The organism is Pseudomonas sp. BIGb0176 (genome assembly GCF_024810175.1).
Classification (GTDB): Bacteria; Pseudomonadota; Gammaproteobacteria; order Pseudomonadales; family Pseudomonadaceae; genus Aquipseudomonas; species Aquipseudomonas protegens.
This window is the reverse complement of the sequence record NZ_JANUEC010000005.1, coordinates 228,944-284,567: the sequence shown is the minus strand read 5'-3', so window position 1 is coordinate 284,567 and position 55,624 is coordinate 228,944. Positions and strand designations below refer to the sequence as shown.

Annotated in this window: 53 protein-coding genes (2 of these 53 cut by a window edge); 23 read left to right on the top strand and 30 right to left on the bottom strand. The window is 64.9% G+C overall.

The features are described 5' to 3' along the window. The 3 genes in view from M2395_RS28120 to M2395_RS28110 are tightly spaced (at most 14 nt apart) and all read right to left on the bottom strand, a layout consistent with a single transcriptional unit that may run on beyond the window. On the bottom strand, positions 1–1,537 hold the 5' portion of the coding sequence (locus M2395_RS28120) for an arylsulfatase (protein ID WP_019095373.1). 74 nt of this gene lie to the left of the window's left edge; 1,537 of the gene's 1,611 nt are visible here — the first part of the coding sequence; its start codon is at positions 1,535–1,537; its stop codon lies beyond the left edge, outside the window. Positions 1,538–1,551: 14 nt separating this feature from the next. After that, positions 1,552–2,367, bottom strand: coding sequence for an ABC transporter ATP-binding protein (locus M2395_RS28115; RefSeq protein ID WP_011058586.1), 816 nt, complete (start codon positions 2,365–2,367; stop codon positions 1,552–1,554). Next, positions 2,364–3,959 (bottom strand): ABC transporter permease, encoded by a 1,596-nt coding sequence (locus tag M2395_RS28110; protein ID WP_053155854.1) that lies wholly within the window; start codon positions 3,957–3,959, stop codon positions 2,364–2,366. Before M2395_RS28110 ends, M2395_RS28115 begins: the two co-directional genes overlap by 4 nt. A gap of 368 nt (positions 3,960–4,327) precedes the next feature. On the opposite strand from M2395_RS28110, the gene M2395_RS28105 reads away from it, so the two are divergent. Beyond that, positions 4,328–5,350 (top strand): ABC transporter substrate-binding protein, encoded by a 1,023-nt coding sequence (locus tag M2395_RS28105; protein WP_041115133.1) that lies wholly within the window; start codon positions 4,328–4,330, stop codon positions 5,348–5,350. A 160-nt stretch (positions 5,351–5,510) separates the two neighbouring features. Here the strand turns inward: M2395_RS28105 and M2395_RS28100 are convergent, their stop codons facing one another. Then, the gene (locus tag M2395_RS28100) at positions 5,511–6,431 is read right to left on the bottom strand and encodes a LysR family transcriptional regulator (RefSeq protein WP_015633719.1); all 921 of its coding nucleotides are present in this window, start codon (positions 6,429–6,431) and stop codon (positions 5,511–5,513) included. A gap of 183 nt (positions 6,432–6,614) precedes the next feature. Here M2395_RS28100 and M2395_RS28095 point away from each other — a divergent pair, with 183 nt between their 5' ends. Continuing rightward, positions 6,615–7,520, top strand: coding sequence for a TauD/TfdA family dioxygenase (locus M2395_RS28095; RefSeq protein ID WP_041120519.1), 906 nt, complete (start codon positions 6,615–6,617; stop codon positions 7,518–7,520). A gap of 125 nt (positions 7,521–7,645) precedes the next feature. Here M2395_RS28095 and M2395_RS28090 read toward each other — a convergent pair whose 3' ends face one another. After that, positions 7,646–9,262, bottom strand: a complete 1,617-nt coding sequence (locus M2395_RS28090; protein WP_053156227.1) for an alkaline phosphatase family protein — start codon at positions 9,260–9,262, stop codon at positions 7,646–7,648. Between the two features lie 233 nt (positions 9,263–9,495). Beyond that, entirely contained in the window at positions 9,496–10,440 is a 945-nt protein-coding gene (locus tag M2395_RS28085) for a LysR family transcriptional regulator (RefSeq protein WP_077933188.1), read from the bottom strand. Positions 10,441–10,594: 154 nt separating this feature from the next. Here M2395_RS28085 and M2395_RS28080 point away from each other — a divergent pair, with 154 nt between their 5' ends. After that, complete coding sequence (locus M2395_RS28080; RefSeq protein ID WP_077933189.1) at positions 10,595–12,967, top strand: TonB-dependent receptor; 2,373 nt, start codon at positions 10,595–10,597, stop codon at positions 12,965–12,967. Between the two features lie 66 nt (positions 12,968–13,033). Further along, positions 13,034–14,371, top strand: a complete 1,338-nt coding sequence (locus M2395_RS28075; protein WP_053155857.1) for an aryl-sulfate sulfotransferase — start codon at positions 13,034–13,036, stop codon at positions 14,369–14,371. Between the two features lie 63 nt (positions 14,372–14,434). Here the strand turns inward: M2395_RS28075 and M2395_RS28070 are convergent, their stop codons facing one another. From M2395_RS28070 to M2395_RS28030, 9 genes are all read right to left on the bottom strand, one after another. After that, entirely contained in the window at positions 14,435–14,764 is a 330-nt protein-coding gene (locus tag M2395_RS28070) for a hypothetical protein (protein ID WP_202602811.1), read from the bottom strand. After that, positions 14,761–15,198 carry an SMI1/KNR4 family protein gene (locus M2395_RS28065; RefSeq protein ID WP_011058596.1) on the bottom strand — a complete coding sequence of 146 codons (438 nt, stop codon included), beginning with the start codon at positions 15,196–15,198 and terminating at the stop codon, positions 14,761–14,763. The genes M2395_RS28070 and M2395_RS28065 overlap by 4 nt, the downstream gene beginning before the upstream one ends. Positions 15,199–15,293: 95 nt before the next feature. Further along, complete coding sequence (locus tag M2395_RS28060) at positions 15,294–15,965, bottom strand: hypothetical protein (RefSeq protein WP_047335383.1); 672 nt, start codon at positions 15,963–15,965, stop codon at positions 15,294–15,296. Between the two features lie 75 nt (positions 15,966–16,040). Continuing rightward, a complete protein-coding gene (locus M2395_RS28055; RefSeq protein ID WP_011058598.1) occupies positions 16,041–16,256 on the bottom strand; it encodes a helix-turn-helix transcriptional regulator in 216 nt (71 codons plus the stop codon). 9 nt (positions 16,257–16,265) lie between these two features. Continuing rightward, positions 16,266–16,844, bottom strand: coding sequence for a hypothetical protein (locus M2395_RS28050; protein ID WP_015633727.1), 579 nt, complete (start codon positions 16,842–16,844; stop codon positions 16,266–16,268). A gap of 540 nt (positions 16,845–17,384) precedes the next feature. Next, entirely contained in the window at positions 17,385–17,861 is a 477-nt protein-coding gene (locus tag M2395_RS28045; RefSeq protein WP_015633728.1) for a DUF6392 family protein, read from the bottom strand. Positions 17,862–18,011: 150 nt separating this feature from the next. Further along, positions 18,012–19,217 carry a CynX/NimT family MFS transporter gene (locus M2395_RS28040; RefSeq protein WP_011058601.1) on the bottom strand — a complete coding sequence of 402 codons (1,206 nt, stop codon included), beginning with the start codon at positions 19,215–19,217 and terminating at the stop codon, positions 18,012–18,014. Next, positions 19,204–19,665 (bottom strand): nucleoside deaminase, encoded by a 462-nt coding sequence (locus M2395_RS28035; RefSeq protein WP_011058602.1) that lies wholly within the window; start codon positions 19,663–19,665, stop codon positions 19,204–19,206. Before M2395_RS28035 ends, M2395_RS28040 begins: the two co-directional genes overlap by 14 nt. 28 nt (positions 19,666–19,693) lie before the next feature. After that, positions 19,694–20,356 (bottom strand): ankyrin repeat domain-containing protein, encoded by a 663-nt coding sequence (locus tag M2395_RS28030; protein ID WP_011058603.1) that lies wholly within the window; start codon positions 20,354–20,356, stop codon positions 19,694–19,696. Positions 20,357–20,464: 108 nt separating this feature from the next. Between M2395_RS28030 and M2395_RS28025 the strand changes: the two genes are divergently transcribed. The 11 genes from M2395_RS28025 to M2395_RS27975 all read left to right on the top strand — a co-directional run bounded on the left by M2395_RS28025 (position 20,465) and on the right by M2395_RS27975 (position 30,355). Next, positions 20,465–21,328 carry a LysR substrate-binding domain-containing protein gene (locus M2395_RS28025; protein ID WP_011058604.1) on the top strand — a complete coding sequence of 288 codons (864 nt, stop codon included), beginning with the start codon at positions 20,465–20,467 and terminating at the stop codon, positions 21,326–21,328. 511 nt (positions 21,329–21,839) lie between these two features. Next, complete coding sequence (locus M2395_RS28020) at positions 21,840–22,655, top strand: energy transducer TonB (RefSeq protein ID WP_123431256.1); 816 nt, start codon at positions 21,840–21,842, stop codon at positions 22,653–22,655. Between the two features lie 55 nt (positions 22,656–22,710). Further along, the gene (locus tag M2395_RS28015) at positions 22,711–23,436 is read left to right on the top strand and encodes a MotA/TolQ/ExbB proton channel family protein (protein ID WP_011058606.1); all 726 of its coding nucleotides are present in this window, start codon (positions 22,711–22,713) and stop codon (positions 23,434–23,436) included. 1 nt (position 23,437) lies between these two features. After that, complete coding sequence (locus M2395_RS28010) at positions 23,438–23,839, top strand: biopolymer transporter ExbD (RefSeq protein ID WP_011058607.1); 402 nt, start codon at positions 23,438–23,440, stop codon at positions 23,837–23,839. A 422-nt stretch (positions 23,840–24,261) separates the two neighbouring features. Further along, complete coding sequence (locus tag M2395_RS28005) at positions 24,262–24,843, top strand: alpha/beta hydrolase (RefSeq protein WP_011058608.1); 582 nt, start codon at positions 24,262–24,264, stop codon at positions 24,841–24,843. A gap of 57 nt (positions 24,844–24,900) precedes the next feature. Next, positions 24,901–25,833, top strand: coding sequence for a sigma 54-interacting transcriptional regulator (locus M2395_RS28000; RefSeq protein WP_011058609.1), 933 nt, complete (start codon positions 24,901–24,903; stop codon positions 25,831–25,833). Between the two features lie 302 nt (positions 25,834–26,135). After that, the gene (locus M2395_RS27995; protein WP_011058610.1) at positions 26,136–26,918 is read left to right on the top strand and encodes a MetQ/NlpA family ABC transporter substrate-binding protein; all 783 of its coding nucleotides are present in this window, start codon (positions 26,136–26,138) and stop codon (positions 26,916–26,918) included. Positions 26,919–27,389: 471 nt separating this feature from the next. Then, positions 27,390–28,055 carry an amino acid ABC transporter permease gene (locus M2395_RS27990; RefSeq protein WP_011058611.1) on the top strand — a complete coding sequence of 222 codons (666 nt, stop codon included), beginning with the start codon at positions 27,390–27,392 and terminating at the stop codon, positions 28,053–28,055. Continuing rightward, positions 28,036–28,695 (top strand): amino acid ABC transporter permease, encoded by a 660-nt coding sequence (locus M2395_RS27985; protein WP_053148446.1) that lies wholly within the window; start codon positions 28,036–28,038, stop codon positions 28,693–28,695. The genes M2395_RS27990 and M2395_RS27985 overlap by 20 nt, the downstream gene beginning before the upstream one ends. Further along, positions 28,692–29,474: an amino acid ABC transporter ATP-binding protein gene (locus M2395_RS27980; RefSeq protein WP_015633732.1), complete on the top strand. Its 783-nt coding sequence runs from the start codon at positions 28,692–28,694 to the stop codon at positions 29,472–29,474. The genes M2395_RS27985 and M2395_RS27980 overlap by 4 nt, the downstream gene beginning before the upstream one ends. Beyond that, positions 29,471–30,355, top strand: coding sequence for a transporter substrate-binding domain-containing protein (locus M2395_RS27975; protein WP_015633733.1), 885 nt, complete (start codon positions 29,471–29,473; stop codon positions 30,353–30,355). The genes M2395_RS27980 and M2395_RS27975 overlap by 4 nt, the downstream gene beginning before the upstream one ends. Before the next feature lie 227 nt (positions 30,356–30,582). On the opposite strand, the gene M2395_RS27970 is transcribed toward M2395_RS27975, so the two are convergent. Further along, positions 30,583–31,779, bottom strand: coding sequence for an AAA family ATPase (locus M2395_RS27970; RefSeq protein ID WP_011058615.1), 1,197 nt, complete (start codon positions 31,777–31,779; stop codon positions 30,583–30,585). 274 nt (positions 31,780–32,053) lie between these two features. Between M2395_RS27970 and M2395_RS27965 the strand changes: the two genes are divergently transcribed. The 3 genes from M2395_RS27965 to M2395_RS27955 are packed head-to-tail and all read left to right on the top strand — an operon-like array spanning position 32,054 to position 37,298. Further along, positions 32,054–33,148, top strand: coding sequence for an efflux RND transporter periplasmic adaptor subunit (locus M2395_RS27965; RefSeq protein ID WP_011058616.1), 1,095 nt, complete (start codon positions 32,054–32,056; stop codon positions 33,146–33,148). Further along, positions 33,145–34,215: an efflux RND transporter periplasmic adaptor subunit gene (locus tag M2395_RS27960; RefSeq protein WP_123431255.1), complete on the top strand. Its 1,071-nt coding sequence runs from the start codon at positions 33,145–33,147 to the stop codon at positions 34,213–34,215. The genes M2395_RS27965 and M2395_RS27960 overlap by 4 nt, the downstream gene beginning before the upstream one ends. Beyond that, positions 34,212–37,298, top strand: coding sequence for an efflux RND transporter permease subunit (locus M2395_RS27955; protein WP_015633736.1), 3,087 nt, complete (start codon positions 34,212–34,214; stop codon positions 37,296–37,298). The genes M2395_RS27960 and M2395_RS27955 overlap by 4 nt, the downstream gene beginning before the upstream one ends. Positions 37,299–37,472: 174 nt before the next feature. Here the strand turns inward: M2395_RS27955 and M2395_RS27950 are convergent, their stop codons facing one another. The 11 genes from M2395_RS27950 to M2395_RS27900 all read right to left on the bottom strand — a co-directional run bounded on the left by M2395_RS27950 (position 37,473) and on the right by M2395_RS27900 (position 48,985). Further along, positions 37,473–38,099, bottom strand: coding sequence for a bifunctional 2-polyprenyl-6-hydroxyphenol methylase/3-demethylubiquinol 3-O-methyltransferase UbiG (locus M2395_RS27950; RefSeq protein WP_123431254.1), 627 nt, complete (start codon positions 38,097–38,099; stop codon positions 37,473–37,475). A 163-nt stretch (positions 38,100–38,262) separates the two neighbouring features. Continuing rightward, complete coding sequence (locus M2395_RS27945) at positions 38,263–38,907, bottom strand: methionine ABC transporter permease (RefSeq protein WP_053148458.1); 645 nt, start codon at positions 38,905–38,907, stop codon at positions 38,263–38,265. Next, positions 38,897–40,021: a methionine ABC transporter ATP-binding protein gene (locus M2395_RS27940; RefSeq protein WP_011058621.1), complete on the bottom strand. Its 1,125-nt coding sequence runs from the start codon at positions 40,019–40,021 to the stop codon at positions 38,897–38,899. Before M2395_RS27940 ends, M2395_RS27945 begins: the two co-directional genes overlap by 11 nt. Before the next feature lies 1 nt (position 40,022). Continuing rightward, positions 40,023–40,832 carry a MetQ/NlpA family ABC transporter substrate-binding protein gene (locus M2395_RS27935; protein ID WP_053148461.1) on the bottom strand — a complete coding sequence of 270 codons (810 nt, stop codon included), beginning with the start codon at positions 40,830–40,832 and terminating at the stop codon, positions 40,023–40,025. Between the two features lie 112 nt (positions 40,833–40,944). Then, positions 40,945–42,312, bottom strand: coding sequence for an LLM class flavin-dependent oxidoreductase (locus M2395_RS27930; RefSeq protein WP_019095352.1), 1,368 nt, complete (start codon positions 42,310–42,312; stop codon positions 40,945–40,947). After that, positions 42,312–43,511 (bottom strand): SfnB family sulfur acquisition oxidoreductase, encoded by a 1,200-nt coding sequence (locus M2395_RS27925; RefSeq protein WP_053148464.1) that lies wholly within the window; start codon positions 43,509–43,511, stop codon positions 42,312–42,314. The genes M2395_RS27930 and M2395_RS27925 overlap by 1 nt, the downstream gene beginning before the upstream one ends. A gap of 39 nt (positions 43,512–43,550) precedes the next feature. Then, on the bottom strand, positions 43,551–44,792 hold the full coding sequence (locus M2395_RS27920; protein ID WP_053148467.1) for an SfnB family sulfur acquisition oxidoreductase: 1,242 nt from the start codon (positions 44,790–44,792) through the stop codon (positions 43,551–43,553). A 695-nt stretch (positions 44,793–45,487) separates the two neighbouring features. Next, complete coding sequence (gene tcyN / locus M2395_RS27915; protein ID WP_011058626.1) at positions 45,488–46,249, bottom strand: L-cystine ABC transporter ATP-binding protein TcyN; 762 nt, start codon at positions 46,247–46,249, stop codon at positions 45,488–45,490. 4 nt (positions 46,250–46,253) lie between these two features. Further along, entirely contained in the window at positions 46,254–46,919 is a 666-nt protein-coding gene (gene tcyL / locus M2395_RS27910) for a cystine ABC transporter permease (protein ID WP_123431253.1), read from the bottom strand. Beyond that, positions 46,919–47,716 (bottom strand): cystine ABC transporter substrate-binding protein, encoded by a 798-nt coding sequence (gene tcyJ / locus M2395_RS27905; RefSeq protein WP_011058628.1) that lies wholly within the window; start codon positions 47,714–47,716, stop codon positions 46,919–46,921. The genes tcyL and tcyJ overlap by 1 nt, the downstream gene beginning before the upstream one ends. 273 nt (positions 47,717–47,989) lie before the next feature. Further along, a complete protein-coding gene (locus tag M2395_RS27900; protein ID WP_077933196.1) occupies positions 47,990–48,985 on the bottom strand; it encodes a D-cysteine desulfhydrase in 996 nt (331 codons plus the stop codon). Between the two features lie 189 nt (positions 48,986–49,174). Between M2395_RS27900 and epsC the strand changes: the two genes are divergently transcribed. Continuing rightward, the gene (gene epsC, locus M2395_RS27895) at positions 49,175–50,101 is read left to right on the top strand and encodes a serine O-acetyltransferase EpsC (RefSeq protein ID WP_011058630.1); all 927 of its coding nucleotides are present in this window, start codon (positions 49,175–49,177) and stop codon (positions 50,099–50,101) included. Positions 50,102–50,594: 493 nt separating this feature from the next. Continuing rightward, on the top strand, positions 50,595–52,556 hold the full coding sequence (gene betT, locus M2395_RS27890; RefSeq protein WP_185057803.1) for a choline transporter BetT: 1,962 nt from the start codon (positions 50,595–50,597) through the stop codon (positions 52,554–52,556). Between the two features lie 9 nt (positions 52,557–52,565). Here the strand turns inward: betT and M2395_RS27885 are convergent, their stop codons facing one another. Together M2395_RS27885 and M2395_RS27880 are read right to left on the bottom strand one after the other, a co-directional pair. Next, positions 52,566–52,823, bottom strand: a complete 258-nt coding sequence (locus tag M2395_RS27885) for a hypothetical protein (RefSeq protein WP_123431251.1) — start codon at positions 52,821–52,823, stop codon at positions 52,566–52,568. A 52-nt stretch (positions 52,824–52,875) separates the two neighbouring features. Further along, complete coding sequence (locus M2395_RS27880) at positions 52,876–53,616, bottom strand: SDR family oxidoreductase (RefSeq protein WP_123431250.1); 741 nt, start codon at positions 53,614–53,616, stop codon at positions 52,876–52,878. A 132-nt stretch (positions 53,617–53,748) separates the two neighbouring features. Here M2395_RS27880 and M2395_RS27875 point away from each other — a divergent pair, with 132 nt between their 5' ends. The 3 genes from M2395_RS27875 (at position 53,749) to M2395_RS27865 (ending at position 55,470) form a co-directional block, all read left to right on the top strand. After that, entirely contained in the window at positions 53,749–54,639 is an 891-nt protein-coding gene (locus M2395_RS27875) for a LysR family transcriptional regulator (RefSeq protein WP_123431249.1), read from the top strand. A gap of 217 nt (positions 54,640–54,856) precedes the next feature. Then, positions 54,857–55,039 (top strand): type II toxin-antitoxin system HicA family toxin, encoded by a 183-nt coding sequence (locus M2395_RS27870; protein WP_123431248.1) that lies wholly within the window; start codon positions 54,857–54,859, stop codon positions 55,037–55,039. Positions 55,040–55,068: 29 nt separating this feature from the next. Beyond that, positions 55,069–55,470, top strand: a complete 402-nt coding sequence (locus tag M2395_RS27865) for a type II toxin-antitoxin system HicB family antitoxin (protein ID WP_041120520.1) — start codon at positions 55,069–55,071, stop codon at positions 55,468–55,470. A 12-nt stretch (positions 55,471–55,482) separates the two neighbouring features. Here the strand turns inward: M2395_RS27865 and M2395_RS27860 are convergent, their stop codons facing one another. Continuing rightward, a protein-coding gene (locus tag M2395_RS27860) for a LacI family DNA-binding transcriptional regulator (RefSeq protein WP_123431247.1) crosses the window boundary here: on the bottom strand, positions 55,483–55,624 show its 3' end. Its footprint extends 905 nt past the window's final position; 142 of the gene's 1,047 nt are visible here — the last part of the coding sequence; its start codon lies beyond the right edge, outside the window — the gene reads right to left on this strand; it ends in the stop codon at positions 55,483–55,485.

Genomic DNA, 55,624 nt, shown 5'->3' with positions numbered 1-55,624 from the left:
GGGTGCGCAGTTTTTCCGGCTGGCTGTGGGCCAGGTCGTGAATCTCCCCCGGGTCCTGGCCCAGGTCGTACAGCTGCCACGTCGCCGGGCCCACGGGGCCGGGGATGTACACCGCCTTCCACTGGCCCTGGCGAATTGCCCGGCGGCCGAACAGCTCCCAGCCGGTTACCGTTTGTTCGTCATGCACCCGGGCGGTTTCGCCGGAGAGAAAGCCCAGCCAGGACTTGCCCCGCAGCGGCGCCACATCGCGCCCGCGCCAGCGCTTGCCCGGGTGGCGCACGCCGGCCAGGTCGAGCAGGGTCGGAGTAATGTCCATCACCGTGCCGAAGCCGTGGCTGATCTGCCCCTTGAGCGGCAGTTGCGGGTAGTGCAGCAGCGCCGGCACGCGAATTCCGCCCTGGGTGGTGAAGGCCTTGAACAGCCGCGATGGCGCAGTGGCCGCCTGGGCCCAGGCCGGGCCGTACCAGACGTAGGAGTTGGCCCGGCCGATGTTCTCCAGGCGGTTGTCGTAGTGCTGGTTGAGGTAGGTCAAAAGCTCCGGGCCGAACTTGGGGAAGGCTTCCAGCAGCGCGCCCTCGGCACCGTTGTCGGACATGAACAGGATCAGGGTGTTGTCCAGCTGGCCCTGCTGGCGCAGGTAGTCCACCACCCGGCCGATGTTCCAGTCCATGCGCTCGACCATCGCCGCATACACCTCCATGGCCCGTGCCGAAACCTGGCGCTGTTCTTCGCTGAGGGCGTTCCATTCGGCGTTCAGGTTGATCAGCGGATGGGGCTCGACCTGCGGGTCCACCAGGCCCAGGGCCTGGAGTTTTTCCAGGCGCTCGCGGCGCAGCACTTCGGGGCCGGCGTCATAGCGGCCCCGGTACTTGGCGACGATTTCCTCCGGAGCCTGCAGCGGCCAATGGGGCGCCGAGAACGGCAGGTAGGCGAAGAACGGCCGGCTCTGGTCGCGCTCTTTCAGGTACTGCAAGAGCTTGTCGCCAAAGGCATCGGAGGAATAGAAATCCGCTGGCAGTTCATCGATGAAGCGGTCGTCCTCGATGTACAGCGCCGGCGTGGATTTGAGCAGCCCGGGGGTGTGCTCGTCGTAGGTCGGCTCGAAGCCGTAGTGGTTGGCCGCCCCCGGCAACAGCGAGAACGAGCGCTCGAAGCCCCGGGCATGGGGCGCGCGTTCGGCAGTCAGCCCCAGGTGCCATTTGCCGCTCATCAGGGTCTGGTAGCCGGCCTCGCGCAGCAGTTCCGGCAGGGCCACCACGCGGTCGTTGAGGTAACCCTCGTAGCCCGGCTTGCCGATCAGTTCGGGGGTCAGGGCTTCGGCCATGGTGCCGATCCCGGCAATGTGGTGGTCGGTGCCGGTGAGCAGCATGGAGCGGGTCGGCGAGCAGGTGGGGGCGGTATGGAAATCGGTCAGGCGCAGGCCACCTGCGGCCAGGGCGTCGAGGTTCGGCGTGGCGATCTCACCGCCGAAGGCGCCGAGGTCGGAGAAGCCCAGGTCGTCGGCCAGGATCACCAGGAAGTTGGGACGTTGCGGCATCGAGTCACTCCTGTTCAGCAAGCAATGAAGGTCAGGGGCAGGTCGCGGATCTGTACCGGCGAAGGCGCCTGGTAGAGCTCGTCGCGGGTCAGTTCGTGAAGCAGCTCCTCACGCAGTTGGTGGAAGTCGAAACTGCTGCGCTGGCGCGGGTGGGGCAGGGCCACCTCGACCACGCGCTTGATCCGCCCCGGGCGCGGTTCCATCACCACCACCCGGTCGGCGAGGAAAATCGCTTCCTCGACATCGTGGGTCACCAGCACCGTGGTGATCTTGGCCCGCTCGCGGATCGCCAGCAGTTCGTCCTGCATCTGTTGGCGGGTCAGGGCGTCGAGGGCGCCGAAGGGTTCGTCCAGCAGCAGGATCCGCGGGCTGGCTACCAGCCCCCGGGCAATGGCCACTCGTTGCGCCATACCGCCGGACAGTTGGTGGGGATAGGCCCGGGTGAAATCCTTGAGGCCCACCAGTTCGATGAATTCGCCGACCCGTTGCTGGCGCTCGGCGGCGCTCAGGGGCTCGTTGACCAGGCCCAGGCCGATGTTCTCGGCCACCGTCAGCCAGGGGAACAGGCGGTGTTCCTGGAACACGATGCCGCGCTCGCCGCCGATGCCGCTGACGGCCTTGCCGTCGACCCGGATCTGGCCACGAAACTCGGTGTCCAGGCCGATCAGCAGGCGCAGCAGGGTGGACTTGCCGCAACCGCTGGAACCGACGATGGCGACGAACTCGCCTTCGGCGATGTCCAGGTTGAATTCGCGGATCGCCTCCACCTCGCCACCGGCGACGGCGAAGGTCTTGCCCACGTGAGTGAAACTGACCAGGGGTGCGTTCATGCGTGTCTCCAGCGGGTGGCGCGAAGTTCGAGTTGTTGCCCGATCAGGTTGAGCAGGGCCCCGGTAAGGCCCACCAGGAGCATGCCGGCCATGATCAGGTCCATGCGTAGCAGTTGCTGGGCGCTGATCATCTGGCTGCCGATGCCGCCGTTGGACGGCATGAAGTATTCCGCGCCGATGGTGCCCAGCCAGGCGTAGATCAGGCTGATGCGCAGGCCGGCGAAAATCCCCGGCGCGGCGCCGGGCAGCACCAGCCGGCGCAGCCGTTGCCAGAGGTTCAGGCGCAGTACCTGGGCGGCTTCCGCCAGTTGCGGCGAGAGCTGGGCGACGCTGCGCTGGGTGGCGATGAACAGCGGGAAGAATGCGGCCAGGGCGACGAACACCCACTTGGCCAGTTCCCCCAGGCCGAACCAGGCGGTGAGCAGCGGCACCCAGGCGAAGATGGCGATCTGGCGGATGGCGGCCAGGGTCGGGCCCAGCAGGCGTTCACTGAACCGCGACAGGCCCAGCAGCAGGCCAAAGGCAAAGCCCAGGCCGCCGCCCAGCAGCAGGCCGCCGAGGGTGCGGCCCAGGCTCAGGCCCATGCCCCCCAGCAGGCTGCCATCGAGCAGGCCGTTGCCGGTGGTGGCGAGTACCGCCAGGGGGCTGGGCAGGATGTTCGGGTCGACCCACTGCTGGTCGCTCGCCACTTGCCACAGGGCCAGCAGCGCCAGGGGCAGCAGCCAGGGTTGCAGGCGCTGCCAGCCCTGGTAGCGCGGGCCGCGACGGAATTCGGCGGTGGCCGGGTGCGGCCAGTGCACCAGCCGGCGGTCGAGCCAGCCGATGCCGCGGTCCATGCACACCCCCAGCAGGCCGATCACCAGGATGCACACGAAGACGATGTCCAGCATGAACAGCTGGCGTGCCCAGACCATCAGGTAGCCGATGCCTTCGCTGGAGGCCAGCAGTTCCACTGCCAGCAGCGAGGTCCAGCCGGTGGCCAGCGCCAGGCGCACCCCGGCCATGAAGGCCGGCAGCGCAGCGGGCAGCACCAGGCGGCGCACCAGCAGCGCCGGCGGCAGGCGCAGCACCGCGGCGGCTTCCCGCAGCCGGGGCTGGGCATCGCGCACGCCCACCAGGGTGTGCAGGGTCACGGGCACCACCACCGCCTTGATCAGCACCACCAGCTTGAGCACTTCGCCGATGCCGAAAAACACCATGAACAGCGGGATCCAGGCCAGGGTGGGGATCTGCGACAGGGCGCCGAAGGTGGGAAACACCAGGCGCTCCAGGCGTCGGCTGAAGCCCAGGGCACCCCCCAGCAGGGCGCCGGCGGCGATACCCGCCAGCAGGCCCCAGAACAGCCGTTGCAGGCTGATCGCCAGATGGCTCCACAGCTCGCCATGGCCCAGTTCCAGGGCACTGCTCCAGACCAGGGCCGGGGCCGGCAGGATCTGTTCGCTCATCCATTGATTGCGGCTGGCCAGCCACCACAGGGCTAACAGGCTGATGGGCAACAGCCAGGGCAGCAGCCGCTGGCTGATCAGGGGCCAGCCCGGGCGTCCGTCGGACGGCGCCGCCAGGGGCAGGCTGAGCAGGGAAACACGGGCCATGGATGACCTCCGTCGTCGGGTACTGCATGGCGTGGGTCGATGCCGTAGGGGCTGGCTTGTCGGCGAATCAGCGTTTGAGGGTCTGTTCGCTGGCAAGGCGGTTTCTACGTGTTATGCATTTGTGGTCTATTAAAATTCTTATCGATTCTATTAAGAGATAAAAAAGGCCATTTAAGGCTTCTCGCCGACACGCATCCAATGCATTTGAAGAATATTTTTCATGCATTTCATGCATATCCCCGGGGACGCCCGTGGCAGCTGATTTATTCGATATAGTTATTAAAATGTGAATTTATAGTATTTAAATGTTGAACGATTCCGTGCCTACCTTTTGCTCCTCTCAGCCTTTGCCACCAGGAGCCGCACCCATGAACCTTCCCTTCAAACGCGTCATCAGCCTGTTCGCCGCCCCGGCCCTGGCGGGGCTCCTGGGCTGCCTGCCGCTGCTGGCCCAGGCCGACGAACTCAAGGAAATCCGCATTGCCGTGCCCGACCTCAGTGCCGGCACCCAGCACAGCGGCGGTGGGGTGGTGGATGTGCTGCGCCAGCAACAGATCTTTGAAAAGGCCTTCGCCGACCAGGGCATCAAGATCCAGTGGAATTTCTTCAAGGGCGCAGGCCCGGTGATCAACGAGGCCTTCGCCAACGGCCAGGTGGACCTGGCGTACCTGGGGGACCTGGCCGCCATCATCGGCAAGTCCAACGGCCTGGATACCCGCCTGCTCAGCGCCTCGGCCCGTGGGGTCAAGCACTATCTGGGGGTGGTGCCGGGTTCCGGGATCAAGACCCTGGAAGACCTCAAGGGCAAGCGCGTGGCAGTGTTCCGTGGCACCGCCACCCAGCTGTCGTTCGACGCGGCCCTGGCCAGCCGGGGCCTGAGCGAGAAGGACCTGAAGGTGGTCAACCTTGACTTCAACGCAGCGGTGGCTGCATTGGCGGCCAAGCAGATCGACGCCTCCTGGGGCAGCACCGGGCTCTCGGCCCTGCGCAGCAAAGGCCTGGCCGAACTGCCCCTGAGCACCAAGGACCTGGGCGGCGCCGGCAGCGTGCAGAGCGTGCTGGTGGGCGCCGGCAAGTTTGTCGACGAACATCCCGAGGCCGTGGCAAAACTGCTCAAGGCCCAGCAGCAGGCCGTAGAGTGGCTGACCCAGGACAGCAACAAGGAAGCCTACATCCAGCTGGTTTCGGGGCTGGCCAGCTACCCGCCGGTGATCTTGCAGGATGACCTCAAGGACCAGCGCCTGAGCGAGATCTTCCCCTCGACCCTGGACCCGGTGTTCCTCGGCAAACTGCAGGATTCAGTAGACCTGGCGGCCAAGGAACGCTTGATTCGCAAGCCGTTCAAGGTGGATGCCTGGGTCGCCCCGCAGTTGGCCGCTGCCGGTCTTTGAGGTCGGCACCATTCGCCGGCAAGCCGGCTCCTGCGTAACCCTGGAGCCGGCTTGTCGGCGAGGGAGGGCTTGAGGGCCTCTTCGCTGGCAAGCCAGCTCCCACGGTCGGCGGGGATATCGTGCGGGATCGTGTAGGAGCCGGCTTGCCGGCGAAGCTGTTCTACACGGCGATGGCGTGCCCCTGCCGATCCACCGCCACCAGCACTTCGATCATCTTGCGCGCCGCCGGCGACAGGCGAAAACCGCTGCGGCTGACGATGCCGCAACGGGCATTCAGGCTGTCGATGTTCTGCGGCAGGTTGCGCCAGTGCAGCAGCGCCAGCGAACCCTGGGCGATGTCTTCGGCAAAGGCCTCGGCGGTGCCCACGCCGATGGCATTGGACTGGCGGACGATCTTCACCAGCGCCGGAAAGTGCTCGGTCTCGATGGTCGGGGAAAAATCGATGCGCCCGCTGAGGTTGGCCAGCAGCTTGCGGATCCCCGGGGGGATCAGGGTGGTGGCCAGGGGGTAATCGAACATGTCGTTGGTGGACAGGCTCTCCTTGGCCAGCAGCGGGTGCCCCGGGCGGCAGAAGAACACCCCGCGCTTGGGCGTCAGGGGCTGGGTCTGGTAGTTCGGGTCGGCTTCGAAATGGCGGATGTCGGCAATAAAGAATTCGATCTCTTCGCGGTTCAGGCTGCGGCTGAGTTTTTCCCAGTTATCCACGGCAAAGCAGGTGCGTACCTTCGGGTGGGCACTGGTGAATTGCGCCACCGCATCGGGTACCAACTTCACTGCCGGGGCCGGGCCGCAGCCGAAGCGCACCTCACCGGCGTCGAGCTTGGTCATCTGTGTCACTTCGCTGCTGAGCAAGGCCGCGCCCTGAACCAGGCTCAAGGCGTGCTGCAGCACCACCTGGCCTTCCGGGGTGGGGCGCAGATCCTTGTTGCCGCGGTCCACCAGCACGCAGCCGAACTCCTGTTCCAGGCCCTGGATACTGCGGCTGAAGGCCGGCTGGGTGATGCCCATGGCGTCGGCGGCGCGGACAAAACTGCGGTGTTCATTGAGGGCGATGAAGTAACGCAATTGGCGAAGATCCATATGCTTTCCCGGCATCCGAAAAATAGCTCGAAGGCATTTGCGACGAGTGAGGAATGAGGTTTTAAATGCAAGCTCTTATTCCGTCAACGAAGCATGTGGTTATCTATTAGATCTAAATTGAATATAGATAGAGCGTTGTTTCGCGGCGGTTCCACCGTAAGCAGTCCGATGAGGGTGTACCTGATGAGCAATGCCGCCTTAGCCGTTCAACCTGCTGTTCATGCCCTTGATATTCACCCGGTGGCCGGCCGTATCGGCGCCGAGATCCGTGGCGTGCAACTGTCCGGCGATCTCGACGCCGCCACCGTGGAAGCGATCCGGCAAGCGCTGGTGCAGTACAAGGTGATTTTCTTCCGTGGCCAGACCCACCTCGACGACCAGAGCCAGGAAGCCTTCTCGCACCTGCTGGGCGAACCGGTGGCCCACCCCACCGTGCCGGTACGCGACGGCACCCGCTACCTGATGGAGCTGGATGGCGCCCAGGGCCAGCGGGCCAACTCCTGGCACACCGACGTGACCTTCGTCGACGCTTACCCCAAGGCCTCGATCCTGCGCTCGGTGGTGGCCCCGGCCTACGGTGGCGACACCGTCTGGGCCAACACCGCCACGGCCTACAACGAACTGTCGGCGGAACTGCGGGAGCTGGCGGACAAGCTCTGGGCGGTGCACAGCAATGAATACGACTACGCCGGGGCCAAGCCGGACGTTTCGGCGGAGAAGCTGGAGCGTTACCGCAAGGTGTTCACCTCCACGGTGTTCGAGACCGAGCACCCGATCGTTCGCGTGCACCCCGAGAGCGGTGAAAAGAGCCTGGTGCTGGGGCACTTCGTGAAGCGCATCAAGGGCTATTCCCAGGCGGACTCGGCGCATCTGTTCGGCTTGCTGCAAAGCCACGTCACCCGTCTGGAAAACACCGTGCGCTGGCGCTGGAGCGCAGGGGACGTGGCGATCTGGGACAACCGCTCGACCCAGCACTATGCCGTGGACGACTACGGCACCCAGGACCGAATCGTGCGCCGCGTGACCCTCAAGGGCGACGTTCCGGTGGGCGTCCACGGCCAGCGCAGCCAGACCATCAAGGGGCTCTGACCGCCGCCCCATCCCCGTAGGCGCTGGCTTGTCAGCGAAGGCGTCCTCAAGAGCGCTGCAATGCCCAAGGGCCTGTTCGCCGGCAAGCCGGCTCCTACGGGGGAAGGTGCAGGTACGGGTGGGGGTTACCACACGCCGATCTGCACCAGCTTTTCGCTTTCCGGCTCGCCGTAGCGAAAACGCTGGCCGCGCAGGTCGATTTCTTGATGGCTGATGGTGGTACGGCGTTTCAGGCCGCGCAGCCATTCCAGCACATATCCCAGGTGTTCTTCGCGCACCGCGGCATAGGCCGGATCGGCCCCCAGGTCGTGCAACTCCTGGGGGTCGTTGTGCAGGTCGAACAACTGCGGGCGCAAGCCATCGTAGGCCAGGTACTTCCAGCGCTCGCTGCGCACCATGGTCATGCGGCAGCGGTCGATGGGCTGGCCCAGGCGCTCTCGCGCCGGGGCCTGGAAGGCGTAGTCGTATTCGCTGATGGCGTAGCGGCGCCAGGCCGGTTCGGCGCCGTGCAGCAGGGGAATCAGCGAGCGGCCTTCCAGGCGATGCTCGGCCCCCGGCAGGCCCAGGGCCTCGAGAAAGGTCGGCAGGGCGTCGATGGTTTCCACCAGGCGTTCGTCCACGGTGCCGCGGCTGCTGTCTGCCGCCGTGCGTGGGTCGCGGACGATCAACGGCACGCCCACCGCCGGTTCCAGCAGAAATTCCTTTTCCCCCAGGTAGTGGTCGCCAAGGAAGTCGCCGTGGTCGCTGGTGAAGACGATCAGGGTGTCGTCCCAGCGGCCGTTGCTCTGCAGGAAGTCAAACAGCCGGCCGAGCTGGTCATCCACCTGCTTGATCAGGCCCATGTAGGTGGGCACCACGTTCAGGCGCACTTCGTCCCGGGAAAAATTCAGGCTTTCTTCATGCTGGCGGAAGGCGGCGTAGACCGGGTGATCGCTGAGCTGCCCTGGCGCGGCGCGCACCGCCGGGATCACCTGCTCCGGGCCATACAGCGAGTGGTAGGGCGCGGGTGCGATATAGGGCCAGTGGGGCTTGATGTAGGACAGGTGCAGGCACCAGGGCTGCTCGCCTTGTTCGCTGATGAAGTCGATGGCGCGGTCGGTGGTGTAGACGGTTTCCGAGTGCTCTTGCGCGACCCGGGCCGGCAGGTGGGCGTTGCGCATTTTCCAGCCGCTGCGGATTTCTCCCTGCTCGCCGGCCCCGGCGTTGGCCCAGTCGTGCCAGGGGTTGCGCCCTTGGTAGCCGAGGTCGCGCAGGTAGTGGGTGTAGGGCGCGGACTCGCGCTTGTCGTCGAATACCGGGTCGTCGGGGTAGATGCCGTCATGGCGGAAATAGGGCTCGAAGCCGACTTCGTTGAGCACCTCGGCCTGGGCACTCCCGGGGTCGATGGCCAGGCGCTGCAGAGCGTCGAGGTTGGGTGTGGCGTGGGTCTTGCCCACCAGCGCGGTGCGGATGCCGTGGGGTCGCAGGTAGTCCCCCAGGGTCAGTTCTTCAAGGGGCAGGGGCACGGCGTTCCAGGCCACCTGGTGGCTGCTGACGTAGCGCCCGGTGTAGGCCGACATGCGCGACGGGCCGCAGATGGTGCCCTGGGTGTAGGCGCGGCTGAAGCGCACCCCGGCGGCGGCCAGGCGGTCGATGTTCGGGGTATGCAGGTGCGGGTGGCCGTAGCACGAGAGGTAATCCCGGCGCAGCTGGTCGCACATGATGTAGAGCACGTTGCGCACGGGCGGATGGGTATTGGACATGGGGTTCACCGAGGGGAAGACAGGCGAGGTTTTTCGCCTCCGGCGGGGGCTTCCGGCAAGCGCATTTGCCGAATAGTTTCGATGCGTTTCATGCAATGCCGACCGGCCCCCCACGTCGTGTGCGGACGGCAGGGTCTTGTAGGAGCTGGCTTGCCAGCGAAGGCGTCCTCGAGTGCGCTGCAAGGTTCAAGGGCCTCTTCGCCGGCAAGCCGGCTCCTACGGGTGGGGGCCGCTCACACGGCGAGGTTGTCCAGGTTGCATACCTCTTCGTCCTGTTCGTCGATGGCCTTGATCTCGTCGATCATCGCCGCGGCCAAAGGCGACAGGCGATAGCCGGCACGGCTGACGATGCCGTAGCGGGTGTAGAGCTCTTCCAGGTCGTCGGCCAGGCCGTCGATCTTCAGGCACACCAGCTCGCCCTTGGCGTTGTGCAACGCGTCGCTGTAGGAACCGACGATGCCGATGGCGTCCGAGCGCATGACCACCCCCAGCAGGCTGTAGCTGTTTTCGCATTCCACATTGGGCGTGAAGTCCGGCTTGCCGCTCAGGTCGACAATGACCTTGCGCAGGTTGGGCGGGCGGATGGTCACCGCCAGTGGGTAGCTCATCAGTTCGCTGGCGCTGACACTTTCGCGCTGGGCCAGGGGGTGCCCGGCGCGGCAGCAGAAATGCCATTTGCGCGGGCGCAGGCGCTGGGTCAGGTAGTCCGGATCGGCCTCGAAGTGCCGGGTGTCGGCAACGAAGAATTCGAACTCTTCGCTGAGCAGGCGCTTGCTCAGGCTTTGCCAGTCATCCACCTGGAACTGCACCCGGGCCTTGGGATAACGCCCGATAAAGCTGCCGATGGCCCGGGGGATCAGCCCTGCGGCTGGCGCCGGGCCACAGCCGAAGCGCAACTCTCCCGCTTCCAGGCCATTGAACTGGCTGATCTCGTTGGCCATCTGCTGGGCGCCGCTGACCAGCCGGCGCGCGTGCTCCAGCAGCAACTGGCCCTGCTTGGTCGGCGCCAGGTCCTTGCGCCCGCGATCCACCAGCTGGCAGCCGACGCTGTGTTCCAGGGCCTGGATGCTGCGGCTGAAGGCCGATTGCGAGAGGTTCACCGCCGCTGCGGCCGCGACAAAGCTGCGCTGTTCGGCGAGGGCGATGAAGTGGCGGAGCTGGCGCAGGTCGATATGCATTTTTCACATAAAAAATATCGGGGAAATGCATTGGCTATGCATTAGGTCGACTCCTTATAAAGGCAATCTCTTATGCAGTAAATCTTTGTAAAAACATAAATAAATAACTTTAAGGAATATACAAGGCTGTATATTTTCTGACCAGGAGCCGCCCATGAGCCCGTTGTCCCTCGCTTCACCCCTCTCGCCCCGGCGGCTCAAGCGCCTGCCCCTGGCGCTGTTGCTGGCCGGCAGTGCCAGTTGGACACCGACCTGGGCCGAAGAGGCCCCGGCGCCGCAAGCCACCCCGGCCAAGAGCAGTGCCAACAAGGCCAAGGCCGATGATGGCCAGTTGCAGACGGTGACCGTCACTGCCCGTCGACGCGAGGAAAGCTCCCAGAGCGTGCCCACCCCCATGAGCGTGGTCAGCGGCCAGGCCCTGGAGAGCCAGCGGGTGTACCGCATCCAGGATCTGCAGCAACTGGTGCCCAGCGTCAACGTCGCCTACATGCATGCGCGCCAGTCCAGCGTGTCGATCCGTGGCCTGGGCAACAACCCGGCCAGCGACGGCCTGGAAGGCAGCGTCGGGCTGTACATCGACAACGTCTACCTCGGAAGGCCGGGGATGGCGGTGTTCGACCTGATGGACATCGAGCAGCTGGAAGTGCTGCGCGGCCCCCAGGGCACCCTGTTCGGCAAGAACACCACCGCCGGGGTGATCAACATCAGCACCCGGGCGCCGAGCTTCACCCCGGAGCGCAGCATCGAAACCTCCCTCGGCGAGGATGGATACTTCCAGACCAAGGGCACGATTTCCGGGCCGCTGACCGATGAGCTGGCGGGGCGTTTTTCCGCCTATCGCACCCGCAGCGACGGCGACATCAAGAACGAATTCGACGGCCACGACCTCAATGGCGGCTCACGCCAGGGCTTTCGCGGGCAGTTGCTGTACAAGCCCAATGAGAGCTTCAACCTGCGCTGGATCGGCGACTACAACGAAGAGGATTCCAGCGCCGGCACCCGAGTCCTGTACAGCACCGGGCCGACCATCAACGGCACCAATGTCTACGAGTCGCGCGCGGCGGCGGCCGGCGCGACCCTGGTCAATGGTTCGCACCGCAAGGTCAACCTGGACAACGACCAGCACGTGACGGTGTTCCAGGGCGGCACTTCGCTTGAGGCCAACTGGACCCTGCCCAGCGACTTCACCCTGACCTCGGTCAGCTCCTACCGCTGGTGGAATTTCACCCCTCGCAACGACGATGGCCTCAACGTTCCGGCCAGCTACAACGCCGGGGTTTCGGTGCAAGACAAGCAGTGGTCCCAGGAATTTCGCCTGGCCTCGCCCACCGGCGGCTTCTTCGACTACGTGCTGGGCGCCTACTACTTCGGCTCCGACCTGGACAACAAATCCTTCGCCTATTACGGGCCCAAGGCGGACATCTGGAATGGCACCCCGGCCGGCGCCCTGAGCAACGTCACCAGCATCGGCAACGGGCATATCCAGACCAACAGTTTCGCCCTGTTTGCCCAGGGCACCTGGCACCTCACCGAGCGCCTGGATTTCACCGCCGGCCTGCGCGGCACCTATGAGGAGAAAAGTGCCTGGGTGACCCGCAACGCCCCGGTGGGCGGCGTGGCGGTGGCCGGCGCCGCCGCCAACGCGCGGCGCGGGCGCACCGGAGCCTATGACTCCGGCGACCTCAATCAGTACAGCACCAGCCCCTCGGGCCTGCTCAACCTCAGCTACCGCATCACCGACGACCTGCTGGGCTACGCCACCCTGTCCCACGGCGAGAAGTCCGGTGGGGTCAACCTGACGGTGGGGTCGGCGCCTACCGCCGGGGCCGATTCGCTGCTGATCGGCACCGAGCGCGCCAACAACGCCGAGCTGGGTTTCAAGAGCACCCTGTGGGACCGCCGCCTGCAACTCAACGCCAACCTGTTCTGGACCCAGGTCAACGGCTACCAGACCAACGCCTACGACGACGTCAACCGCGTGCAGTACCTGACCAACGCCGGTTCGGTGCGCTCGCGCGGGGTGGAAGTGGAAAGCACCCTGGTGCCGATCCGTGGCCTGACCCTGAACCTCAACGGTTCCTACAACGACGTGCGCTACCTCTCCTACAAGGATGCGCCGTGCCCGCCGGAAGTCAGCCTGCGCCCCGGTGCCCCGGCCTCGTGCGATCTCAGCGGCCACCAGGTAGTGGGCGCCTCGAAATGGATCGGCAACGCCAACGGCGAATACAAGTGGAACCTGGACAACGGCCTGGAAGAGTACGTCACCGCCAGCTATGCGTTCCGTTCCAAGGCGGTGGGCACCGTGGAGGATTCCGAGTACGGGCAGATCCCCAGCTACGCCGTGGTCAACCTTTCCACCGGCTTGCGCGGCAACTACGAGCAGGGCCAGTGGGACGTTTCGCTGTGGCTGAAGAACGCCTTCGACAAGACCTACTACACCACCCTCTGGACCGGCGGCAACGGCGGTTACGAAGGCCTGCTGGGCACCCCGCGGACCTTGGGCGTGACCGGTCGCTACGATTTCTGATACCCGGCTTTTCGCACCTTGCGCCGGGTTCTCCGGCGCCTTTCGACTTGAATAGGAGTGCTTGTCATGTTGCGCCTCACCACCGCTTTGCCCCTGCTGCTGTCCACCGCCCTGCTGGCCTCGGCGGTGCAGGCCGCGCCCAGCGTCTACCCCACCGGCGTCACTCGCTACGACCCGGCCAGGGCCTATAACCAGTACGTGATCTTCAGTGGTGCCGATAAGCAGACCCACCTGATCGACATGAACGGCAACGAAGTGAAGAACTGGCCCCAGGCCGGTTTCCCCTCGGCCATCATCGACCCGCAACTGGTGGGCGGCGAGCGTGGCCGGGTGCTGTTGCAGCTCAAGGACAAGGAGCCCGGGCCCCTGGGTTCGGCGGGCAACGGCCTGGGCAACCAGAGCGTCGGCGAGCTGGACTGGAACGGCAAGCTGGTCTGGCAGTGGGGCGACCAGGCCCCGGGCGGCGCGGCCCAGCAGCATCATGACCAGCGCCGGCTGAGCAACGGCAACACCCTGGTGCTGGCCAACAAGGTGCACAAGGTGGCGGGGTTCAAGGTGCCCCAGGTAATCGACGACGCGATCTATGAAGTCAGCCCCGAGGGCCAGGTCAAATGGCAGTGGCTGGCCTCCGAACACCTCAAGGAATTCGGCTTTACCCCGGCGCAACTGAAGCTGGTGTACGGCACCGACAACCCGGACTACCTGCACATCAACAACCTCAGCGTGGTGGGCCCCAACCAGTGGTTCGACGCCGGTGATAAACGCTTCGCCCCGGACAACCTGCTGATCGACTCGCGCAACGCCAACTTCATCGCCATCCTCGACAAGCACAGCGGCAAGGTGGTCTGGCGCCTGGGGCCGAACCTGTCGCCGATCAACCCGAAGACCGCCGCCAAGGTGCCGCGCCCGGTGGACCAGTTCGTCGGCCAGCATGACGCCCACATCATTCCCGCCGGCTTGCCAGGGGCCGGGCATCTGCTGGTGTTCGACAACCAGGGCACTGCCGGTTACCCCTCGGTGCCCCTGGGGCTGATCGCCGGCTCCCGGGTGCTGGAGATCGACCCGATCAAGAACCAGATCGTCTGGCAGTACAGCGCCGCCAGTTCCCGGCAGCCGGGCTGGGCTTTCTACAGCTCGTTCATCAGCAGTGCGCGGCGCCTGCCCAACGGCAACACCCTGATCGATGAAGGCATGAACGGGCGCTTCTTCCAGGCGACGGCCGGCGGTGAAATCGTCTGGGAATACGTCAGCCCCTATCTGGGCAAGGCGCCGGGCAGCGAGGCCATCAGCAACTGGGTGTACCGGGCTCTGCCGGTGAGTTACGACTGGGTGCCCCAGGGCACGCCGCGTTCGGAAACGGCAGTGAGCGTGCCGGACTCGGGGCTCAAACAGGCGGGGATTTGAGCAGGTTCCCGGGGCGGGCGGCCTCGCCACAAATCAGGTGCGGGAGCAGCCCTGGGGATGGCCTCAGAAGTAGAAAAACAGGCCGGTGTCGCGTTCCAGGGCCAGACGATTCAAGGCGATCAGCTTGGGGAGCAGTTCGTCTTGCGCCGTAGCGGCCCGGGTCAGGATCGACAGGGCCGTGGCCAGGGCGGTCTGGCCCTGGATCGACGCGTCCTCGTAGTCATCGATCAGGGTGCCCAGGGCACGGTTCAAGCTGGGCAGCAGGTCGCTGCGGGACAGGGCTGCCCACTGCTCCGGGGACAGCGCCAGTTCCTCCAGGTCTCCTGGCAGGCACTGGTCCAGGTCCAGGCGTTGCTGGGCGTCTTTGCTGGTGGGCACGACTATCCACTTCATGGCTGCCACAGCTCGACAAAGGCCTTGAAATCGGCGGCCACCGGGTAACGGCTGGCGCTCTCGGGGTCGAAGATTTCCACCGCCACGGCCGGGCTGTTGAAGTCCAGGCAGATCAGCAGGCCGCCGGCATCCCGGGCAATCGGCAGGCAGCCTGCGGCGAGCCCCGGCACACGGCCAGGGCTGGCGTACCAGAGCAGGGTCCAGGGCTGGCTGCTCAGGCCGAATTCGAAGAACTCGCTGATGCAGGTGTAGCCGCCGTCATAGGCGAAGCCGCCGATCCCCGGCGTGGCGGCCTCGGCGTACTGCACCAGCTCCAGGTACAGCGACGGAAACTCGACGCCGAGGCGATGCTGCACCTGGGCGATCAGCTGTTCGTCCACGATAGATCCGGGTTCTATTTCCCAGGCATTCCAATCCAGGGTCATGCTCGACATGCGCCTTGTCGTTGAGGGACCGCGCCCGCCCGATGGAGGATCGGGCGGGCGTCGAGGGGCGATTGTAGGCGTGTCGCCCGGTGCGTGGTAGGCGCTTATTTGCAGCTATGGCCTTCGGGCAGGGTGACGGTGTATTTGCGCTGCACCCGGTTGCGGAAGTCCAGGTTGTCCAGGCTTTCCTGCACCAGGAAATCCTCGACCTTGGCGTCCTGGCAGTCCTCGTTATAGGACGAGGCCCGCAGCAGGAATACCGTGCGCCGGCTCTGCTCGTCCTTGGCCTTGATGTTGAAGGTACTGAGGGTGGTGTAGCCGGTGCGCTCCGAGGAACCCACCGGGCCCCAGGTGGTGGTCGGGGTGCTGTTGCACACCAGGTTCTTGTCTTTATGGGTGCTCTGCTTGCACACCGTCTTGGTGCTGCTGGGCACCTGGCCGTAGTCGGTGGCGGTGTAGCGGTAGCTGACCTTTTCGCTGCCCACGTCGAGGGTGAAGTTCATTCGGAACGGCGGATGGTTCTTGGGCAGCGACGTATCGGTGTAGACCTGCTTGAAACCCATGCCATGCAGGGCGGCGACCATGTCGCGCAGGTAGTAGCTGGCGTTGAGGCCGTGGGCATCGTTGGCTCCGTTGATGCTTACCAGCACCGGGGCCTGAGGGTCGAAGTAGTAGTCCGGGGCCGGAGTGGCGGCAATCGCCACTTCGAGTTTGTTGGCGCAGCCGGTCAAAAGACAGGCGAGCAAAAGCAGCGGGCAGAGCAGGTAGCGAGTCATGAATAAGCCAATGTGCAACGTGAGGAGTGGTAAGGCTTTAACGATCGGGACTCGGATCAAACAAACGCGGGGGTGTCACGCGGGCTCGGTGGCCTGATATTCCAGCAGGTCGCCGGGCTGGCAGTCGAGTGCGGCGCAGAGTTTGTCCAGGGTCTCGATTTTCATCCCCTTGACCTTGCCATTTTTCAGCAACGACAGATTGGCCTCGGTAATGCCCAGGATGGCGGCCAACTCTTTCGAGCGAATCTTGTTTTTAGCCATGACAACGTCAAGCCGAACGATAATGGTCATCTCATTGTTCTATATGTAGTGACTGTGCTCATCACTGAGGACTTTGGCGTCGCGCATGATAATGGAAAACGAGCAGAGCAAGATTCCTTTGACCACCTCGTAGGCCGCGTAGGACGAGAAGCCCGCGGAAATCTGCAGGATGCGCTGGCCGGGCGGCAGGTCGATGGACAGGGCCAGGCCTTGCAGGGTTTCCATCATCGGGAACGTGGCCGGGGCGACTATCCACAGCATGCCCACGCGCCAGAGGATGCGGATGTTGCGATCGCTCCAGGTTTCGCCACGGGACAGGCGCAGGAAGAACACGCCGGTCAGGTACAGGGCGAAGCTCGACAGCAGCAGTGGCAGGAAGTCGAGGATCACCAGCAGGGCGAAGCTCAGCGACGAGAGCTTGAAGTCCGCTTCCAGCAGGCGCGGCGAGTGTTCGGCGAATACGCCGAGCAGGGCGCCCAGGACCTGGTCCTTGCTGTAGATCCAGAGCCCGGCATTGCCGCCCAGCTCCACCACGCCCATGACCCAGGCCAGGATCGCGGCCAGCAGGCCGACCCGTCGTAAGCGGTACTGGGCCGAGCCGTTGATTTGGGAGTTCATGCGTTATTCCTTGCAAAACTTTGGGGGTGGCAAATTATTGATAAAAAATTATCGAATTACAATAATTTATTTTCAATAATCGTCACGACTCCAGGCCAGGAATCATGCTGTGGCGAGGGAGCTTGTTCCCGCTCGGGCGCGTAGTGGCCGTAAAACCTGAGGTTGGGGTCTTATTGGTGTACCTATCCATTGCTGCGGTCACGGCCACTTATGGTTTCGCTCTTGCAGCGAGTCACTTTGAAGCCCGGAATGCCGGCCAGCCCAAAGTAACCAAAGGCTCCTGCCCCTCCACTCGGTGCCTCGCCTGCGTTTGGCCATCGTGTCTAAGGGGGCAGTAAGATCAAAAGCCAGAGCAGGATCAAAATCTGCCGGCGGCCTACCGGCCGACCTATCTCTGTCGTCCTCCACGTTTCCTGTCGCCGCTGCCGAGCCTGCGAGGCTGCGAAAAGGACCGCAGGGCCTTGCTTGGCGATCTCGCGCCGGTCCTCTGATGCCTGGCGGATCGCCGCGAGTTTCCACGAGCCACTCTGTGTGGCCGAATCAGTCGCGCTGCGGCTCCAGCAAGTCGAACGACAGGACCTTGATCTGCCGGTCGGCGCTATAGACGAACCCAACCCGCGCACCGGGATGCAGGTGCTCCGGCAGGCGGTAGCTCTCCCAGGCGTTGAGCGTGTATTGCCCATCTGCTGATGGCCTGCGCTCCCCCGATCGCAGGGGCGTACCCAGCAGGTTGCGGATGTCGGCGTGGGTCATGCTGCGCGAGAACGGGGCGGGCAGCTCGCCCCTGTAGAAGGAGCGCCCCTGTTCAAGGGGCATGAGTTCGATCAATACCTTTTCCAGGGCCAGGCTGTCTTCCCAGAAGTCCAGCATCAGGCCGGGCTCGACGATCACGGTCAGCCAATCGAATTCATCGTAGATCTTGTCCGTCGGGGTCTCGATGCGTTCTCCCCGGGCGATCAGTTCTTCATGGCTGAGCCCCAGGCTGCTTACCCAGCGGCCGATCGTTGCAGCGTCCATCGCTATTCCTGTGTCCTGAGTTGAGTGTGTGCCCGTTGTCGCGAGAGGCGTTGGCGGCCGATCTTAGCCGGTCGAGAAGGATAGTGGTGCTGTGGCGACATGAAGAACGCCGCCTGCCGTGCTGGCAGGCGGTGGGTTGGAGGGCCGGTGTCAGGCCGGTTGGGGCGCGGTATCGAGCTGGGCCCGGGCCTGATAGCTGGCGGGGCTGAAGATCCGGGTCAGGAGCAGCATCGCCAGGACACCCACGATCAGCACCCACCAGGCGCTGACAAAGCTGCCGGTGACTTGCCGCAGCCAGCCGCTGAGCCATGGCGAGACGGCGTTGATCAGAAAGCCCACGCCCTGGACAAAAGCCGCCAGTTGCCCGGCTTCCCGAGGGTCGCGCCGGTGATCCAGGGTGAGGATCAGGCTCAGGGCAAAGCACGCTCCGAGGCCGAAGCCGATCAGCGCCACCCACAGGTGCGGGCTCTGCAAGGGCCACAGCACCAGCCCGAGAAAACCCGCGGCCTGGGCCGCGAGGCTGATGCCCAGCAGCGGGCGGCGGTCGCTGCTGCGCTGGGCCAGGGCCGGCATCAGCAGGGCGGCGCTGACTTGGAACAGGGTCATGAAGGCCAGCAGCGAACCGCTCTGGCTGGCGCTCCAGCCCATCTGCAGGTAGTAGGCCGGCAGCCAGGCGACCATGCTCATGTAGCCGCAGTTCACCAGGCCGAAATACAACGCCAGCAGCCAGGCGCGGCGGTTGTTCCAGAGCCCGGCCAGGGGGGCCGGGCTGCCGTTGCGGCGGCCGGCGCCCAGGGGCAGGCAGGCCCAGAGCAGCAGCGCCGCCATGGCCGGTAGCAGCCAGACGCCAAGCCCCGCCTGCCAGTTGGCGAAGTGGCTGGCCACCTGCGGGCTGAGCAGGGCGGCAATGCCGCCACCGCCCATCAGCGAGGCCGAGTAGACGCCCATGGCCAGGGCCACCCGGTGCTGGAACTGGCGCTTGATCAACGCCGGCACCAGGGCCTGGATCAAGGCCACCCCGGCGCCGCCGAGCAGGGCGGTGGCGAGCAAGGCCGCGGCCTGGCCGAAGAACAGCCGCACCAGGCAGGCCAGCAGCACTAGCAGCAAGCCCAGGGAAACGCCCCGACGCTCGCCCAGGCGGGCTTCGATGCGTACACCGAGCAAGGCCACCAGGCCCATGCAGATCACCGGCAGGCTGGTGAGCCAGGCGCTGCTCTGGAAGCTCATGCCGGTGGCGCCGCGGATCTCGTTGAGCAGCGGGCTGACCGAGCTGAGGATGGGCCGCAGGTTCAGCCCCAGGCACACCAGCAGGGCCCAGCCGGCCCAGCGCTGGAAGGTGGATTCAGTTCGCTGCATGACGCTCCTGCCAATCCTGGTAGAGGGCGCTCATCGCTGCCTGGGGCAGGTGCAGCACCGGCAGGCGCTGGGCTTCCAGGGGCTTGCTCAGTTGCTGGTAGATGGCCGCGGTGGACAGGCCGAACGGCTCAGCTTGCTCATTGCTGGCAGCGAATACCGCGCGGGACACGCCGCACAGGTACATGGCGGCCAGGCACATGGGGCAGGGCTGGCCGCTGGCGTAGATCACGCAATCATCCAGGCGCGGGCCCAATTGCCTGCTGGCGGCGCGGATGGCCAGCATCTCGGCGTGGGCGGTGGGGTCCTGGCTGAGGTGGATTTCATTCACCGCCTCGGCCAGTACCCGGCCGTTGCGCACCAGCAATGCGCCGAACGGGCGGCCGCCCTGTTCGACATTGCGCCGGGCCAGTGCCACGGCCTGTTGCAGGTAGTGTTGATCGTCGTGCATGCAAGGTTCCTTCAAAAGAGGGGCGGGCTCAGGCAGCGCCGGCATCGCGCAGCAGCTTGGCGATGGCGCCCTGGCCACGGCGCTCGGCCTGTTGCAACGGGCTGAGGCCGGCGCGGTCCGGCAGGTTCAGGTCGGCGCCGGCGGCAATCAGTTGGGCGACGATCTGTTGGTGCGCCGGGCCGCCGTCGGACAGCACTATGGCTTCCATCAGGCAGGTCCAGCCCAGGTGGTTGACGTGGTCCAGCTCGACGCCGGCCTCGATCAGCAGGCGCACGGTTTCCACGTGGCCGCGTTCGCAGGCCGGGATCAGCGCGGTGCCGCCGTAGCGGTTGGTGCTCTTGAGGTCGGCGCCGTGGGCCAGGGTCAGCTTGAGGATTTCGTTGTGACCGCTGGCGCCGGCCAGCAGGTAGGGGCTGTCCTGGATCAGGTTCTTGCGGTTGACGTCGGCCCCGGCCTCGATCAGCGCCCGGGCGATGTCGATGCGGTTGTCCCGGGTGGCCACCAGTAGCGGGCTGCTGCCGTCCAGGCCACGGCCATCGAGCGCCGCGCCTTGCTCAAGCAACTGTTGCACCTGTTGCAGTTGCCCCTTGCGTACCGCTTCCAGCAACGCGCCATCGCTGGCCATGACCACCCCCGCAGTGAACAGGCCGGCGGCGATCAGGCCGCGTTTGAGAAAACGCTTGAGTTGCATGAGAACCTCCCGTTCCGGCTGATGAAAGGGAAGTATGGTGACGGCCCTGGGTATTCTGAAATTAAATATAATCATGCCAACCAGTGGCAGTCAGGATGGTAGGTCAACATGTTGGATCCGGTGTTGTTACGCAGTTTTGTCGCGGTCGCCGACAGTCAGAACTTCACCCGCGCCGCCGAGCGCCTGCACCTCACCCAGTCCACTGTGAGCCAGCAGGTGCGGCGCCTGGAAGAGAGCCTGGGCTGCCAGTTGCTGGACCGTGACCAGCGCCGGGTGGTGGCCACGGTGGAGGGCGAGCGGCTGCTGGCCTACGCCCGGCGCATCCTGGCGCTGCATGAAGAGGCCAGCGATATGCTGGTCAACCAGCGCGGCGAAGAAGTCCTGCGCCTCGGGGTGCCGGAAGATTTCGCCGCCGAGCGCCTGATGCCCATGCTCTCGCGCTTTGGCCTGGACTACCCGGCAGTGCGCCTGGAGGTCAGCAGCGGCCTGGGCCCTGAGCTGTTGCGCCAGTACCGGCGGGGTGAGTTCGACCTGCTGCTGGTCAAGCAGATGGGCCACAGCGATGACTGCGTGGACTCCTGGCCCGAGCCGCTGTGCTGGGTCGATAGCGTTCGCCAGCCCGCCTTTGGCCGCGATCCGTTGCCTTTGGTGGCGTTCCCGGTGGGCGGCCTGTACCGCCAGGAAATGCTCCATCACCTGGAGGTCGGAGGCTGGCCGTGGCGCATCGCCTATTCCAGCGCCAGCCTGGCCAGCGTCTGTTCGGCGGTGGCGGCGGGCCTGGGCATCAGCCTGTTGCCGGTACGGGTGCTGGGCAAGGGGCATCGCGTGCTCGACGCCGACAGCGGTTTGCCGGACATCCAGGGCGTGCGCCTGGCGTTGTACGCCGGCAGTGGCTTGAGCCGGGCCGGCAAGGAGCTACAGGAACAGTTGCGGGCAGTGGCAAGCGTCAAGCCGCAAGTGGCCAGGCGATGACTGTCTGCTGGTTGGCCAGGTTCGTCTGCACCAGGGCTGTACAGGCCGATCATCCGGGGGGCGAGTTGCGGAACAGCTTCGTCTAGCCGTCGCGCGTTCGATAACAGGCGGCCGCCGGGATCTCGTCGCCTCATGCCGGTAGCACAGTGCCCCAGCGGCCCTGGAATGCCCCTTCACAAGATTGTTCAGCAGCGCAAGGGCTGATCTTGAGGGGGCGCTGCTGCTTGGAGAGCTGTTCCATCCCCCGCCAAGCGTCTTGTTTCGATGCTTTGCAGGAATATTTTCGATGCCCGCAAGGCATGGTGTTTTTCCCTCTTGGCTGCAGCCCTTGAACCACGGGGCCTGGGGCTTTTTCGCGAAATCATGTATTCGATTTCGATCTATCTATAACTTGAAAGATTACTTTAAGAGATAAGCACGGGGCACTGATCATTGACCCCGCGGCACCGTTGCGTGGGGGCAGTTCAAACGCCGGTGCCGGGTTTTTCAAAAGATCGTAGGGAGTGAATCCATGGGCAATGTCCAGACCGCCGCCAGTGCACACGAGGTGCTGTGGCGCCAGGCACCGAGCGGCGAGTTGGTCGACCTCGGCCGGCCTCACCGCTTGCCGCTGGGCCAATTGCGTTTGCAACGCACGCCCAAGGGGATATTGCGTCGCCGTGAGGCCATCATCCTCGGCGCCGCGGCCCTGGTACTGCACGCGGCAGTGATCTACTGGCTGAGCCAGAAGCCTACCCCGGTGCTGCCGATCGTACCGCCGGAAATCCCGCCCATGACCATCGAGTTCTCGCGCCCGGCGCCGCCGGTGGTCGAGCCCCCACCGCCACAGCCGGTACAGCCGGTGGTGGAGCCGCCACCGCCAGTGGAGGACGAGCTGGCCGTGAAGCCGCCACCGCCCAAGCCGGTGCCCAAACCCAAACCCAAGCCGGTGCCCAAGCCCGAGCCGAAACCTGCGCCCAAACCGGTGCAGCAGACTCCGGCGCCGCCACAGCCCGCGGCCCCGGTAGCCGCTCCGGCTCCGCCCGCGCCACCGGTCCCGGCGCCCGTGACCCCGGCTTCGGCGAATGCCGCGTACTTGAAGAACCCGGCGCCGGAATATCCGTCGCTGGCCCAGCGTCGCGGTTGGGAAGGCACGGTGCTGCTGCGGGTGCATGTACTGGCCAGCGGCAAGCCGGGCGAGATCCAGATCCAGAAGAGCAGTGGTCGCCAGCAACTCGATGACGCCGCCCTGGCCGCGGTCAAGCGCTGGAGTTTCGTCCCTGCCAAGCAGGGCGACGTGGCCCAGGACGGCTGGGTCAGCGTACCCATAGATTTCAAGATTCATTGAGCCGCAAGGCCGATCAACCAACACGCGCTAAACGCTTACACAGAGGGAATACATCATGACGTTACTGGCATCTCCACTGGAATCCATCGAAAGCGCGGTGATCTGGCTGTTGGTGGTCTTCTCCGTCGCCACTTGGGGCCTGGCCCTGGTCAAGGGCGTGCAGTTCGCCCGCCTCAAGTCCCAGGATCGCAAGTTCCACAATCAGTTCTGGGCAGCGTCCAGCCTCGACTCCGCTGCCTCGTTGAGTGAAACCCAGCCCGGCGCGGCGGCCCGGGTGGCCCAGGCCGGCTATGCGGCGATCCAGGTTGGCGAAGCGCCCCACGCGGCGGACCTGAGCCAGGCAATCAACCACCAGGACCGTCTCGAACGTGCCCTGCGCCAGCAGATCGTGCGTGAGCGTCGTTCCCTGGAAACCGGCCTGGCGGTGGTTGCCAGTATCGGCAGCACCTCGCCCTTCATCGGCCTGTTCGGCACCGTGTGGGGGATCATGGAAGCCTTGAAAGGCATCAGCGCTGCTGGTTCGGCGAGCCTGGAAACCGTGGCCGGTCCCATTGGCGCAGCCCTGGTGGCGACGGGGGTGGGGATCGCCGTCGCAGTGCCGGCGGTGCTGGTCTACAACTACTTCCTGCGGCGCCTGAAGCTCACGGCCGCGGACCTGGACGACTTCGCCCACGACTTCTACAGCCTGGCGCAGAAGAACTCCTTCCGCGTGCTGATCCACCCGAGCGTGCACAAGGCCGCGGCCCAGGGCAGCCCGCAAAAAGTGAAGGAGGCGTCCTGACATGGCCTTTTCCACCCAAGACAGCGATGAAGTGCTGAGCGAGATCAACGTCACGCCGCTGGTGGACGTGATGCTGGTGCTGCTGGTGGTGTTCATCGTCACCGCACCGCTGCTGACCAACGCCATTCCGATCAACCTGCCCAAGACCGAGGCCGTGGCCCCGGTGGAGCAGAAAGACCCGCTGGTGGTGAGCATCGACGGTGCCGGCAAACTCTTTATCAACAAGGACGAGATCCAGCCGGACCTGCTGGAAACCAACTTGCAAGCGGCCAAGGCCAAGGACCCGCAAGTGCGGGTCCAGCTGCAGGCCGACGATGGCGTCAACTACGGCGAAGTGGCCCGAGCCATGGCGTCCATCGAGCGTGCGGGCATCACCAAACTGTCGGTGATTACCGCGCGCTGAGACCGAGCAACAACGCCACGACTTTTCAGGCCGTCTCCTTGGCAGGGTGCGGCCTTTTTTTTGCCTGGCGAAAAGCCCCCGCAAGGCCCCCACCGAAATCGCGCCAGCCGTAGGCGCTGGCTTGCCAGCGAAGGCGTCCTTGAGCGCGGTGCAAGGCTTGCGGGCCTCTTCGCCGGCAAGCCGGCTCCTACAAGAACACCGCCGTAATCGCGCCAGATGTAGGAGCTGGCTTGCCAGCGAAGGCGCCCTTGAGCGCGGTGCAAGGCTTGCGGGCCCCTTCGCCGGCAAGCCGGCTCCTACGGAGGCCGGGGGGAAGTTTTATATTCGTTTAAGGCATTAATAAATAGCTTCTTATTCCTTAACGAATATAAATCCCCTCCCTATAATCGTCCGGGAACAGACACGCAGCAGGAGAGTTCCCCATGCGCAACGAATCCATTCGCTACTTGATTGTGCCGGGCTGGCAAGGATCGCCAGAAGATCATTGGCAAACCCACTGGCAGAACAGCCTGCCCAACAGCGCGCGGGTGGAGCAGGCCGACTGGCTGACGCCGCGCCGCGAAGATTGGGTGGCGGCCCTGGCCGAGGCCATTGCCGCCGACGACACTCCGGTGATCCTGATTGCCCACAGCCTGGGTTGCATTACCGTGGCTCATTGGGCCGCGCGCGCCCCCGTAGCGGCCCTGCGCCAGGTGCGCGGTGCGTTGCTGGTGGCCCCGGCGGACGTCGAGCGCCCGGCCTGTGCCCCGGCGCTGCGCAATTTCGCGCCGATCCCCCGGCACCTGCTGCCGTTCCCCAGCCAAGTGGTCAGCTCGGATAACGACAGTGCCGTGAGCGCGCCGCGGGCCCTGGAGCTGGCCCGTGACTGGGGCGCCGAAGCCGGGATCCTGGCCGGCGCCGGCCATATCAACGTCAAGTCCGGCCACCATCGCTGGGAGCAGGGTTTCGCCTATCTGTACCGCTTGCAGAACCGCATGGAACAACACGCCCTGCGTCGTGCCTGATCGTCCTTTTTTCGTTTAAACGCCCCGTCCCCCGGCGGTCTGGGGCGGGAGCCTGCCATGAGTGCCCATACCCCATTCGGTCAGCCGTTGCTGACCTTCCCCGATGCCGAGAAAAGCCCCCTGAGCATCCGCGCCAAGGCGCTGGTGTTCGTCGACCCGCGCTCGCGGCAGTTGCGCGAAGAGCTGGAGCAACTGGCGCCGCGTTCGGTCTCGGTACTGATCCGTGGCGAAACCGGCACCGGCAAGGAGCTGCTGGCCCGGCACATCCACCGTGCCAGCGATCGCAGTGGCCTGTTCGTCTCGGTGAACTGCGGCGCCATCAGCCCGACCTACGCCGACGCCGAACTGTTCGGTTATGCCGCCGGCAGTTTCAGCGGTTCGGCCAGCAGCCGCGCCGGCTGGTTCGGCTCGGCCAACGGCGGGACCCTGTACCTGGATGAAATCGGCGACCTGCCGCTGCCGATCCAGACCAAGCTGCTGGCCGCCCTGGAGAACCACGAAGTGACCCGGGTTGGCGCCCAGCAACCGAGCCCGGTGGACGTACGCCTGGTGGCGGCCACCAGCATCGACCTGGCCCAGGCGGTGGCGGCGGGCAAGTTTCACGAGCGCCTGTATCGCTACCTCAGCGAAGGCCAGCTGGAACTGCCGGCGCTGCGGGAACGGGTGGGAGACATCGAGTCCCTGGCCGAATACTTCCTCGGCATCTACAGCCAGCGCCTGGACCTGCCGGTGCCGCTGATCAGCGAAGCCGCGCAGCAGGCCCTGAATCGCCACAGCTGGCCGGGCAACACCCGGGAGCTGGAGAACGTCATCCACTTTGCGCTGCTGGTCAGCAGCGGCGAGGAGATACTGCCCGAGCACCTCAACCTGCCGCCGACGCCCTCGCCGCTGGAGCAGATCCAGCAGTTGTTGCAGCAGATCGCCGAGATCGGATCCGCTGTCGAGCGCCAGGCGCTGCACCAGTTGCTGCAACGCACCGCCCTGACCTGAAACCCCGGCCACCGTAGGAGCTGGCTTGCCAGCGAAGGCGTTCGTTAGGGTGATGCAAGGCCTCAGGGCCTCTTCGCCGGCAAGCCGGCTACTACCAAGGCTGGCCTGGCAGGTGGGAAATCGCAGGCTAGAGCGCCGGGAGGCTGTATGAACAAAATGGAATATGAACGTGAATAAAAGATATTGTTCGGGAATAAAAAATCTCGGTATTGTCCGCCTCACGCCAGCAGTGGCACTTCACTGGCACCTCAATCAGTTCCCTATTTGAAGCCGTCGTCGACCTCGACACCTAAGGACCTTGCATGAAAAAAGTTCTGTTGTTCACCGCACTGGCGGCAGCCCTGAGCGCAGGTATCGCCCAGGCTGGCGAGAAGCTGGTGGTCGCCGCGACCCCGGTGCCCCACGCCGAGATCCTCGAGCTGATCAAGCCGACCCTGGCCAAGGAAGGCGTGGACCTGGAAATCAAGGTCTTCACCGACTACGTGCAGCCCAACGTGCAGGTCGACCAGAAGCGCCTGGACGCCAACTACTTCCAGACCCTGCCCTACCTGAAAAGCTTCAACGAAGGCAAAGGCACCCACCTGGAAACCGTGATCGGCGTGCACGTCGAACCTTTCGGCGGTTACTCGAAGAAGGTCAAGACCCTGGCCGAGCTGAAAGATGGCGCAACCATCGCCATCCCCAACGAAGGCAGCAACAGTGGCCGCGCCCTGATCCTGCTGCAGAAGGCCGGCCTGATCGAGCTCAAGGACCCGAAGAACGCCGTGGCCACGCCCAAGGACATCGCCAAGAACCCGCACAACTTCAAGTTCAAGGAACTTGAGTCGGCCATGCTGCCGCGGGTCCTGGACCAGGTTGACCTGGACATGATCAACACCAACTACGCCCTGGAAGCCGGCCTGAACCCGGCGAAGGATGCGCTGATCATCGAAGGTTCCGATTCGCCTTACGTGAACTACCTGGTGGCCCGCCCGGACAACAAGGACAGCCCGGCCATCCAGAAGTTGGCCAAGGCCCTGACCAGCCCGGAAGTCAAAGCCTTCATCGAGAAAAAATACAGCGGCGCAGTACTGCCGGCGTTCTGATGAACTAGGCTACTGACGCGACAAACCCCTTCAAGGTTTAAACGCCGACGGCTAGCGCAGCGTCGGCGTTTTTTATTGCGCCGGAAAAAACCGTAGGAGCCGGCGCCTACACAGGGGCGTTTTTGGCAGTGGGCTGGGTGGCCCGGCGCAGGGCCGCCAGCCATTTCATCAGTTCATGGGGGTCCAGGGGTTGCGGGGTCTTTGCATCGGCCATGGTGGTCGTCCTTGAGAAGTGCAGCGTCCAGTGGGGCTGTTCGAGCGCGAAAGAACCCGGCAGGCCCGGCAGAGAAGGTAGTAGCTGGGCGCCAGCCCGGCAAATCCGCGGGTTAGGTTTTTGGGTGATATAAATATGCCTTAACGGTATTTAAATTCTGCTTTTTATAGCTATAAAGTCGCGGCAGCCGGGCGGTTACCCATCGCCCCATGGACTGCACCACCGCCGCTATACCCCAGCGGCGTCCAGGACTTTCAATGACCCTCGACTACGCCTTTATCCTCAGCACCCTGCCGGCCTTTCTCAAAGCCGTTGGGGTAACCCTGCAGGTCGGCCTGATCGCCATCGGCACTTCCCTGCTGGTGGCCCTGATCAACGCCACGCTCCTGGTATTTCGCACCCCTTACCTGCACCGGCTGATCGGCCTGTACGTGGAACTGGCGCGCAACACACCGCTGCTGATCCAACTGTTCTTCGTCTACTTCGCCTTGCCGGCCCTGGGGATCAAGGTCTCCGGCTTCACCGCGGCGATCATCACCATGACTTTTCTTGGCGGCGCCTACCTCACCGAGGTGCTGCGGGCCGGCGTGGAAGCCGTGCCCCAGGCGCAGTTGGAGTCGGGGCGTTCCATCGGCCTGTCGCAGTGGCAGTTGCTGCGCTACGTGATCCTGCCCCAGGCCGGGATCCTCAGCCTGCCATCGCTGTTCGCCAATTTCATTTTCCTGCTCAAGGAAACCACCGTGGTCTCGGCGGTGGCGGTGCCGGAAATTCTCTACACCACCAAGAGCTACATCGCCCTGTACTACAAGACCTACGAAATGCTCGCGGTGCTGACGCTGATCTGCGTGCTGTTGTTCCTGCCCCTGTCGCTGTTGCTCAGCCGTCTGGAAAGGAGGTTGCAGCATGGCCAGTTCGGGTCTTGAGCTGTTGCTGGTGTCCCTGCCGCAACTGGCCAGGGGCGCTGCGCAGACCTTGTCGATTTCCTTGCTGAGCATTGCCTTCAGCACCCTGGGCGGCGTGCTCTATGGCGTGCTGCGCAGCCTGCAGCGCAAGGTGCTGGACGTGCCGCTGCGGATCTACCTGGAGCTGTTCCGGGCGATTCCGGTGCTGGTCTGGCTGTACCTGCTGTTCTTCGGTTTTCCGATCTTCTTCGGCATTAGCATTCCCAGCTTCACCTGCGCGGTGCTGGTGCTGTCGCTGTGGGGCGCCAGCGAGGTCGGCGAGGTGGTGCGCGGGGCGCTGCAGTCCCTGCCTCGAGGCCAGCGTGAGGCAGGGCTGTCCATCGGCCTTTCCGGTACCCAGTTGTACGGCTACGTGTTGCTGCCCCAGGCGCTGAAACGCATGACGCCACCGACCATCAACGTCTACACGCGGATCATCAAGACCAGCTCCCTGGCGGTGCTGATCGGCGTGGTGGACGTGATCAAGGTCGGCCAGCAGATCATCGAGCGCACCTACGAGTCGGTGCTGATCTACGGCGTGCTGTTTCTGTTTTTCTTCTTTATCTGCTACCCGTTGTCGGCCGCCTCCCGCGTGCTGGAACGGCGCTGGACGCAAGCATGAGCGCATTGATCGAGTTCCAGGGTTTCAACAAGTTCTTCGGCCCGCAGCAGGTGCTCAAGGAGGTCGACCTCTGCGTGGCGGCGGGTGAGGTGATCGTCATCCTCGGCCCCAGCGGCTGCGGCAAGAGCACCCTGTTGCGCTGCCTCAACGGCCTGGAAACCGCCCACAGCGGCCACCTGCGTTTTGCCGGGCGCGAACTGCTGAGCCCCGCCACCGACTGGCGCCAGGTGCGCCAGCAGATCGGCATGGTGTTCCAGAGCTATCACCTGTTTCCCCACATGAACGTGCTGGACAACATCCTCCTGGGGCCGCTCAAGGTACAGAAGCGCGAGCCCCGGGAAGCCCGGGCCCAGGCCGAGGCGCTGCTGGAGCGAGTGGGCCTGCTGGACAAGCGCGAAGCCTTTCCCCGACAGCTGTCCGGCGGCCAGCAGCAACGCATCGCCATCGTCCGCTCGTTGTGCATGAACCCCCAGGTGATGTTGTTCGATGAGGTCACCGCGGCCCTTGATCCGGAGATGGTCAAGGAAGTGCTGCAGGTGATCCAGGGCCTGGCCCGGGACGGCATGACCCTGTTGATCGTCACCCATGAAATGGCCTTCGCCCGGGCCGTGGCCGACCGCATCGTGTTCATGGATGGCGGGCGCATCGTGGAACAGAACACCCCCGAGGCTTTCTTCACGAACCCGCAGAGCGCACGCGCGCAGCAGTTCCTGGAGAAGTTCTCCTTCGTTGAAGCACTGCCCAAGAAAGCCCCTAAAAAGGAACTGGAGCTCTTATGAAAACTGCCAAGTCTTCGCTGTTGTTACTGCCGCTGTTCGGTCTGGCCCTGCTGGCCGGCTGCGATAAATCTGCCGAGGCCCCCAAGCCTGCGGCCACCGCTGCCAGCGCCGCGCCGGCGGCCGGCTACCTGGACAAGATCAAGGCCCGGGACAAGCTGATCGTCGGCGTGTTCACCGACAAGCCGCCGTTCGGTTTCGTCGATGAAACCGGGCGCTATGTGGGGTTCGATACCGACATCGGCCGGCGACTGGCCAAGGACCTGCTGGGGGACGAGAACAAGGTTGAATTCGTCGCCGTGGAACCGGCCAGCCGCATTCCCTTCCTGCAGAGCGACAAGGTTGACCTGATCCTGGCCAACATGACCGTGACTCCGGAGCGCAAGGAAGCGGTGGAATTCACCAACCCCAACCTCAAGGTGGCGGTGCAGGCCCTGGTGCCCGAAGGCAGTGCAGTGAAGAGCCTGGATGACCTGGCGAGCCGCACCACCATCGTCACCACCGGCACCACCGCGGACATCTGGCTGACCCAGAACCACCCGGACTGGAAACTGCTCAAGTTCGAGAAGAACACCGAGTCCCTGCAAGCCTTGGCCAATGGCCGTGGCGACGCCTATGCCCAGGACAACCTGATTCTGTTCAGCTGGTCCAAGCAGAACCCGGGCTACCGCGTATTGCCCCAGACCCTGGGCGAACAGGCGCCGATTGCCCCGGCGGTGAAGAAAGGCAACATCGAACTGCGGGACTGGGTGAATGCCGAACTGGCCAAACTGGGCGAAGAGAAATACCTGCTCAAGCTGTATGACCAGTACGTGCGCAAGGAACTGAGCGACGACACCAAGCCCGAGAGCGTGATTGTCGAAGGCGGCAAGTGGCAGGGCTGATCCCTCCTCCCTCCGCGTAGGAGCTGGCTTGCCAGCGAAGGCGTCCGCGAGGACGGTGCAGGGCTTGAGGGCCTCTTCGCCAGCAAGCTGGCTCCTACAGAGGGTGTATTTGTAGGAGCTGGCTTGCCAGCGAAGGCGTCCGTGAGAACGGTGCAGGGCTTAAGGGCCTCTTCGCCAGCAAGCTGGCTCCTACGGGGGGCATGGCAGTCGGGGCCGGCGGGGAGGGGTCAATCGGGCCAGTTCCACGCCGGTTCGTCCAGCATGCGCTGGCCGACGATGCCGGTCTGGCCCAGTTGTTTCTCCAGCACGATGCAGTTGCATTCGGGGTCTTGCTGCAAGGCTGCGATCAGCCGCCGGGCGTGGGACACCACCCACACCTGGCATTGCTGCGAGGCGCGAATGATCAGGCGCGCCAGGGCCGGCAACAGGTCCGGGTGCAGGCTGGTCTCCGGTTCGTTGAGCACCATCAGGGTCGGTGGTCGTGGGGTCAGCAGGGCCGCTACCAGCAACAGGTAGCGCAAGGTGCCGTCGGACAGTTCCGCGGCCGACAACGGTCGCAACAGGCCTTCCTGATAGAACTGCACCCCGAACAGCCCCCCCGGAACGGCATCGATCTCCAGCCGCGACTCCGGGAAGGCATCGCTGATGGTTTCGTGCAATGCCTGCTGATCGCCCACTTCGATGATGGTCTGCAACGCGGCGGCCAGGTCCCGGCCATCATGGTGCAGCACCGGGGTGCGGGTGCCCAGTTGTGGTCGGCGCGCGGGTGCCTGGCTGTCGGTGCGCAAGTGGTCATAAAAACGCCAGCCACGGATCTGCTCGCGCAGATGCAGGACCTCGGGTGATGAACTCAGGTTGCCCACCCGGTCGAACAGGCTGTCGCCGCTGCTCGTGTGCTGCGCCAGCACCTCCCATTGGCGGCCCGCACGGGCTCGTATCATCGGGCCCTGGCGGTCCACCAGGGCACTGGCCGAGCGGTACAGGGGCCCGCCCCAGATGCTCTCGCGCTTGATCCACGGGTCGAGAGTGAAGCGCGAGGCAATCGGCGAGCTGTGCCCGGGCAACATGAAATGGCCGCTGGAATCCGGCAGCCCCAGGCTGATCGCGTACCCGAAGTCCTCACCGGCAAAGCCCAGTTGCAGGCGTCTGGCGGCCTTGCGCGGCCCGCCCTGGATCGGCACCTCGCCCTGGCTCATGCGTCGGCTGATCTGTTCCGGCCCGGCCCAATACGTCGATTCCAGCCCGCCTTCCTTGGCCAGGGCGTTGACCACGCCGCCCTGGGCGGTCTCCGCCAGCAGGCGCAGGGCGCGGTACAGGTTGGACTTGCCGCTGCCGTTGGCGCCGGTGACCAGGTTCAGCCGACCCAGGGGAATTACCAGTTTGTTGATGGAGCGGTAGTTGGCCACCGCCAGGGTCTTGAGCATGCCGGGTCTCCTGTTGCGTGGTGCGCAGTGTGCCTGATTTGTGAAGCCGCAGCTTGCTTGCGGCGGCCCTCGAAACCGACGTTGTGCTTGCCAGGATAGAGCGCGTCGAGGGCCGTTGCGGCTGCTGCGCCCCGGGGTGCCGGCCGGCCAGTGGGAGCAAGCTCCGCGCCACCGAAACCCTCTCTGATGAGACTGGCGTGCAGCGGTTGAACCCTGTTCTAAGCTCACAGTCGTAACGTCACTGGCGAGACAGCATCACGCAAAAGGAGCCTGCATGGCTGCGTTCAATTCGAAGTGGATAGTGGGATTGACCCTGTTGCTGCTGCTTGGCGGCTGCGGGGCGGAAAAGCCCGGGGAAAAGGAGCGCCCGCGGGTGCGCATCCTGGAGGTGCAGAGCAGTGACTTCGCCCCTTCGGTGACCCTGACCGGTGACGTCCAGGCCCGGGTGCAGACCGAACTGTCGTTCCGCGTCGGCGGCAAGATCATCCAGCGCATGGTCGATGTCGGCGATCGGGTTACCGCGCAACAGGTGCTGGCCAAGCTCGATCCCAAGGACCTGCAGACCAATGTCGATTCTGCCGCGGCCTCGGTGTTCGCCGAGCAGGCCCGGGTCAAGCAGGCCGGCGCGGCGTTTGTCCGCCAGCAGAAGCTCTTGCCCAAGGGCTACACCAGCCAGAGCGAATACGATTCGGCCCAGGCCGCCCTGCGCAGCAGCCAGAGCGCCCTGAGCGCGGCCCAGGCGCAACTGGCCAACGCCCGCGAGCAACTGAGCTACACCGAGCTGGTGGCCGAGGCTCCGGGGGTGATCACCGCGCGCCAGGCCGAGGTCGGCCAGGTGGTGCAGGCCACGGTGCCGATCTTCAGCCTGGCCCGGGATGGCGAGCGCGATGCGGTGTTCAACGTCTACGAGTCGCTGCTGATGCAGCCACCGGGCCAGGAAACCATTCACATCAGCCTGCTGGACAACCCCAAGGTGACCACCACCGGCAAGGTGCGCGAGGTGACGCCGGTGGTCTCGGCCCAGAGCGGCACGGTGCAGGTCAAGGTGGTGCTCGATTCGTTGCCGGCGGGCATGGACCTGGGCTCGGTGGTCAGCGCCACCGCCCGGGCCCATGGCAAGGCCAGTGTGGTGCTGCCCTGGTCGGCCCTGACCAAGAATCTCAGCGAGCCTGCCGTGTGGCTGGTGGGCGAGGACGGCAAGACGGCCCTGCACACGGTGAAGGTCGGGCGCTACCTCACCGGCAAGGTGATCATCAGCGACGGCCTCAAGGGCGGCGAGAAAGTGGTGGTGGCGGGTGGGCAGTTGCTGCACCCGGGGATGTTCGTGGAGATCGCCTCGCAAACGAGCGACCAGGGAGCACAGCCATGAAGCGCCTGCTGCCGTTGTTGTGTGCCAGCGCCTTGTTGCTGGGCTGCTCCAGGGAAGAGCCGGCGCCGGAGCCGGTGCGCCCGGTGCTGTCGTTCCGGGTGGCGCCCCAGGCCGAGGAAAGCCTGGGGCGTTTTGCCGGCACCATCCAGGCCCGCTACGAGACCAACCTGGGCTTCCGGGTGCCGGGGCGCATTGCCAACCGCAATGTCGATGTCGGTGCCGAAGTGGGCCCCGGGGACTTGCTGGCCACTCTGGACCCCACCGACCAGCAGAACCAGCTGCGGGCCGCCCAGGGCGACCTGGCCAAGGTCGAGGCGCAGTGGATCAACGCCCAGGCCAATGCCAGGCGCCAGCAGGAACTGTTCGATCGCGGCGTGGGCGCCCAGGCGCAACTGGACATCGCCCAGACCGACCTGAAGACCACCGGTGCCTCCCTGGACCAGGCCAAGGCCTCGGTACGCCAGGCCCGGGACCAGCTCAACTACAGCGAACTGCGCAGCGATCACGGCGGCGTGATCACCGCCTGGAACGCCGAGGCCGGGCAGGTGGTGACCGCCGGCCAGCAAGTGGTGACCCTGGCCCGGCCGGAGATCAAGGAAGCGGTGATCGACCTGCCGGCCAGCCTGGTGGACCAGTTGCCGGCCGGTGTGGAATTCAAGGTCGCGGCACAGCTGGATCCGAGCATCAGCACCACCGCCACGGTGCGTGAGATCGAACCCCAGGCCCAGAGTGCAACCCGTACCCGCCGCGCCCGCCTGACCCTCAAGGACACGCCCGAGGCCTTTCGCCTGGGCACCGCCATCAGCGTGACCCTGAGCTCGGCCATCGAGCCGCGCACCGAGGTGCCGCTGACCGCCCTGCAAGAGGTGGAGGGCAAGACCCGGATCTGGGTCGTCGACCCCCAGAGCCAGACGGTGGCTCCGCGCGAGGTCACGGTGCTCAGCCGCGACAGCGCTTCGGCGTTGATCAGCCAGGGCGTCAAGTCCGGCGAGCGGGTGGTCAGTGCCGGCGTCAACAGCCTCAAGCCGGGGCAGAAAGTCAAAATCGATGAGGACCGCGCACAATGACGCCCGACAGCAAAGGGAGCTTCAACCTGTCCGAGTGGGCGATCAAGCATCAGTCCTTCGTCTGGTACCTGATGTTCGTTGCGCTGCTGATGGGCGTGTTTTCCTACATGAATTTGGGGCGCGAGGAAGACCCCTCCTTCACCATCAAGACCATGGTCATCCAGACCCGCTGGCCCGGTGCGACCCAGGAAGAAACCCTGAAGCAGGTCACCGACCGCATCGAGAAAAAACTCGAAGAGCTGGACTCGCTGGACTACGTGAAAAGCTACACCCGCCCCGGCGAATCGACGGTTTTCGTCTACCTGCGCGACACCACCAGTGCCAAGGACATTCCCGAGATCTGGTACCAGGTGCGCAAGAAGATCAACGACATCCGCGGCGACTTTCCCCAGGGCCTGCAGGGCCCGGGGTTCAACGATGAGTTCGGCGATGTGTTCGGCTCGATCTACGCCTTCACCGCCGATGGCCTGAGCATGCGCCAGCTGCGCGACTACGTGGAACAGGTACGGGCGCAGATCCGCGAAGTGCCGAACCTGGGCAAGGTGGAGATGGTCGGCGAGCAGGATGAAGTCATCTACCTGAACTTCTCCACCCGCAAGCTGGCGGCCCTGGGCATCGACCAGCGCCAGGTCCTGCAGAGCCTGCAATCGCAGAACGCGGTGACCCCGGCCGGGGTGATCGAGGCAGGGCCGGAGCGCATCTCGGTGCGCACGTCCGGGCAGTTCGCCTCGGAGAAGGACCTGGCCACGGTCAACCTGCGGCTCAACGACCGCTTCTACCGGCTGGCGGACATCGCCGAGATCAGCCGCGGCTATGTCGACCCTTCCACGCCGCTGTTCCGCTTCAATGGCAAGCCGGCCATCGGCCTGGCGATCGCCATGAAGAAGGGCGGCAACATCCAGGACTTCGGCAAGGCCTTGCACGCCCGCATGGACCAGCTCACCGCCGACCTGCCGGTGGGCGTCGGGGTGCACAAGGTTTCCGACCAGGCCGAGGTGGTGGAAGAGGCAGTGGGCGGTTTCACCAGTGCCCTGTTCGAGGCGGTGATCATCGTGCTGGTGGTGAGTTTCATCAGCCTCGGGGTCCGCGCCGGGCTGGTGGTGGCCTGCTCGATTCCGCTGGTGCTGGCCATGGTCTTCGTGTTCATGGAGTACAGCGGCATCACCATGCAGCGGATCTCCCTGGGGGCGCTGATCATCGCCCTGGGGCTGCTGGTGGATGACGCGATGATCACCGTGGAAATGATGGTCACGCGGCTGGAGAAGGGCGAGAGCAAGGAGCAGGCAGCGACCTTCGCCTACACCTCCACCGCCTTTCCCATGCTCACCGGGACCCTGGTGACCGTGGCCGGCTTCGTGCCCATCGGCCTCAACGCCAGTTCTGCCGGTGAGTACACATTTACCCTGTTCGCGGTGATCGCGGTGGCCATGCTGGTGTCGTGGATAGTCGCGGTGCTGTTTGCCCCGGTGATCGGCATCCATATCCTCAGCACCAACGTCAAACCCCATTCCGATGAGCCGGGGCGTATCGGACGGGCCTTCAACGGTGGCCTGCTGTGGGCCATGCGCAACCGCTGGTGGGCCATCGGCATCACCGTGCTGCTGTTCGTGGCTTCGGTGTTCTGCATGCGTTTCGTGCAGAACCAGTTCTTCCCGTCATCGGACCGGCCGGAGATCCTCGTTGACCTCAACCTGCCGCAGAACGCTTCGATCAACGAGACCCGCCAGGCCGTGGACCGCCTGGAGGCCACCCTCAAGGACGACCCGGACATCGAGCGCTGGAGCACCTACATCGGCGAGGGCGCGATCCGTTTCTACCTGCCCCTGGACCAGCAACTGCAGAACCCCTACTACGCCCAGCTGGTGATCGTCAGCAAGGGCCTGGAGCAGCGCACGGCCCTGACCCAGCGCTTGCAGAAACGCCTGCGGGAAGATTTCGTCGGCATCGGCAGCTATGTGCAGGCCCTGGAAATGGGCCCGCCGGTGGGGCGGCCGATTCAGTACCGGGTCAGTGGCAAGGACATCGACCAGGTGCGCAAGCACGCCATCGAACTGGCCACCGAGCTGGACAAGAACCCGCACATTGGCGAGATCATCTATGACTGGAACGAGCCCGGCAAAGTGCTGCGCATCGACATCGCCCAGGACAAGGCGCGGCAACTGGGGCTGTCCTCCGAAGACGTGGCGCAGTTGATGAACAGCATCGTCAGCGGCTCCACCGTGACCCAGGTGCATGACGACATCTACCTGATCAACGTGGTCGGTCGCGCCGACGACAACGAGCGCGGCTCCCCGGAAACCCTGCAGAACCTGCAGATCGTCACCCCCAACGGCACTTCGATTCCGCTGCTGGCCTTCGCCACGGTGCGCTACGAACTGGAGCAGCCGCTGGTGTGGCGTCGCGACCGCAAGCCGACCATCACCATCAAGGCCGCGGTGCGCGATGCGATCCAGCCCACCGACCTGGTCAAGCAACTGAAGCCGGACATCGACCATTTCGCCGCGCAACTGCCCGCCGGCTACTCGGTGGCCACCGGTGGCACTGTGGAGGAAAGCGGCAAGGCCCAGGGTCCGATCGCCAAGGTGGTGCCGCTGATGCTGTTCCTGATGGCGACCTTCCTGATGATCCAGCTGCACAGCGTGCAGAAGCTGTTCCTGGTGGCCAGCGTGGCGCCCCTGGGGCTGATCGGCGTGGTCCTGGCCCTGGTGCCCACGGGCACGCCCATGGGCTTTGTGGCGATCCTCGGGATCCTGGCGCTGATCGGCATCATCATCCGCAACTCGGTGATCCTGGTGACCCAGATCGACGAATACGAGCGTGAGGGCTATCACCCCTGGGACGCGGTGCTGGAAGCCACCCACCATCGACGGCGGCCGATCCTGCTGACCGCGGCGGCGGCCAGCCTGGGGATGATCCCGATTGCCCGGGAAGTGTTCTGGGGGCCGATGGCATACGCCATGATCGGCGGCATCATCGTTGCCACCTTGCTCACCCTGCTGTTCCTCCCGGCGCTGTACGTGGCCTGGTACAAGATCAAGGAACCGAGCAAGGACACCGAGCGCACCCGGCCCACGGCCTCGTAGGCGCTGGCTATTTCCGTAGGAGCTGGCTTGCCAGCGAAGAGGCCCGAGAGACAGGCGCCTGACTCGCAAGTGTCTTCGCCGGCAAGCCGGCTCCTACGGGGTATGCGGCGTTGCAGAGGGCATAGGCCCCCCACGGCCTCGTAGCAGCTGGCGAGCCGGCTCCTCGCAGGGGGATCAGGCCTTGCGCCAGACGCTGGCCAGCCACGGTTGCTGTTCCCGAGGCAGGCCGGCGGGGCGGTAGTAGTGTTCCAGCTCGACGAACCCGGCATCCGTCAGCAACGCCTGCCAGGCCGCCAGGTCGTGGTAGGCACCATAGCGCGGGCCGTTCCAGCCTTCCTGGTTGTTACCCCGGGGATTGGAGCTGAACAGTACGCCACCGTCCTTGAGGCTGGCATGCAGTTGCTTGAGCACCCGCGGCAGTTCCTGGCGGGGAATGTGGAACAGCACCGCGTTGGCGAAGATGCCGTCGAAGTGAGCCGCCGGTAGATCGAGCTTGAGGAAGTCCTGCTGCCAGACTTCGCAGCCGCTGTCTTCCCGGGCCATCTGGGCGAAGCGCTCGCAGCCGTCGAGGCCGATGGCCACATGGCCCAGGCGGGTGAAGGCCTGCAGGTCGCGGCCGGGTCCGCAGCCAAAATCCAGCACGGTGAATGGCGCCGAGCCCTGAATGTGCCGCAGCAGCGCGTCGATGTTCTGGCTGACGTCGTGGTCGCGGGTGCCTTCGCGAAAGTCCTCGGCCACCTGCTGGTAGTGGCCGAGGGTGGTGGCGGTGATGCTGTCGAGATCGTCGGGGGCGAGTTTCATGGCGGGTCGCATGGCGTTAAGGGAATGGCCCGAATATACCCCATGCACCCTGTAGCCGCTGCCGAAGGCTGCGAACGGCTCCGCAGGAGACGCCGCTCTTGAGGGCCTCGGAAGGTCCTGCGGACCTTGTCGCAGTCTGCGGCAGCGGCTACACGGGATGCCGCTAGCGCTTGTTCAGCACCCGCGCCAGACGGTCGCCACCCAGCTGGATCGCGGCTACCAGAATCACCAGCAGCACGATCACCGTGAGCATGATCTGGCTGTCGAACCGCTGATAACCGTAGCGGTAGGCAATGTCCCCCAGGCCGCCCGCGCCAATCGCCCCGGCCATGGCCGAGGAGTTGATCATGGTCACCAGGGTGATGGTGAAGCCGCCGACGATGCCCGGCAGCGCTTCGGGCAGCAGCACGTGCCAGACGATGTGCCAGCGCCGGCAACCCATGGCCTGGGCGGCCTCGATCAGGCCGTGGTCGACTTCCCGCAGGCTGACTTCGGCGATCCGCGCAAAGAACGGCGTGGCGGCGATGGTCAGCGGCACCACGGCGGCCCACACGCCGTAGGTGGTGCCGACGATCAGCCGGGTAAAGGGGATCAGCGCCACCATCAGGATCAGGAACGGGATCGAGCGGAACAGGTTCACAAAGGCCCCCAGGGCCCGGTTCAGGGTCGGCGCCTCATAGATCCCGCCCTTGCCGCTGGTGACCAGGATCACCGCCAGGGGAATCCCCGCCAGCAGGGCAATCAGCGAGGACACGCCGACCATCAGCAGGGTGTCGAGGACGCCCTGCAACAAGCGATCAAACCACATAGCCCAGTACCTCCACTTGCTGTGCCCATTGCCCGGCGCGCTGGCGCAGTTGCGCAGCCTCCAGGGACGAGCCCTGGACCGCCAGCAGCAGTTGCCCCAGGGCGTGGCCCTGGATGCGTTCCACGCCGCCTTGCAGCAGGCGTACGCGGCCGCCCAGGGCGCCGAACAGCGCCGCCAGGTCCGGTTCCTCATGGCTGCTGCCGGTGAAGCGCAGGCTCAGCACCAGCGCCGCATCGGAAGACGTCGGATGGCTTTGCAGGCGGTTCTGCAGTTCTTCCGGCAGGCCGTGCTGCAGGGGCGCCAGCAGGGTCTTGCTGACCTCGTGCTGCGGGTTGCCGAAGACTTCCCAGACCGGCCCCTGCTCGACGATGCGCCCGTGCTCCAGTACCACCACCCGGTCGCAGATATCGCGGATCACCGCCATCTCGTGGGTGATCAGGATGATGGTCAGGCCCAGGCGCTGGTTGATCTCTTTCAGCAGGCCGAGGATCGACTGGGTGGTTTCCGGGTCCAGGGCCGAAGTGGCCTCGTCGCACAGCAGGATCTCGGGATCGTGGACCAGGGCCCGGGCGATCCCCACCCGCTGCTTCTGGCCGCCGGACAACTGCGCCGGGTAGGCCCGGTGCTTGTCCTTGAGGCCCACCAGCTCCAGCAGCTCGCGCACCTTGCGCTCGCGCTCGGCCTTGGGTACCCCGGCCACCTTCAGCGGCAGCTCGACGTTGTGCCACACGGTCTTGGCCGACATCAGGTTGAAGTGCTGGAAGATCATGCCGATGCGCCGGCGCAGGGCCACCAGGCGGTCTTCGTCGAAGTCGCCGATGTCCACCTGGTCGATCAGCACCCGGCCGCTGCTGGGCTGCTCCAGGCGGTTGATGGTGCGGATCAGCGACGACTTGCCGGCGCCGCTGCGGCCGATGATGCCGAACACCTCGCCGCGCTGGATCGACAGGTCGATATCGTGCAAGGCCTGCACCGGACCCTGCTGGCCCTGGTAGGTCTTGCCCAGGCCGATAAAGCGCACCTGGGCGCGATTCAGTTCGGGGTGCAGCTCGGTCTGCCCGGCGCGCCGGGGCGCCGCTTCCGGCAGCTTGCGCTGTAGCGTCGCGACACTCATCTCAACCTTCCCAGCCGGCTTGGTAGAGCTTGCCGTGGGCTTTGTCCAGAGCGGCGCGAACGGCAGGCGAGTGCTGGTAGATATCGACGAACTTGATCAGCCGCGGGTCGTTCTTGCTCTTGGGCTGGATCACGAACTGGATCACGTATTCCTTGTGGTCCAGGCCGTCGAACAGCAGCGCCGAGCCGGCATCGAAGGTCTTGGCCAGGCGGATGTAGGCCGGGTAGCCCTGGACCAGGTCAGCGTCGTCATAGGCGCGCACCAGTTGCACGGCTTCGACCTGGAGGATCTTGATCTTCTTCGGGTTGCTGACGATGTCTTCTTCGGTGGCCTTGTAGCCAACGCCCGGCTTGAGGGTGATCAGCCCGGCCTTGGCCAGCAGTTGCAGGCCGCGCCCGCTGTTGATCGGGTCGTTGGCGATGGCCACGCTGGCACCTTGTGGCAGTTCGTCGAAGCTTTTGTATTTCTTCGAGTACAGGCCGACGTTGTTGATGATGCCCGGGGCGAAGGGCACCAGGTCGAAACCGGCGGCGGCCTTGGCGTTTTCCAGGAACGGGATGTGCTGGAAGTAGTTCACGTCGATGTCACCGGCGGCCAGGCTGACGTTGGGCGCGATCCAGTCGGTGAACTCCACCAGCTCGACTTTCAGGCCCTGCTTGTCGGCCTCTTCCACGGCGGCCTCCAGGGGAATGGCGAAGGCGGCGGTGGTGCCGACCTTGAGCGGCGCGTCGGCGGCGAAGACGGCGCTGCTGAACAGGCCGAGGGCGAGGGCCAGGGCTTTGAGCGGGTGGCGCAGGCGTTTGGTTTTCATAGGGGTCAGGGTCCGAGTCGGGGCCAGGGAATGGGGTGTGGTTGCGGGCCTCTTTGCTGGCTAGCCAGCGCCTACAGTGAGGTGTGCAGGAGCCGGCTTGCCGGCGAAGCGTTTAGCGGCGGTAGGCCGCGCCGGTGTGTTGTTCGGGCAGCTTGCGGCCCTGGCGGAAGAGCTTTTCCCGCAGGGTGCCGTCGTCGTAGGCGGTCTTGTAGGAGCCACGGCGCTGCAGTTCGGGGATGACCAGGTCGATGAAGTCGACGTAGCTTTCCGGGGTGACGATGCGGGTCAGGTTGAAGCCGTCCAGGCCGGTTTCGGCGATCCAGGATTCCAGGTCGTCGGCCACCTGCTGCGGCGAGCCGACCACGGTGAAGTAGCGGCCGCCCAGGGCGTGCTGGTCCAACAGCTTGCGTCGGGTCCAGTCGTTGTTCTGCAGGTTCTTGGTGGCCGACTGGATGGCATTGCTCTTCACGTACTGGATCGGCTCGTCGATCTCGTACTGGGAAAAATCGATCCCGGTGGACGCGGAAAAATGCGCCACCCCGGCTTCGGCGCTGGCGTGGCTGCGGTACTCGGCGTGCTTCTTCCAGGCCAGTTCCTCGGTCTCGCCGACTATCACGTTGAGGCCCATGAACACCTTGATGTCTCCGGGATTGCGCCCGGCGGCCACGGCGCTGGCGCGGACCTTGTCCACCTGGGCCTTGGTCGCCGCCTTGTTCTGCCCGCTGATGAACACGCACTCGGCGTGGCGCCCGGCGAACAGCAGGCCGCGGTCCGAGCTACCGGCCTGGAACAGCACCGGGGTGCGTTGCGGCGACGGCTCGCACAGGTGGTAGCCACTGACCTGGTAGAACTCGCCCTGGTGCTCGACCTTGTGCACTTTTTCCGGCTGGGCATAGATGCGTTGCTCGCGGTCATTGAGGACCGCGTCGTCCTCCCAACTGCCTTCCCAGAGTTTGTACAGCACCTCCAGGTACTCGTCGGCCTGGTCGTAGCGGCGGTCGTGCTCGATCTGCTCCTTGAGCCCCATGGCCTGGGCGGCGCTGTCCAGGTAGCCGGTGACGATGTTCCAGCCGACCCGGCCACGGCTCAGGTGGTCGAGGGTGGAAAGGCGCCGGGCGAACAGGTAGGGCGCCTCGTAGGTGAGGTTGGCGGTGAGGCCGAACCCCAGGTTCTTGGTAACCGCGGCCATGGCCGAGACCAGCAGCAGCGGGTCGTTCACCGGCAGCTGGATCGACTCCTTGAGGGGCACGTCCACCGAGTTCTGGTAGACGTCGTAGACCCCGACGATGTCGGCGATGAACAGCCCGTCGAACAGCCCGCGCTCCAGCAACTGGGCCAGCTCGGTCCAGTACTCGAGGGTCTTGTACTGGGTCGAGTTGTCCCGCGGGTGGGTCCACAGGCCGTGGTTGATGTGCCCGACGCAGTTCATGTTGAAGGCGTTGAGCAGGATTTTCTTCTTGGTGGTTTGTGGCGCGGCCATCAGATGGTCCCCCGCAGCGGCGGGTTCTGCTGGTTCAGGTAGTAGTTGCCCACCGCGTGGTACTTCCAGCGCACCGGGTCGTGCAGGGTGTGTACCCGGGCATTGCGCCAGTGGCGGTCCAGGCCGTGCTCGGCCAGGGTCGCCTGGCTGCCCGCCAGTTCGAACAGGGTGCTGCCGGCGGCCAGGGAGATTTCCGTGCTCAGGGCGCGGACCTCGGCCACGGCGATGGACGCGGCGGCCACGGTGTCGGCGTTGGTGTCGGCCTGGGCCCGGTCGAGGAACTCCCCGGCGCGTTCCAGCAGGGCCTCGGTGGCGTGCAGGCGGATGCTCAGGTGGCCGAAGCTCTTGATGGTCAGCGGGTCGTCGGTGGCCTTGTCGTTGCCGGAGTCGATCCACGGCCGGGTCTTGGTGCGCACAAAGCGCAGGGCGTCTTCATAGGCGGCGCGGGCGATGCCGGTGTCGATGGCGGCGTGGAGAATCTGCGCCAGCGGCCCGACTGGGGTCGGGCGCTCGAAGGCGCTCTGGAACGGCACCACGTCGGCCTCGTCCACCCACACGTTGTCGAATTGCACCGAGCCGCTGCCGGTGGTGCGCTGGCCGAAGCCGCTCCAGTCGTCGATCACGTCCAGGCCCTGGGCGTCGGCGGGGACGAAGGCCAGTTGCTGCACGCCGTGTTCATCCACCACCGAGGTGGGGATGCGCTGGGCGTAGAGGGCGCCGGTGGCGTAGAACTTGCGCCCGTCGATGCGGTAGCCCGGGTCGTTGCTGTCGCGGCTCAGGCGGGTGGTGCGGTCGTGGGCGGTCTTGGTGCCCAGCTCGGCCAGGGCGTTGCCGAAACGCCGGCCGGCCAGGACTTCGGCATACAGCCGCTGCTTCTGCGGCTCGCTGCCATTCACCCGCAGCACTTCCAGGGCGTAGAAATGGTTCTGCGGGATCTGCCCCAGGGAGGCGTCGGCTTCGGCGATCAGGGCGATGACCTTGGCCAGGGTGACGTTGGAAACCCCGGCGCCGCCGTATTCCTTGGGCACGCTGATGCCCCACAGGCCGGAGCGGGAAAAGGCTTCCAGCTCGGGGTGTGGCAGGCGCCGCTCGCGGTCGCGCAGGGCGCTGTCGCGCTTGAAATCTTCCGCCAGGTCGCTGGCGACAATCAGGGCTTGCTCATCGCTGGTAATGACCGCGACGTGTTGGGAAAGAGACATGTGTTTCTCCAGAGATCTGGTCAAAAGCGTTCTGGGCGGTTAAATCCAGGAGTGCCGGGCAGGCAAGGTGCCGTTCAGGTGATAGGTGCCCACGGCGTGGTACTTCCAGCGCACCGGGTCGTGCAGGGTGTGCACCCGGGCGTTGCGCCAGTGACGGTCGAGGTTGAATTCGGCGAGGGTGGCGCGGCTGCCAGCCAGCTCGAAGAGCTTTTCACTGGCCAGCAGCGAGATCTCGGTGGTCAGCACCTTGGCTTCGGCTACGGCGATGGAGGCGCGGGCCGCGGACTCGGCAGTGATCGGCGCCGCGCTGACCTGGTCCAGCACCTGCCCGGCCTTGCGCAGCAGGGCTTCGGCGGCGTGCAGTTCGATCTGCAGCTTGCCGATGTCGGCGATCACATACAGGTCATCGCCGGCCCGCTCGACGTTGGCATCGATCCACGGGCGTGCTCGTTCACGAACGAAACGGATGGCGTCGGCCACGGCTTCCCGGGCGATGCCGGCGTCAATGGCGGCCTGGATCAGCTGGGATACCGCGCCCTGGATATTCGGTGTTTCGTTGATCCGCCAGTTGTCCAGCACCAGCTCGGCGTCCACCCGCACATCGTTGAGCAGGATGGTGCCGCTGGCGGTGGTGCGCTGGCCGAAGCCCGACCAGTCGTCGACGATGCGCAGCCCCGGGGTGCCACGACGGACGAAGGCCAGCACCTGGCGGCCTTCCTCGTTGAGTGCCTTGACCGCCACCCAGTGGGCGAACAGGGCGCCGGTGGAGTAGAACTTCTGGCCATTGATCACGTGGCCGTCGGCGTCGGCGGTGATCCGTGCCTTGAGTTCCAGGGTGTTCTTGGTGCCGCGTTCCGGGCCGGCATTGCCGATGCGCCAGCCTTCCAGAACGCTCTGCAGCAGCTGTTTCTTCTGCCGCTCGGTGCCGCAGCCGAGAATCAGGCCGAGGATGCCGAACTGGTTCTGCGGGATCTGCCCCAGGGCCGGGTCGGCCGCGGAAATGATGGCGAAGACTTCGGCCAGGGTGACGAAGGAAACCTGTGGCCCGCCGTAGGCCCGGGGCACGGAAATACTGCCCAGGCCGCTGCGGGTGAATTGTTCGATCTGCGCCCAGGGCAGCTTGCGCTGGCGGTCGCGCTGGGCGGCCTGCTGGCGGGCCGCGTCGGCCAATTCATGGGCAGCCTGAAGGGCTTCGGCGTCGTTGCGCAGAACCCGAGCGGGCAGCAAAAGGGGAGCGATATCCAGGTCACTCTGGACCTGGGCTTCGATCAGACTGGACATCAGTGCCACTCCTTGGCTGCACGCAATGCCCTGGCGATCTGCACTGGGGTGATTGTGTTCCGGACCATACCTACCTCACATCTTTTGGATAGGCCGCGTCATGCGGCGAAATCAGAATCAAGAATGTCCGGTGGTCCGGTGCATATACCCTATGCGCGTATAAAAATTAAATAAACTAACTTTTAGGAATATGAATAGAAGGGTTAAATCGAAGCCCGCAGGCGTTATGGATCAAGGCCTTAGCGTGCTTCCACGGCTGTGGTTCTAGCGACGAATGCCTCCCCAAAACCACCCCGTACCTGCACGTAGGAGCTGGCTTGCCAGCGAAAGCGTCCTTGAGGGCGATGCAAGGCTCGAGGGCCTCTTCGCCGGCAAGCCGGCTCCTACGGGGGAGGGGGCGTGATCTGCTGTAGGAGCTGGCTTGCCAGCGAAGGCGTCCGCGAGGGTGGTGCAAGGCTTGAGGGCCTTTTCGCCGGCAAGCCGGCTCCTACGGGGGAGGGGGCGTGATCTGCTGTAGGAGCTGGCTTGCCAGCGAAGGCGTCCGCGAGGGCGATGCAAGGCTCGAGGGCCTTTTCGCCGGCAAGACGGCTCCTACGGGGGAGGGGGCGTGATCTGCTGTAGGAGCTGGCTTGCCAGCGAAAGCGTCCGCGAGGGTGGTGCAAGGCTTGAGGGCCTTTTCGCCGGCAAGCCGGCTCCTACAAGGGGGCGTGGCTTGCGCCGAGGAACTTGCTGAGAAACTGTCGGGTGCGTTCGTGCTGGGGGTTGGCGAACAGCGCCTTGGCTTCGCCCTGTTCGACGATCACCCCCTTGTCGAAGAAGATCACCCGGTTGGCCACGTCCCGGGCAAAGCCCATCTCGTGGGTGACGATGACCATGGTGCGTTTCTCTTCGGCCAGGCTGCGGATGGTGGCCAGTACTTCGCCCACCAGCTCCGGGTCCAGGGCCGAGGTGGGTTCGTCGAACAGGATCACCCGCGGTTCCATGGCCAGGGCCCGGGCGATCGCTACCCGCTGTTGCTGGCCGCCGGACAGGCGCCTGGGGTAGGCATCTTCCTTACCTGCCAGCCCGACCTTGGCCAGCAGCGCGCGACCCAGGGCGACGGCTTGCTCCCGCGGGGTTTTCTTCACCACCAGCGGGCCTTCGATGACGTTCTCCAGGGCGGTGCGGTGGGGGAACAGGTTGAAGTTCTGGAACACGAAGCCCACTTGCTGGCGCAACTGGCGGATCCGGCCCTGCTGATGGCTCAGGGGGATGCTGCTGTCGATGCTGATGTCACCGATGCGGATGCGGCCGCTGGTGGGTTCTTCGAGAAAATTCAGGCAGCGCAGGAAGGTGGTCTTGCCCGAGCCGCTGGGGCCGATGATAGCGACCACTTCGCCTTCCTTGACCTCCAGGTCGATGCCATTGAGCACCGTCTGGCCCTTGAACTGCTTGGTCAGTTTTTCCACCACGATCATGGCTTCAGGACTCCTGGTCGTGCCGATTGACCCGCTCTTCAAGCCGGTTCTGCAGGTGCGCGAGCACGCTGGCGAGAATCCAGTAGATCAGGGCGGCGGCAAGATACATGGTGAAGATTTCGAAGGTGCGGGCGGTGATCAGCTGCGCCTGGCGGAACAGTTCAGGCACCTGGATGGTGGCGGCCAGGGCCGTATCCTTGACCAGGGAAATGAAGCTGTTGCCCAGCGGCGGCAGGGCCGTGCGCATGGCTTGGGGCAGGATCGCCCGGCGCAGGGTCTGCGCGCGGGTCATGCCGATGCTGGCGGCGGCTTCCCATTGGCCACGCTCGATGGAGCCGATGGCAGCCCTGAGGATTTCACAGGCATAGGCCGCCATGTTCAGGGAGAAACCGATCAGCGCGGCGGGCAGCGGGTCCAGTTCCAGCCCCAGTTGCGGCAGGCCGTAATAGATCACGAAGAGCTGCACCAAGAGCGGCGTGCCGCGAAAGAACGACACGTAGATGCGGGCGATCCAGCTCACCAGGGCCAGGCGCGACAGGCGCATCAAGGCCAGGCCAAAGCCCAGCAGCAGTCCGAAGAACATGCCGCCGAGGCTGAGGATGATCGTGTAGTACGCGCCTTTGAGAAGAAATGGCGCTGATTCCAGCGCCAGTTGCAGGCCTGCTTCCATTATTGGGTGACGTCAGCGTTGAAGTATTTTTCCGAGAGCTTTTTCAGCGTGCCATCGGCCCGCAGTTCCTCGATGGCCTTGTTCACCGCCGCCAACAGCTCAGGTTCGCCCTTGCGCAGGGCCACGCCGGCTTCCTGGCGGGAGAAGGGTTCGCCGGAAACCACCAGGGTGTCCTTGGTTTTCTTGATCAGCTCGAAGGCCGCCAGGCGGTCCACCAGGATGGCTTCGATACGGCCTACGCGCAGGTCCTGGTACTTGGTCGGATCGTCGTCGTAGGTCTTGATGATGGCGGTGGGCACGTTGTCCTTGAGCCACTGCTCGTAGTTGGTGCCCAGGCCCACGCCGACCTTGTGCCCACCCAGGTCGGCGGCGGTCTTGAACTTGCCTTCGTCCTTCTTCTGGGTTAGGGCCTGGATGCCGGAGACGGTATAGGGGATGGAGAAATCGTACTTTTTCTTGCGCTCTTCAGAGATGGTCACCTGGTTCACCACGGCGTCCAGGCGCTTGGACTCCAGGGCGGCGAGAATGCCGTCCCACTTGGTCGGCTGCAGCTTGACCTTGACCCCGAGCTTGTTCGCCAGGGCTTCGGAGAATTCCACCTCGAAGCCGGTCAGCTTGCCGTTTTCGTCCACATAGCTGAACGGTGGGTAGGTGCCTTCCAGGCCGACGTTGATGACTCCGGCATCCTTGATTTTCTGCAGTTGCTCGCCGGCAACCGCTTGCCCCATCAGTCCGGCACCCAAGGCCAGGCCCAGTGTGCCAATCAGCAGATTGCGACGCAGTACGGAAAAATTCATGACAAGCCCCTGTGTGTTTTCTTATGCACGATGCGGGTGGAGTTGCAGGTCAATCGGTGAGGCGCGAACTGTGCTTTATCCTGCCTTAAATGCGCGCGGCGCGTCTCGTGGCAATTGGGCCTGCGGCGCGACTATAAGATGGCATTTATAGGTTTAAAAATAATATAAATTTACTTTGTTATTCCTTTTTGTTTGGTTCTCCTCGCACCATCCTTCCGTAGGAGCTGGCTTGCCCGCGAAGGCGGCATCGAGGGCGATGCAAGGCTTGCGCTGCTACGAGAAGGCGCCGGCGTAGGCGAACAGGGCCGGGGCGCCGCCGGTGTGCAGGAAAATCAGCGGGCCATCGTCGAAGCGCTGGCGGCCGACCCCGTCCAGCAGGCCGGCCATGGCCTTGCCGGTGTATACCGGGTCCAGCAACAGGCCCTCCTGGCTGGCCAGCAGCTTGACCGCCGCCAGCGTCCCGGCATTGGGTTCACCGTAGCGCGGGGCGAAGTACTCGTCCCACAACTGCACGTTGAAAGCGTCGGGCAGCTTCACTCCCAGCAACTCGGCGGTGCGCTCGGCCAGGCCCTGGACCTTGGGCCGCTGGTCTTCTTCGCTGCGCGACACGGTGACCCCGATTACCGGCAGTTGCGGCAGCACGTCGCTCAAGGCCAGGGCCAGGCCGCTGTGGGTGCCGGCGCTGCCGGAGGCCAGGACCACGGCGGCAAATTCCAGGCCGCTGTCTTCGATCTGCTGCGCCAGCTCCAGGCCGGCGCGCACGTAGCCCAGGGCCCCCAGGGCGTTGGAGCCGCCGATGGGCACCAGGTAGGGTTTCTTGCCGTTGCTGCGCAGGCGCGCGGCCAGGGCGTGCAGTTGCTCGTCGGCCTGGTCGAGGTTTTCCACCAGCTCCACCTTGGCGTCGAACAGGTCCAGCAGCAGGCGGTTGCCATTGCCCAGGTAGTTGGGGTCTTGGGTGCCGGTGGGGTTTTCCAGCAGGGCCACGCAGCCCAGCCCCAACTTGGCGGCCAGGGCTGCGGTCTGGCGCACATGGTTGGACTGGATGGCACCGGCGGTGATCAGGGTGTCGGCGCCCTGGGCCAGGGCATCGGCGGCCAGGTATTCGAGCTTGCGCAGCTTGTTGCCGCCCATGGCCAGGGGTGTGCTGTCGTCACGCTTGACGTAGACATCGCGACCGATCCAGGCCGACAGCCGTTCGAGTTTTTCCAGGGCGGTGGTAGACCTGAGCAGGTCGAGGCGATTAAAGCGGGCGAGCTGTTGTTTGATCATGGGGCCGCACGGAACAGGGAAGGTGCAAGGACTATAGGCAGCCCTTTTTGCCCGGGCAACCGCCAATCGCTTATGCGAAAAAGTGCTTGAAGCCAGACAATTAGTTCTTAAGCGCCGCCGTCGCCGGGCGTAAAGTGATCGCCGTTTGCGCGGCCCGATTGTCCGGCCGCCCGAGTAAGGAGTCTTATCGTGAGCGAGCGTTCCAGCCATTGGCAATTGCAGACCATCGTTGGCCAACTGCGTGATGCCCGTGACCAGTGGCGTACCCGCAACGGTCGGGTCAGCGGCGAGCAGGGCGGGCGTGAGCTGCCGTCGCGAGCGGCCATGGCAGAAATCCTCGAAGCCCTGTGCGGTGCCCTGTTCCCCATGCGCCTGGGGCCGGTGGACCTGCGCGAAGAGAGCGAGGACTTCTACGTGGGCCACACCCTGGACGCGGCGCTCAACGCCTTGCTGGCCCAGGCGCGCCTGGAGCTGCGCTATGTGGCCCGGCAGAGCGGCGAGGCCGATGCTGAAGTCAACGCCCGGGCGATCCGCCTGATCCAGGATTTCGCCCTGGCCCTGCCCGGCCTGCGGGTGCTGCTGGACACCGATGTGCTGGCGGCCTATCACGGCGACCCTGCGGCCCGCAGCGTGGATGAGGTGCTGCTGTGCTACCCCGGCATCCTGGCGGTGATCCACCACCGCCTGGCGCACCATCTGTATCGCGCCGGCCTGCCGCTGCTGGCGCGGATCAGCTCGGAAATCGCCCACTCGGCCACCGGCATCGACATCCACCCGGGTGCGCAGATCGGCCGCAGCTTCTTCATCGACCACGGTACCGGCGTGGTGATCGGCGAGACCGCGATCATCGGCGAGCGGGTGCGCATCTATCAGGCGGTGACCCTGGGCGCCAAGCGCTTCCCGGCGGACGAGGACGGCCAGTTGCAGAAGGGCCACCCGCGCCACCCGATCGTCGAGGACGACGTGGTGATCTACGCCGGCGCGACCATCCTGGGGCGCATTACCATCGGCAAGGGCTCGACCATTGGCGGCAACGTCTGGCTGACCCGCAGCGTGCCGGCCGGCTGCAACCTGACCCAGGCCAACCTGCAGCACGACGACGGCTCGCAGAAGTAGGCGCTGGCTTGTGTAGGCGCTGGCTTGCCAGCGAAGGCGTCTCTGAGAGCGATGCAGGACTTGCCGGCCTATTCGCCGGCAAGCCGGCTCCTACGGAAGAAGGTGTACGCCCGCCTGTTGTAGGAGCTGGCTTGCCAGCGAAGGCGTCCCTGAGGGCGATGCAGGGCTTGCGGGCCTATTCGCCGGCAAGCCGGCTCCTACGGGAGAGAGGCCGGCCCGGCAAGGGGCTTTTTCTGCTGAACGATTGCGTTCGACACACGTCATACCCTTCCCTGAGCTAGCGTACAAAAGGTACCGCTGAGCCCTGCGATTAGTCCTGAGCCCCCTATCCATGTTTAACTTGAACGCTTGTTCAAGTTAAACCGGTGGTTCGCTGCCCGCTCACAACAGGAGGCTTGCCTTTGCTGAGTCCGTCTATTTCAGCCATGTTTCATCCCTTCGAGGTGCACCGTTCATGAGTGCACCATCCACCTCCGCGAATGCTTTGATTCGCATGAACCCTCCGGTGTTCTACTTCGCCGCGAGCTTTATCCTGATCTTCGGTGTGGTGGTCATTTCCACGCCGGAACAGGCCGGCGCCTGGCTGCTGGCGGCGCAAAACTGGGCGGCCAATACGGTCGGCTGGTACTACATGCTGGCGATGACCCTGTACCTGGTCTTCGTGGTGGTCACCGCCTTGTCCGGCTACGGCAAGATCAAGCTCGGTGCCGACCACGACGAACCCGAGTTCAGTTACCTGTCCTGGGCCGGCATGCTGTTCGCCGCCGGGATCAGCATCACGCTGTTCTTCTTCTGCGTTTCCGAGCCCCTGACCCATATGCTGCAACCGCCCCAGGGCGAGGCTGGCACCGCCGAGGCGGCGCGCCAGGGCATGCAGCTGCTGTTCCTGCACTGGGGCCTGCACGGGTGGGGGGTGTTCGCCTTCGTCGGCATGGCCCTGGCGTACTTCGCCTATCGGCACAACCTGCCGCTGGCCCTGCGTTCGGCGCTGTACCCGCTGATCGGCAAGCGCATCAACGGCCCTATCGGCTACGCGGTGGATGGCTTCGGCATCATCGCCACGGTGTTCGGCCTGGGCGCCGACATGGGCTTTGGCGTACTGCACCTGAACTCCGGCCTCGACTACCTGTTCGGCATCGCCCACACCCAGTGGATCCAGGTTGGCCTGATCACCCTGATGATGGGCGCGGCGATCATTGTCGCGGTGTCCGGGGTCGACAAGGGCGTGCGGGTGATGTCCGACATCAACATGCTGCTGGCGGTGGCGCTGCTGCTGTTCGTGCTGTTCGCCGGCCCCACCCAGCACCTGCTCAACACCCTGATCCAGAACCTGGGCGACTACCTGGGTGCCTTGCCCACCAAGAGCTTCGACGTCTATGCCTACAACAAGCCCAGCGACTGGCTGGGCGGCTGGACGGTGTTCTACTGGGCCTGGTGGATTGCATGGTCGCCGTTCGTGGGCCTGTTCATCGCGCGGATTTCCCGGGGCCGGACCATTCGCGAGTTCGTGTTCGGCGTACTGCTGATTCCCCTGGGCTTCACCCTGGCGTGGATGTCGATCTTCGGTAACAGCGCCATCGACCAGGTGCTCAACCACGGTATGAGCGCCCTGGGCATGTCGGCTATCGACAACCCGTCGATGACCCTCTACCTGCTGCTGGAAACCTACCCCTGGAGCAAGACCGTGATTGCGGTCACGGTGTTCATCAGCTTCGTGTTCTTCGTCACCTCGGCGGATTCCGGCACCGTGGTGCTCTCGACCCTGTCGGCCAAGGGCGGCAACGCCGATGAAGACGGGCCGAAGTGGCTGCGGGTGTTCTGGGGGGCGATGACGGCGCTGGTTACCAGCGCGCTGTTGTTCGCCGGCAGCATCGACTCGCTGAAGTCGGCGGTGGTGCTGACCTCGCTGCCGTTTTCGCTGATCCTGCTGTTGATGATGTGGGGGCTGCACAAGGCGTTCTACCTGGAATCACAGCGGCGCATCGCCCAGTTGCACTCCCTGGCGCCGGTTGCGCCTTCGCGGCGGGGCAAGGGCGGCTGGCGCCAGCGCCTGAGCCAGGCGGTGCATTTCCCGTCACGGGATGAGGTGTATCGCTTCCTCGACCAGACAGTGCGCCCGGCCATCGAAGAGGTGACCGCGGTGTTCGTCGAGAAGGGCTTGAACGTGGTGACCCAGCCCGACCCGGCCAACGACAGCGTGAGCCTGGAAATCGGCCATGGCGACCAGCACCCGTTCATCTACCAGGTGCAGATGCGCGGTTACTTCACCCCGTCCTTCGCCCGTGGCGGCATGGGGCCCAAGGAGCTGCGCAACCGCCGTTACTACCGGGCCGAGGTGCATCTGGCCGAGGGCAGTCAGGATTACGACCTGATGGGCTACACCAAGGAACAGATCATCAACGACATCCTCGACCAGTACGAACGCCATATGCAGTTCCTGCATCTGGTGCGCTGAGCCGTTCGCTCAGGCCTTGGTGAGCAACAGGTAGAGCACCAGGGCCAGCACCGGCACGGCAAACACCAGGCTGCCGACCGCCAGCTCCGAACGCAGGGGCTGGTGGGCGGTGACCATGCCCACCGCACCGTTGATGACCGTCAACGCCAGCCACAGCCCCGAGAAGCCATAGCCCAGGGTATGGCGGCTGAAACCCAGCCGCTCGCCGATAAACAGCACCAGTGCCAGCAGGATCAGGCCAAAGGTGATGATGATGGTGGTGTGCATGATGGGTACTCCCCGGGAGCCGGTGTGCCGGCGCATGTATCGAGCATAGGCGTCAAACCAGCCCGCCATTGGCCCGCAGGATCTGCCCGTTGACCCAGGCCGCCGCCGGGCTCGCCAGGAAGCTGATGATGCTGGCGATATCCTCCGGCTGCCCCAGGCGTTCCAGGGGCGGCATCCTGGCGAAGCTGGCCACCTGCTCGGCAGTCTTGTCCTTGAGGAACAGTTCGGTGGCCACCGGCCCCGGCGCCACGGCATTGACCGTGATCTGGCGCCCGCGCAGCTCCTTGGCAAACACCTGGGTCAGGGATTCCACCGCCGCCTTGCTGGCGATGTACACCGCGTAGCCCGGCAGGTTGAGGCCGACGGTGCTGCTGGAGAAGTTGACGATACGGCCGCCGTCATTCAGGCGCCCGGCGGCTTCGCGCAGGGTGTTGAAGGTACCGCGAGTGTTGATGGCGAAGGTCTGCTCGTAGAGCTCGTCGCTGTGCTCGGCCAGGGGCAGCACCTTGAGGATGCCGGCGTTGTTGATCAGAACATCGACCTTGCCCAGTTGGGTCTCGGTCTCTTCGAACAGCCGGCGCACATCGTTGGCGCTGGCCACGTCGGCCTTGACCGCTATGGCCCGGTGCCCGGCCTGGCGCAGTTCCACCACCAGCCGGGAAGCTTCCTCGCTGCTGCTGGCGTAGTTGATCGCCACGGCGTAACCCTCCTTGGCCAACTGGCGGGCGATCACTGCGCCTATGCCTCGGGAGGCTCCGGTGACAATGGCGACTTTTGCGGCTTGAGCGGTCATGGGGTCAGTCCTTCACGGAGGTTGAACGGCTTGTCTGGACAACAGGTTCACGGATTTACCGTGCTGGATAAATGCGCCAGAGTTGCCTTGACTGTTCAATATTCGCCAACAATCGAGCTTCTGGAGCCACCTGTGGACCAAGTCAAAGGGATGAAAGTGTTCGTAAGGATCTACGAGCGCAGCAGCTTCACTCTAGCCGCCGATGACCTGAACCTGCCCCGGGCGACCCTGACCCACACCCTCAACCAGTTCGAGGCCTGGCTCGGCACCCGGCTGCTGGAGCGCAGCACCCGCCGGGTACGCCCGACTCTGGATGGCCAGGCCTATTACCCCCGTTGCGTGCAACTGCTGGCGGAGCTGGAAGAGGCTGAACTGGCGTTTCGCACTGTGGAGCCCCATGGGCGCTTGCGGGTGGACATGCACGGCACCCTGGCCAAGCACTTCGTGATCCCGCGGCTGGGGGAGTTCATGCAACGTTATCCACAGATCGAACTGGCCATCAGCGAGGCCGACCACTTTGTCGACCTGGTCGCCGAGGGCGTGGACTGCGTGCTGCGTGCCGGCAACCTGGAAGGCTCCTCGCTGATTGCCCGGCGGGTGGCGAACCTGCAGCAGGTGACCTGCGCCAGCCCCGCCTACCTGGCGCGATATGGCGAACCGCGGAGCCTGGACGAACTCGGTGCGCATCGGGCGGTGAACTACGTTTCGCGTACCGCCACCCGCTCGTTCCCCTTCGAGTTCCTGGTCGAGGGGCAGGTGCGCGAAGTGACCATCGATGGCGCCTTGTCGGTGTTCGGTGCGCAGATCTACGGCGCCTCGGCCCTGGCGGGGCTGGGGATCATCCAGTGTCCGCGTTATCACGTGGCGCGGCAGATCGAGCAGGGATCGATGCGCGAGATTCTCTGTCACATGCCGCCCCCGGCAATGCCGGTGTCGGTGGTCTACCCCCACAGCCGGCATATGTCGCCGCGGGTGCGGGTGTTTGTCGACTGGCTGGCGCAGGTGTTTACCGAGGCGCATTGACGCCCCCCGCTGGCACGCCATGCGCAGGAGCCGTCTTGCCAGCGAAGGCCGCCGCGAGAGCGATGCCGGACCTAAAGGCCTGTTCCCCGGCAAGCCGGCTCCTGCACGCTGGGCGATTGGCCACCAGCGTATTAATTAACCAAGTGTGTATAGTGTGTATTTTGCTCTGCTGCATTGCTTAAGGTGCCTGATCGTTCGGCATCCACAGGGCGGGGCTATGCGCAGTCGGGAAATGATCAGCAGGATCGAGGCGGATGGTTGGTACTTGGTGGCCGTCAAGGGCAGTCACCATCAGTACAAGCATCCTTTCAAGCCGGGCCGCGTGACCATCAGGCACCCGGATACGGATCTGCCCAAAGGCATGCTCAACAGCATCTTGAAACAGGCGGGCCTGAAATGAGTCTGTTTCTGAACGAGGAGTCCAACGACATGAAATTCCCGGTGGTTCTGCACAAGGATGCCGACTCCGAATATGGGGTGACAGTTCCGGATGTACCGGGCTGCCATTCTGCCGGCCCGACGGTTTCCCTGGCGTTCGAGAACATCAAGGAAGCGCTGTCCCTGCACTACGAGGGCCTGGTGGCGGACGGCGAGCCCTTGCCCCAGGTGCATGAGATTGACGATCACCTGGACAACCCCGACTACGCCGGTGGCGTATGGGGCGTGGTGGAGTTCGACGTGACGCCCTACTTCGGCAAGTCGGTGCGCTTCAACGCCACCCTGCCGGAGCAATTGCTGGAGCGCATCGACCAGAGGGTCGAACGCGATCAGCGCTACCGTTCGCGTTCCGGGTTCCTCGCCGCTGCGGCGCTGCGCGAGCTCTCTGCCTGAGGGGCGGTGGGCTCAACTGCTTTCGCGCTCGATCAGCTGGCATTGCAGCAGGTTCAGGCGTTGCACCGTGCCGGCCACTGGCAGCACTCCCAGGCTCTCCAGCACCCGGGTCGCGGCCAGTACGCCGATCTGAAGCGCCGGTGGCTGGATGGTG

Excerpts from the sequence above, each read along its gene's own strand:
- M2395_RS28115 (WP_011058586.1), bottom strand. The coding sequence starts at position 2,367 with ATGAACGCACCCCTGGTCAGTTTCACTCACGTGGGCAAGACCTTCGCC.
- M2395_RS28110 (WP_053155854.1), bottom strand. The coding sequence starts at position 3,959 with ATGGCCCGTGTTTCCCTGCTCAGCCTGCCCCTGGCGGCGCCGTCCGAC.
- M2395_RS28105 (WP_041115133.1), top strand. The coding sequence starts at position 4,328 with ATGAACCTTCCCTTCAAACGCGTCATCAGCCTGTTCGCCGCCCCGGCC.
- M2395_RS28100 (WP_015633719.1), bottom strand. The coding sequence starts at position 6,431 with ATGGATCTTCGCCAATTGCGTTACTTCATCGCCCTCAATGAACACCGC.
- M2395_RS28095 (WP_041120519.1), top strand. The coding sequence starts at position 6,615 with ATGAGCAATGCCGCCTTAGCCGTTCAACCTGCTGTTCATGCCCTTGAT.
- M2395_RS28090 (WP_053156227.1), bottom strand. The coding sequence starts at position 9,262 with ATGTCCAATACCCATCCGCCCGTGCGCAACGTGCTCTACATCATGTGC.
- M2395_RS28085 (WP_077933188.1), bottom strand. The coding sequence starts at position 10,440 with ATGCATATCGACCTGCGCCAGCTCCGCCACTTCATCGCCCTCGCCGAA.
- M2395_RS28080 (WP_077933189.1), top strand. The coding sequence starts at position 10,595 with ATGAGCCCGTTGTCCCTCGCTTCACCCCTCTCGCCCCGGCGGCTCAAG.
- M2395_RS28075 (WP_053155857.1), top strand. The coding sequence starts at position 13,034 with ATGTTGCGCCTCACCACCGCTTTGCCCCTGCTGCTGTCCACCGCCCTG.
- M2395_RS28070 (WP_202602811.1), bottom strand. The coding sequence starts at position 14,764 with ATGAAGTGGATAGTCGTGCCCACCAGCAAAGACGCCCAGCAACGCCTG.
- M2395_RS28065 (WP_011058596.1), bottom strand. The coding sequence starts at position 15,198 with ATGTCGAGCATGACCCTGGATTGGAATGCCTGGGAAATAGAACCCGGA.
- M2395_RS28060 (WP_047335383.1), bottom strand. The coding sequence starts at position 15,965 with ATGACTCGCTACCTGCTCTGCCCGCTGCTTTTGCTCGCCTGTCTTTTG.
- M2395_RS28055 (WP_011058598.1), bottom strand. The coding sequence starts at position 16,256 with ATGACCATTATCGTTCGGCTTGACGTTGTCATGGCTAAAAACAAGATT.
- M2395_RS28050 (WP_015633727.1), bottom strand. The coding sequence starts at position 16,844 with ATGAACTCCCAAATCAACGGCTCGGCCCAGTACCGCTTACGACGGGTC.
- M2395_RS28045 (WP_015633728.1), bottom strand. The coding sequence starts at position 17,861 with ATGGACGCTGCAACGATCGGCCGCTGGGTAAGCAGCCTGGGGCTCAGC.
- M2395_RS28040 (WP_011058601.1), bottom strand. The coding sequence starts at position 19,217 with ATGCAGCGAACTGAATCCACCTTCCAGCGCTGGGCCGGCTGGGCCCTG.
- M2395_RS28035 (WP_011058602.1), bottom strand. The coding sequence starts at position 19,665 with ATGCACGACGATCAACACTACCTGCAACAGGCCGTGGCACTGGCCCGG.
- M2395_RS28030 (WP_011058603.1), bottom strand. The coding sequence starts at position 20,356 with ATGCAACTCAAGCGTTTTCTCAAACGCGGCCTGATCGCCGCCGGCCTG.
- M2395_RS28025 (WP_011058604.1), top strand. The coding sequence starts at position 20,465 with ATGTTGGATCCGGTGTTGTTACGCAGTTTTGTCGCGGTCGCCGACAGT.
- M2395_RS28020 (WP_123431256.1), top strand. The coding sequence starts at position 21,840 with ATGGGCAATGTCCAGACCGCCGCCAGTGCACACGAGGTGCTGTGGCGC.
- M2395_RS28015 (WP_011058606.1), top strand. The coding sequence starts at position 22,711 with ATGACGTTACTGGCATCTCCACTGGAATCCATCGAAAGCGCGGTGATC.
- M2395_RS28010 (WP_011058607.1), top strand. The coding sequence starts at position 23,438 with ATGGCCTTTTCCACCCAAGACAGCGATGAAGTGCTGAGCGAGATCAAC.
- M2395_RS28005 (WP_011058608.1), top strand. The coding sequence starts at position 24,262 with ATGCGCAACGAATCCATTCGCTACTTGATTGTGCCGGGCTGGCAAGGA.
- M2395_RS28000 (WP_011058609.1), top strand. The coding sequence starts at position 24,901 with ATGAGTGCCCATACCCCATTCGGTCAGCCGTTGCTGACCTTCCCCGAT.
- M2395_RS27995 (WP_011058610.1), top strand. The coding sequence starts at position 26,136 with ATGAAAAAAGTTCTGTTGTTCACCGCACTGGCGGCAGCCCTGAGCGCA.
- M2395_RS27990 (WP_011058611.1), top strand. The coding sequence starts at position 27,390 with ATGACCCTCGACTACGCCTTTATCCTCAGCACCCTGCCGGCCTTTCTC.
- M2395_RS27985 (WP_053148446.1), top strand. The coding sequence starts at position 28,036 with ATGGCCAGTTCGGGTCTTGAGCTGTTGCTGGTGTCCCTGCCGCAACTG.
- M2395_RS27980 (WP_015633732.1), top strand. The coding sequence starts at position 28,692 with ATGAGCGCATTGATCGAGTTCCAGGGTTTCAACAAGTTCTTCGGCCCG.
- M2395_RS27975 (WP_015633733.1), top strand. The coding sequence starts at position 29,471 with ATGAAAACTGCCAAGTCTTCGCTGTTGTTACTGCCGCTGTTCGGTCTG.
- M2395_RS27970 (WP_011058615.1), bottom strand. The coding sequence starts at position 31,779 with ATGCTCAAGACCCTGGCGGTGGCCAACTACCGCTCCATCAACAAACTG.
- M2395_RS27965 (WP_011058616.1), top strand. The coding sequence starts at position 32,054 with ATGGCTGCGTTCAATTCGAAGTGGATAGTGGGATTGACCCTGTTGCTG.
- M2395_RS27960 (WP_123431255.1), top strand. The coding sequence starts at position 33,145 with ATGAAGCGCCTGCTGCCGTTGTTGTGTGCCAGCGCCTTGTTGCTGGGC.
- M2395_RS27955 (WP_015633736.1), top strand. The coding sequence starts at position 34,212 with ATGACGCCCGACAGCAAAGGGAGCTTCAACCTGTCCGAGTGGGCGATC.
- M2395_RS27950 (WP_123431254.1), bottom strand. The coding sequence starts at position 38,099 with ATGAAACTCGCCCCCGACGATCTCGACAGCATCACCGCCACCACCCTC.
- M2395_RS27945 (WP_053148458.1), bottom strand. The coding sequence starts at position 38,907 with ATGTGGTTTGATCGCTTGTTGCAGGGCGTCCTCGACACCCTGCTGATG.
- M2395_RS27940 (WP_011058621.1), bottom strand. The coding sequence starts at position 40,021 with ATGAGTGTCGCGACGCTACAGCGCAAGCTGCCGGAAGCGGCGCCCCGG.
- M2395_RS27935 (WP_053148461.1), bottom strand. The coding sequence starts at position 40,832 with ATGAAAACCAAACGCCTGCGCCACCCGCTCAAAGCCCTGGCCCTCGCC.
- M2395_RS27930 (WP_019095352.1), bottom strand. The coding sequence starts at position 42,312 with ATGGCCGCGCCACAAACCACCAAGAAGAAAATCCTGCTCAACGCCTTC.
- M2395_RS27925 (WP_053148464.1), bottom strand. The coding sequence starts at position 43,511 with ATGTCTCTTTCCCAACACGTCGCGGTCATTACCAGCGATGAGCAAGCC.
- M2395_RS27920 (WP_053148467.1), bottom strand. The coding sequence starts at position 44,792 with ATGTCCAGTCTGATCGAAGCCCAGGTCCAGAGTGACCTGGATATCGCT.
- tcyN (WP_011058626.1), bottom strand. The coding sequence starts at position 46,249 with ATGATCGTGGTGGAAAAACTGACCAAGCAGTTCAAGGGCCAGACGGTG.
- tcyL (WP_123431253.1), bottom strand. The coding sequence starts at position 46,919 with ATGGAAGCAGGCCTGCAACTGGCGCTGGAATCAGCGCCATTTCTTCTC.
- tcyJ (WP_011058628.1), bottom strand. The coding sequence starts at position 47,716 with ATGAATTTTTCCGTACTGCGTCGCAATCTGCTGATTGGCACACTGGGC.
- M2395_RS27900 (WP_077933196.1), bottom strand. The coding sequence starts at position 48,985 with ATGATCAAACAACAGCTCGCCCGCTTTAATCGCCTCGACCTGCTCAGG.
- betT (WP_185057803.1), top strand. The coding sequence starts at position 50,595 with ATGAACCCTCCGGTGTTCTACTTCGCCGCGAGCTTTATCCTGATCTTC.
- M2395_RS27885 (WP_123431251.1), bottom strand. The coding sequence starts at position 52,823 with ATGCACACCACCATCATCATCACCTTTGGCCTGATCCTGCTGGCACTG.
- M2395_RS27880 (WP_123431250.1), bottom strand. The coding sequence starts at position 53,616 with ATGACCGCTCAAGCCGCAAAAGTCGCCATTGTCACCGGAGCCTCCCGA.
- M2395_RS27870 (WP_123431248.1), top strand. The coding sequence starts at position 54,857 with ATGCGCAGTCGGGAAATGATCAGCAGGATCGAGGCGGATGGTTGGTAC.
- M2395_RS27865 (WP_041120520.1), top strand. The coding sequence starts at position 55,069 with ATGAAATTCCCGGTGGTTCTGCACAAGGATGCCGACTCCGAATATGGG.